This is a genomic window from Paenibacillus sp. OSY-SE (genome assembly GCF_000283315.1).
GTDB classification, from domain to species: Bacteria; Bacillota; Bacilli; order Paenibacillales; family Paenibacillaceae; genus Paenibacillus_B; species Paenibacillus_B profundus.
This window is the reverse complement of the sequence record NZ_ALKF01000201.1, coordinates 57,672-115,342: the sequence shown is the minus strand read 5'-3', so window position 1 is coordinate 115,342 and position 57,671 is coordinate 57,672. Positions and strand designations below refer to the sequence as shown.

Here is a 57,671-nt window from a genome sequence, read left to right as displayed (position 1 = left end):
CCTTTTTAACCACTTATGCATTTCTTAAAAAAATGCCTTTTTTGTTGCTGCTTGTATGGATAACCGTCGGCCAGCTATTGTGGAATCCAGCACAGATAGACGTGTGGCAATGGTTGGTGATGATGGTTGCCGGTTTCTCCTATGCTGAACTGGTTGGATATTCCTATCTCTTAAAACGAATTCGGTATTTGTTAATTTCGACGTTGATGCTAGCAATCAACTTGTGGGCTGTTTTTGCGCAATTCAACCCGACTGGACGTATTACCTGCTTGCTATTGTTAACGGTCATCATTTTAGCCTTAACATTTTGGGTTGCACAACAAGCTTGGCCTAAAGTGTTAAGTTTTCATTTTTTTGTAACGGATCATCATCAGACACGCTGGCTGTCGAAGCATCCATTACTTAAAAAGGAACTTCTATTTATTATCCGCTTTAGAGATGTTTTTCCGTTTGTCGTTTGCGTGTTTGCGCTTGAATTGCTCAATTATTACATCGTAGCAGAGACCCCTGTTTTTTTGCCCATAAGCTCAGCTCTGCTTATTTGGTTTGTCAATGATATTTGGACAGTTAGAAGCTTTGCTTATGAAGGAAGAGGGCTGTCGTTATATACCGTGACGTTCTATGCTTGGCGTAAAATGCTGTCTGCGAAATGGTTCGTATGTTGGGGACTCGGTACAAGCATTGCGGCTATTAATCAGCTTGTGTGGGGGCTTGTGTTAGAAGAACTTGCTTGGGATAAATGGCTTGAGCAATTGATGCAGAGCGCATTTCTTTCTGCAACGATGGTCAGCTTTGGTTTATTGGCAGGATACAGATTTACGGTTCGTGAACGAATCCCTTTTTTTGGCAACCTCATTATTGCACTAGGCATGATATTTCTCGTATATTTGCATCAAACTCAATTTGTTTTCTTTGTTATTGCTACTTTCATCATCCATATGCGTTTTGTTAGGTTTTATCGACGAGTACCGAATGATATTTGACGGTGAATTGTCAAAAAGGGGAACACCACCACCATTTTTTCAAGGAGTGGACTGTATATCATGAACAATAAAGAGACTATATCCTTGCAATTAAATCAAATTTGCTATGCATATGGTTCCAAAGAAATTCTTCACGAGATAGATTGTACCTTTTATTCGGGGCAAATAACCGTTCTGCTTGGACCTAACGGAGCGGGTAAAACCACTTTATTGAACTTAATTGCAGGGCTTAACCAACCACAGCAAGGAACAATTTCTCTAAATCATCATGTTTTACAGTGGCAAGATCAACGATACAAACAACGTATTGGATACTTGATGGAGTTTCCTTTCTATTATCCATCACTTACGGTCGTAGAGATGATGAGATTGAACGGCGGTCTGCGTAACATACAGAGGGGGCAACTTGAAGACCGTATTATGCACTGGCTTGAACGATTCGAATTGCAAGTTTATCACAATCACCAGATGGATGCATTATCTCAAGGAACCAAAAAAAGAGTAGCCCTTGCATCAACGCTTCTTCACGAGCCGGACATTCTCATATTAGACGAACCGACGAACGGTCTTGACCCCGATCAGGTCATGATCGTCCGGAACACGCTGCAGGAGTACAGCGAGAATGGCGCCCTTATTTTATTATCAACACATATTATCGGATTGGCAGAAAAGTTAGCTCAGCAGGTTGCTATTTTACGAAACGGTCAACTCGTGTATTGTGGTGACTCGACAGAAGATTTGGAAGGTTTATATGTCGCACACAGATAATTGGGCTTGCTGAATAATAAATATCTCGGTAATCATCCTTTTTGTTTGGTTTGGTGTATTTAGATCTGACAGAAACGCGGTTCAATATGGTAGACTAGAATAAACTATAGGAAACCTTTAAATTGTCTTAATCAAAAAAATGAACATTCATCATAGTATAGTATCTGTTTTAGTGAGAAAACTGCAGCGGGAGCATAACCCGGAGAAGGAGGAACAACGTCTTGATTCCGATCAAACTTCCAAGAGAACAGAAGAAAGAGCTGGTAGAGCAGATCAAGAGTTATTTTGACGAACGCGGCGAAGCGATGGGCGACATTGCTGCCGAACAGACTGTCGATGATATGCTGGCGATGCTTGGCCCCATCATTTATAATCAAGCGCTGGAAGACGCGAGAAAGCTGTTGACCGAGCGTATGATGAACTTGGAAGATGACCTGTATGCGCTACATAAACCGATAAATGCCAGGAGATAACGACACGATAGCCACACAATTACACTGTGGTCGGAACGGAAGGAGAGGTTGCATGAACATTCGTTCTGCGGAAGTGAAAGATGCGGCTAATATTGCCCGTGTGCATGTGGAAAGCTGGCGTACGACGTATCAGGGTCTTGTGTCTGATGAATATTTAAGTGGACTGTCCATTGAATCGCGACATAATTTGTGGGCGCATGCCATTGAACAGCTGACTCCGGACAAATACTTGTTGGTCGTGGAGGATTCGGATGGCCTGGTTGTCGGGTTTGCCATGGGAGGTCCCAGCCGCAGCGAGGAATATACCGATCGTGCGGAGCTGTATGCTCTATACTTATTGCAGCAGGTACAGGGTCAAGGCTTGGGAAGGCAGTTGGTGCAGGCGATTGCCAGCTGTATGCTCGGAGACGGATTCAACAGCATGCTCGTATGGGTGCTAAAAGGAAACGACGCACTCCATTTCTATCGTCGCACCGGCGCGGAAGTCATCGGTGATACGGAAATTGAAATCGGGGGAGAACGTCACACGGAAATCGCTTTGCAATGGAATGATCTGAAAGCAATATAAAAGTAGGCTTGGTCTGCAGCTTTCTTTAACGATCATACTATATCGTATATGTAAGCGTCATCAACGGAAGGAACGGACATCATGCGGTGAAGAAAGGATACACGGAAGGAACGGAGTTTATTCTGGAGAAGCTTCCTTGCGTGGTGGTGATCATATGACGGATAACCCTACAGAAGAGATGGAGCAAATTATGGCGTACTACAATCAAGGCTTGGAGAAGAGCAGGCTGTCACGCGGTATTGAAAAGCTTGAGCTTGAACGGTCTAAAGAAATTATTTCCCGCTATATCCAAGGCAGCGGGCTCGTAATCTATGATATCGGGGGCGGAGCTGGAGTCTATTCTGGTTGGCTGGCCGAGCAAGGACACGAGGTGCATCTGTTCGATCTGGCTTCCAAATCGGCAGATATGGCAGCCGAGCTTAATCAGCAGCTTACCCGTCCTATCCAAAGCATTGAAGTCGCGGATGCGCGTCAGATTGCGAGAGCGGATAAGTCTGCTGATGCCGTGTTGTTAATGGGGCCGTTGTATCATTTGACAGAACGAGAGGAGCGCATTGCGGCGCTAGCGGAAGCGAAACGCTTGCTCAAGGACGGCGGTATCCTAATTGCTGCAGCCATTACGCGCTATGGGGCGATGCTCTATGGCTTGTCTGTGTACGGCAGAGATAATCAACTCATTAACGAGGATGACTTCATGTTCATGATTGAACGTGAAATAAGCGAAGGCCAGCACGTGCGACCAGATAAGTATCCAGGGTTTATCGCCCGATCTTATTTTCATCTGCCGAACGAATTGCAAGAAGAAATGGAAGCAGTGGGGTTGGAGCATTTGCAAACGTTAGCAGTGGAGGGCCCGGTCTGGATAATTCCAACCTTCGAGGAGAAGTGGTCTGACGAATCCAGCCGCAATCGCCTAATCCAATTAAGCCGGCAGGTCGAAGAAGAGAACAGCATTATGGGAATGAGTCCACATATTATTTCGGTAGCGGTTAAACGGTAAACATCGTATTTCATACGTACTGAAATAGCAGAAGGAGGCAGGAATATGAGGTCAACAGACGCTGATCAGGATGCTATGCATTGGCTGGATGAGCCGTCCTTTGAACACGTCCTTGCAAATGATGAACAAGCATTCTCCGGTTGGGATTTCTCCTATTTGACGCAAAAAGGAAGAATGCAAGAATGTCCTGTACGTTGGAACTATACAAGTATGGTCGAGAGACTGATGCGCAGAAGCCAAGCGATGCTCGATATGGGAACCGGAGGCGGCGAATTCCTCGCTTCCATGCAGCCGCTGCCTGTGCATACGTGCGCAACCGAAGGCTATCCGCCTAATGTTGCCGTCGCGAGAAGCCGCTTGGAACCGCTTGGGGTACAGGTGTTGCCGTTCGACGACGAGGAGCGGCTGCCCTTCGCTGATGCGCAGTTCGATCTGGTGGTGAACCGGCATGAATCCTTTTCAGCGCGTGAGTTATGGCGAATCTTAAAGCCGGGCGGCTTCTTCCTGACGCAGCAAGTCGGTGGAGATAATGATAAGGAAATGAATGAGGCTATGCGCGTTCCGCCGTTCGATTACGCCGATTGGACTTGTGAGGCTGCTAGAGCACAGCTTGAAGAAGCCGGATTCACGGTACTGAAGCAGGATGAAGAACGAACGTTTACTCGCTTTTATGATCTGGGAGCGATCGTATTTTACTTGAAGGCCATTCCTTGGCAAATTCCTGAATTTTCGATTGAAGCCTATAGAGAACCGCTGGAACAATTGCACGAACGGATGTCACGAACAGGATATTTCGATGCGACGTGCCACCGCTTTTATATAGTTGCCAGAAAAGAAGCGCCGCTTCAAGCGACGTAATTCAGCATTGGGATGATATAATGATATTTTGAACAAGTAGGTGATTTACATGGCAACAGCATTATGCTACAGGCTGCAGGAAATGAAAGGTTCAAGCGCGTTGTATGCTTATGGGCAAGCGCTTGACGACATGGCTGGCCTGTTCGAAATTGACTTGGATCAACACCACGCCATGATGGCACGAGGGGAAAGTCCCTCGATTGAAGATACCATTTATTTGATAACAAAATGTCCGCACGATGAGAATTTTTTTGCCGGTATTCGCGTGTTTTTTCATATTTACAAACATTATTTGGAACACGGGATATATGCTGAAGAAGGATGCCGGACAGCTTAAATCACATTATAATTGGCCGAACGCAGGTACATAAGTGAAGGTGTCTCGTTCGAGAGGAGAATGGAATGATGACAGTGCAAATTACAACAATCGAGAACAACCGCGACATTCCGATGGAGCTGCTGCTGCTTGCAGATCCCGAAGAAACAGCGGTATACAGTTATCTGGATCGAAGCCATGGCTTTGTTATAAAAGATCAAGGGGAGACGAAGGGAGCAATACTGCTGCTGCCGACGCGTCCACATACGCTTGAGCTGGTGAACGTGGCGGTGGATGAAGCGTGGCAAGGCCGGGGATACGGCAAGCGTCTTGTTATGCATGCCATACATGCTGCGAAGGAGCTGGGGTATCACGTGCTCGAAGTGGGGACGGGCAATTCCAGCCTGGACCAGCTTGCTTTATATCAAAAGTGCGGATTTCGCATTTGCGGCGTAGATCCTGATTTCTTCACGATTCATTACGAGGAGCCGATTGAAGAAAATGGTATTCCATGCCGGGATATGATCCGTTTGCGCCTTCAACTGTAACTTATATTATAATAAATATTAGATTTGGATTGAGCTCTTTCTATGTAGTTGCGGAAAGACCAATCCTTTTTCGCATGTGGTAGAGAGATTGGAGATGGATGAAGATGACTTTTACGGTAGAAGAGATCGAGACGATACGCAGCCAAGCTCTGGCGATGGAGACGTCAGGCAAGCTGCCGCAGACATTTTTGGATTGGATTTATGAACGGGGCCTATTCAAGCTGTTCGTTCCAGAACAGCTTGAAGGACATATAACCCCCTTGCCGGAGGCATTGAAGCGGTTTGAACACGCTTCTTGGATTAACGGCAGCTTTGGTTGGCTTATTACTATCGGATCGGGTGGAGGATTTTTTGCGCCGTTCGTATCGCCGTCGGTAGCGCGAGCAGTATTCGCCAGCCCGCAAGCGGTCGTTGCAGGATCGGGACATCCATCCGGAACAGCGCAGAAGGTGGACGGCGGATATATAGTCAGCGGGAGATGGAAATTTTGCAGCGGTTCCACACATGCGACGGTCTTTACGGCCAATTGTACCGTAGATACGGGGGACAGCAGCGAGACACCTCAGATCCGTTCCTTTATTTTTTGGCCGAATCAAGTCGAAATAATAAAAGATTGGAAGGCCTTCGGCCTTAAGGCGACGGAGAGCCATTCCATTGTCGTTAACGAGTTATTCGTTCCCGATGTGATGACCTTCGATATTAGTCAACCTGCAGGTTCTTATGGCGATCCAGTGTACACATATCCGTTCCTGCCATTTGCTGAAGCTTCGTTTGCGGCTGTAAGCATCGGGCTTAGCCGTCACTTCTTGGATGAAGCGAAGCTCATCCTGGAACGAAATAAGGAAGTATGGGAAAGTTCATCCGTGAATCGCTATGCAGCGGTACAAGCGAAGATCGATAAGATGGATGCACTGCTTGCCCGCTCAGTGACGCAATTCTATGATGTCATTGAGGAATCATGGACACGGCATGTGAACGGTCTACCGCTCTCAGAGGAAGAGAGCATGCGGGTGTCTCGCCAGTGCAAGGAGAGCGGCAGCGTGGCCTTATCATGCGCGGATTCTATCTTCCCTTACATGGGCATTCATGCGGTGATGGAGGATACGACGATTAATCAAATTTTCAGGGACTTGCATACGGTATGTCATCATTCGCTGCTCGTTGCATTTGAATAACCTCTACAAGGCAGAGTATCCTACAGCCTCCCATTCGGGACGCGGATGACTCTGCCTTTGTATTCATAATTATACGAGATGGCAAGCAACGAAGTGGCCCGGCTTCGCTTCGCGGAACGGAGGTTCTGCTTGTGCGCAGCGGTCCGAGGCAAGCGGACAGCGCGTGCGGAAGTGGCAGCCGCTCGGCGGATGGATCGGACTGGGCAGTTCGCCGCTAAGCACAATTCGTTCTTTCTGCGCTTCAATTTCCGGGTCTGGAACCGGTATGGATGACATTAAAGCACGGGTATACGGATGAAGCGGTTCCGCATAAATGCTCTCGCTGTCAGACAGTTCAACCATTTTCCCTAGATACATGACGGCTACCCGATCACTGATATGCTTCACCATGGACAGGTCGTGGGCGATGAACAAATAAGTAAGACCGAACTGCTTCTGCAAATCTTGCAGCAGGTTGACGATCTGCGCTTGAATGGATACGTCGAGCGCTGAAATCGGTTCATCGCAGATGATGAATTTCGGGTCGACGGCAAGCGCGCGCGCAATTCCGATGCGTTGGCGCTGACCGCCTGAGAACTCGTGCGGGTAGCGAGTGGCATGATCCGGGTTGAGCCCGACTAGATCAAGCAAATCCTCCACCCGTTTCTTGCGGGCTGATCGACTGCCGGCAAGACCATGTATATCCAGCGCCTCGCCGATAATATCGGTTATCGTCATGCGCGGATTCAATGAGGCATACGGATCTTGGAATATCATTTGCATCTCGCGCCGCAACGCCTTCATTTGTCCGCGCTTGACCCGATATATGTCCGTGCCGTTATACCTGACTTGTCCTTGTGTAGGCTCATACAAGCGCAAAATAGTGCGGCCTGCGGTCGACTTGCCGCATCCTGATTCACCCACCATGCCTAACGTCTCGCCACGCTGAATCGTAAAGCTGACATCATTTACCGCTTTTAAGATGTTGCCACGGCCAAGATTGAAAAATTTCTGCAGCTGATTCACTTCCAATAGTGCCTCGCCGCTCATTGTGCAACCTCCTTCGCCATCGGATGAAGAAGCCAGCAGTTTGCCTGGTGCGATGCACTTAAGCTTGTCGCATCCGGATCGTGCGTGATACAAATACGCATCGCTTCATCGCAGCGGGCGCAAAATCCACATCCTGCAGGCGGTTTCAACAGATCGGGCGGTGTCCCATAAATCGGAATGAGTGCTTCGTCCCTCTTCTGATCGAGACGCGGCAGCGAACGGAGCAGCCCCTTCGTATACGGATGCTGCGGGTTTTTGAATATTTCCCATTTTGTCCCAGTCTCGACAATCTTGCCGGCATACATGACGATGACGCGGTCGCATAAATCGGCGACGATGCCCAGATCATGCGTAATCAATATGATCGAGGTGCCGAACTCCCGTTGCAAATCCTTCATGACACGTAATATTTGTGCTTGTATTGTCACATCGAGTGCTGTCGTCGGCTCATCTGCAATTAGGAGTGAAGGCCTGCAGGCAAGCGCGATGGCAATCATGGCCCGCTGCCTCATTCCACCGGAAAATTCGTGCGGATACTGGACGAAGCGCGAAGCGGGATTAGGTATGCCAACCAAAGATAGCATTTCAATCGCACGTTTTTTTGCCTGAGCAGCGCTCAAGTTTTGATGCTTGATTAATACTTCTGAAATTTGACGGCCAATGGTCATCGTCGGATTCAACGACGTCATCGGATCTTGAAAGATCATGCCGATATCTTTGCCGCGAATGGACTGCATTTCCCGCTCTTTTATTTTGAGCAAGTCTTTGCCTTTAAAGCGAATTTCACCATTCTTTACCCGACTGGGCGGACTCGGAAGCAGTCGCAAAATCGACTGGGCGGTTACACTCTTGCCGCAACCCGATTCTCCTACGATAGCTACTGCTTCTCCTTCATTGACATGGAATTGGATTCCTCGAACTGCTTGAACTTCACCTGCACGAACGTGGAATGAGACTTGCAGGTCATTTACTTCCAATATCGGTTGCATTCCTGTCTTCCTCCTCGCCGTCTATTTCTTCATCTTCGGGTCGAGCGCATCGCGCAGACCATCGCCGAACATATTGAATGAGAGCATCGTCAAGCTGATGAACAGCGCCGGGAAGGCGAGACGCCAAGGATAGATGACCATTGCCTTCAAAGAGTCATTAATCATCGTCCCCCACGAAGCGGCTGGCAACTGCACACCTAGGCCGAGGAAGCTTAACACGGCTTCACTGAAGATGGCGCTGGGGACGGCTAGCGTCAATGTCACGATGATCGGTCCGAGCGAGTTCGGGATGAGATGGCGGAACAGAATTCTGGACCCGGCAGCGCCAAGAGAACGGGAAGCAAGCACGAACTCTTGATTTTTCAGCTGCATCATCTGTCCGCGCACGATCCATGCCATGTTAATCCAGCCCGTAACACAGAGTGCCAAAATAATCGTCGTTATGCTCGGTTCGAATACGACGACGAGCAAAATTGCAACGAGCAAGTCAGGAACGGAATAAATGATCTCCGATACTTTATTCATGACATTATCGAGGCGACCGCCTACATACCCCATAATACCGCCATATATGACTCCCATAAGGAGGTTGATGGCTGCGGCCGAAAAACCGACGATAAGGGAAATGCGGGCACCCATCCAAGTGCGGGCGAACATGTCGCGGCCGAGATCGTCCGTGCCGAACCAATGTTCTGCAGACGGAGGCAGGTTCGTCAGCTCCAGGTTATTCGTGTAATAATCGTACGGAGTGATAAAGGGTCCGATAATTGCCATTAAGATAAGCAAAACCAGGCAGACGAGCCCTGTCATTGCAATCCAGTTGCTGCGCAGACGAAGCCAAGCATCACGCCATGCGGATATGCTCTCGCGTTCGATCGCCTCTGCCGCATGTTCGTCAATCGATGTTTTTTTGAAATGGTCAGCTGTTACCGGGATATCTTGCAAGGGATTCCGTTTATTAAAACTAATCATGCCGCTTTCTCCTTTCCATTGCCAAGCTTGATGCGGGGATCAATGAACCCATACGCCAGGTCGGTGAGGAAACGAGCGCTCATCAATATTAATCCGTAAAAAATCGTAATCCCCATAATAAGGGAATAGTCCCGGTTGCTGATGCTGATGACGAATACTTTGCCCAGTCCGCCGATGCCGAAGATCTGTTCAATAATAAAGGAACCCGTCACCACATTGGCAGTCAGTGGCCCAAGATAGGTGACGACTGGCAATATGCCGTTGCGCAGGACGTGTCTGCGGACGATGACTCCAGCGGTAAGCCCTTTTGATTTGGCTGTCTTTATGTAGTCGGAATGCAACACTTCAAGCATGTTGGAGCGTGTCAAGCGGGCGATAAAGGCAATTGGCAGGGCGGATAGCGCTATCGTCGGCAAAACGTAATCCAACGGAGCGTTGAGCCCAACAACCGCGAACCACTTGAGCTTGACCCCGAACAGGTATTGAAAAAAGGAGGCGAGCACAAAACTCGGAACCGATACGCCAATGACGGCAAGCACCATGGAAGACGTATCCAACAGCTTGCGATGGCGCAGCGCGGCCAGCATGCCTAATGACACGCCGACGGCAACGGACACGATGATTGCCACAATGCCGAGACGCAACGAATACGGAAAGGAATCCCGGATCGCTTGCACGACTTCGCGATCTTGCATTTTCATGGAAATGCCCAGATCCCCATGCACCAGCTTGTTCAAGTAAATGAAATATTGTTCATACAACGGCTTGTCCAACCCGTACTGAGCCATTAGGCGGGCTTTGATTTCCGGCGGAACCGCTCTTTCCGACATGAATGGGTCGCCTGGAATGGCCTTCATTAAGAGGAACGTTACTGAAGCAAGAATCCACAGCGACACGACAAGGTAGAATAGCTTAACCAATATATACCGAGTCACATTTCATCAATCCTCCTTCTTTCCATAGGTCCAATGAAAAAATCGGGACACATATGCTGTACGCCATATGTATCCCGATCGGCTACCATCTGGATGATGTTACAGACTAGTTACTCTAAATAGCCACGGGTGAAGTCGAACATGCCTCTATAATCAACGAATACATTTTTGACTCCCGGTTTTATCAAGTGAACGCTTGTATAGTAGAACAGCGGGAGAATCGCCTGGTCGTCTTGGATGAGAATTTTCTCCGCTTTCGCCATCAGATCCATCCGCTCTTTTGGATCCACGGATGTCTTGGCCTTTTTGACGAGATCATCGAACTCTGGGTTGTTGTAGCCAATATCGTTGTTGCCGCTGCCTGTCATATACAGATCAATGAACGACATCGGATCGTTATAGTCGGTAGTCCAGCCGGCGCGGGCGACCTGATAGTTCAAGCTGGTCCGGCTCTTCAAGTAGACGCCCCACTCTTGGTTCTCGATTTTCACTTTTAAGTTAAGGTTTTTGCTCCACATGTCGGCAACGGCCTGGGCGATCTTCTTATGTTTATCGTTCGTATTGTAGCCGAGCGTGAATTCAGGCATTTCCTTCAAGCCAAGCTCGGACAGCCCTTTGGCCAGCAGCGCTTTCGCTTCATTCACATCCTCCTTGAAGTATTCATCCTTCACTTCGTTGCGGTACTGATCGGCGTTGCCGGTAATGCCGGGCGGAACGATGCCAAATGCAGGCTGTTCGCCGCCGAGCGTTACTTTATCGGTAATTAGCTTGCGATCGACTGCCATCGAGAGCGCTTTACGGATATTCGCGTTGTTGAATGGCGCCTGTTTGTTGTTGAACAAGTAATAGTAGCTGGATGCGATTCCTTGAATTTGCAGCTCATCCGGCTTCGTTTCTTTCAGAACCGGAATCTGATCCGTCGGCAGTTCGCCCGTCGGATGCCCGGCAAAATCAATGTCTCCGGCTTCATACATATTCAATTCAGACGCGGAGTCCTGCACCATTGTCGCTTTTATTTTGGTGAATTTAATTGTATCGGCGGCATAATAATGTTCGTTTTTGGCCAGTTCAAGCAAGTTTTGGTGCTTCCACTCACTTATTTTGAAAGGACCGTTGGAGATCATCGTGTTGGCTTCCGCGGCCCATTTCGAATTGTCTTTCGTTGATTTGTGCACTGGATAGTAGGTAGTGAAGGAAAGTAGGCTCAAGAAGTAGGAGGTAGGAGCTTCAAGTTCGATTTCCAGGGTATGCTCATCAAGCGCTTTGACGCCAACTTGAGAAAAGTCGTTGATTTTCTCTTTATTATAGGCTTCCGCATTTTTGAAGTAGTAGAGCTGGTAGGCGTAAGGTGGAGCCGGTTCAGTCTTCGGATTCAGCACCCTCTCCCAAGCAAATATAAAATCGTGAGCAGTGACTGGGTCGCCGTTGGACCATTTGGCATCTTTGCGCAGGTGGAAAGTGAATTTCTTATGATCGGGCGATTCCTCCCATTTCTCAGCAACTCCAGGTACAGGCTTCGCATTCTCGTCGACACGAACCAAACCTTCGTACATGGCGTTCAATATGGAGGAGGATACGGTGTCTTGTGACAGTCCCGGATCGAGCGAAGGCGGATCGGAGTGAAGATTGAAGCGGAATACTTGTTCTTTGTCCGATCCCTTGGACGGTTCGTTCTTCTTATCGCCACTGTCCGTATTGGACGGTGAATCCTTCGCCGTATCTGGATTCGGAGACGAAGAATTGCCTGTGCTGTTGGAGCAAGCGCTTACAAACGTGGTGACTACGAGAAGCAATGTCAAGACGAGCATCATGGATTTACGTTTCATGCTTGTACTGTTCCCCTCTCTTGGAATAATCTGTTTACCAATCGCCAACTACTGAACTAAGCTGTTGGGGCCCGAGGAGAAAATTGACATTTGGTTTGTACCATATACTACCATAACAATTAAGATTCGTCTTTACCTTTTTTCAAATTTTATAAAAAATTTACATACAGTCAAACGTGTTGCGTCTGTTCCATGTTCATAGTAAGGTAGAAATAACCACTTCTATCCATTATAACTTTCCATTATAAAGGAGCACCGCAGCAATGAAACCGATACGCAATTCAGCAAAAGCTGTTATTATTCAAGATAACAAAGTATTACTGACGAAGAATCAAGACCGTGATGGATATTTTTATCTGTTCCCGGGCGGAGGACAAGAGCACGGGGAAGAGTTGAGCGAGGCGCTTCGACGGGAATGCATTGAGGAAATAGGCTGTGCAGTCATTGTTGATCATCTCCTTCATGTGCGTGAATATATTGGAAAAAACCATCAATTTTCCGAATGGGACACGCCTATTCATCAGGTTGAATTTTATTTTCAATGTGAACTTGAACGAATCCCATCCTCATTTACAGGAAGTAATCCTGATGAGCATCAGGTCGGCGTCGAATGGATTCCGCTCCAAGAACTGGAGCAGATTCGCGTCTACCCTCATAAGCTGGTTCCCATATTGCAGCAGCGAGCGCAAGCGCCTTGTTATTTAGGAGATACCAATTAATGCTTATGAATGTTAATTGTGAAAAATTTCATAAGTAGGAGGGGTGGTCATGCATTTGACTGAAGCGGTCGCCGACGCATTGGAGCAGTCCGAAATCGATTATATGACGGATCGGATGAAGGCGATCCAAGACATCGAGGGCAATCCGGAAGGAATTCATCTGGCGCGATTCGGACACGCGAGGCTATACTATAGCGATACAATGCCGTGGCCGCAATTCAATACGGTGAAAGGGATGCGGGGGGAAGATATTCATCACATAGATGAAATTATCTCGTTCTTTCGCACGCGTAATCGGACATGCCAATTCGAGATCGTTCCCAAGCAAGCGCACCCGCTTCTGTTCAAGAAGCTGAGTGAAAGCGGCTGCTATCAATCCGGATTCCATGCCACGCTGTATGGCGCTGCAGAACGGCAAGCCCTATTCGATCTGGATTCGGGCTCAGCAGAAGAGATCCGCGTTCTCCCGTATGCAGAAGAAGACATGATGACTTATGCGGCGATACATTGCCGGGGAACGGGGCTTGGAGATGACGGCATTTCTGCTGTGGCGCGCAATAATGAGGTGCTGTTGAAACGCCCGGGCTGGTCGTTTTTTATCGGATTCCAGGAGGAGAAGGCTGCTGCGACAGGCGTGATGTACCGCCAGAACGGCATTGCTTCGCTTACGTTTGCAGCGACACTGCCATCTTACCGCAACATCGGAATGCATGCGGCTTTGCTGCGGAGGCGAATTCATGAAGCGGCCTTGAGCGGCTGTCGGCTGGTTGTCAGTCAAGCAAGCTACCTGTCACAAAGTCATCGCAATATGGAACGCGCCGGAATGAAATTGGGTTACGTCCGTGCAACATGGACGATGCCTGTATAATAGGTGATTGGCTGGAATTCGACATATCTGACGAGGACGCTGCTTGCTAGCATCCTCGTTTTTTCTGTGTGGACTTCCCCATTTTCTCTCAGCAAAGTTTTGCTTGTAAATGAATATCGCGTGCATGTATAATGGGCATGTGAACATTGATGATAATGATTATCAATATCATCAATGATGAAGTGACACAGCATATATCCGAAAGGCGGAGGTACATAGATGAGTACGATATTGATCTATGCAAGCATGACTGGCAATACCGAGGAGATGGCGGAGACGATAGCAGCTAATGTTCGGGCAGCGGGAGAAGAGCTTCAGATGAAGGAGGTCATGGATGCGTATGGAGCCGATCTGGCCGGGCACGAGGGAATTCTGCTTGGAGCATATACATGGGGTGACGGAGAGCTCCCAGATGAGTTTCTCGATTTCTATGAAGAAATGGACAACATCGACCTGACGGGGAAAAAAGCGGCCGTATTCGGTTCCTGTGATTCCTGTTATCCTGAGTACGGTGCGGCGGTGGATATTTTAATCAAAAAACTTAAGGAGCGCGGATGTGAAGTCGTGTTGGAGGGATTGAAGGTAGAATTATCTCCTAAATCAGATGATATTAAGCTGTGCAGCGAATTCGGAGCCCAGTTCGTGGAGAAGCTTCGTTCCTAGCGGATGCTTTATTACCAGCATGCTTGCGATATTCGAATTGACCACACGCCTACACGTTCGCCAGCTTATCCTGACACAATGTGAGGGAGAAGCTAAGAATGGACACAGCTGCCCTGTTTGTGGCAAAATATTTTATGGACATGGGATGGTTGTAACCGATAAAGAGGGTGTGGATACCGATGATGAATTCGGGACCGTTCTTTCAATTGCCTGTATTGAAGACAGCAAGGACGCTGCTTCGTAAAATGACACTTCATGATGCAGAGGATATGTTCATGTATTGTGCGGACGAAGAGGTGTCGCGATTTACGACTTGGCCGACGCATCAGCGGATGGCGGACACGTATCATTTCTTGGAATTCGTCATTCAACGGTATGACAGAGGAGAGATTGCCCCTTGGGGGATCGTTGATGTGGAAAATGACAGACTGATTGGCACATGTGGCTTCGTAAGCTGGAGGCCGACTCATGGGCGGGCAGAGATTGGCTACGTATTATCCAGGGATTACTGGAATCAAGGCTATATGACTGAAGTCGTCAACGAAGTGATACGCTACGGGTTCCATACCATGAAGCTGGTGCGCATTGAAGCCCGCTGTCATCTGGATAATGCGGGGTCGGCGAAAGTGATGGAGAAATGCGACATGCAATTTGAAGGTGTTTTGCGCAAACATATATTCAATAACGGACGATATGAGGACGTAAAGCAGTATTCTATCATTAATGAACCGCTATTACATGGGATGTAACGAAAGCAGCGAGGCCGGTACCGTTACCGGCCTCGCTGCTTTCGTTGTGTAACGCACTCCACAGTCTTATCCGTATCTTTCTATCGGACACTAGAGTTTCATATCAATGAAGATATGATTTCCCTGCTGCTTATTGTCAGGTTGAATCAGGTCGCTTGCTGAAGGACCAATCTCATTTGTGCTGCTATTTGCTTTTGATGGATCATTTTTATTTTCTTTCAGCTCCATCTTCTTTTTGATAAGTTGATTAATTTGCAGATCAATCGCATTGATTTCCATAGTGAGGGCTCTAATTTTTTCATCTTTTAATTTTTTATCGTCATCGCCTCTCGCTACGACAACCATTTTTTGAGCAATAATTGTTTTTCGTTTATTCAACAACTCGATTTGCTTATCGATGTTACTGATTTGACCGCTAGACACGCCGATAGCACTCATGGAAGATGCCGCTGATACGTTCAAATCCAATCCTTCCTTTCATTGAGGACAACTATGATTATGGGAATTGCGTCTATAAAAATATTATCGGACATATAAAATATTATCGGACATATATAGTTATTTTTGAATATTTGTTAATATGTTCATGCTGTTCGGCTACCCAGGCAAAGTTCCCTGGTATCTCGGATTGGGTGAGAAGCGCGCCTCCCACATAAAAAAGAGCAGTACTTGGTTGAAGGAACCAGCATTGCTCAGTTATTGTGCTACAGATTCGCATTTTGGGGGTCATAGAGTAGTGTTACCGTCTTCGTAGTTCCGTCCCAATCATAGTTGATTTGAAACACTTCATGCAACAATTGAAGGGGAATATATGTTTTGTTATTTATAATTTCTGGCTTGATTGTAAGTATCGTGTCTTTGCTGTTCACCTGCATCCTGTTCGTCAGCGAGTTCCATGTGATCTCAGCCAGGGTTCCTTCGATATACACCGTATGGCTGCTTGCTTCCCAGCGCACTTTCAGATCCAGATTAGGGCCAATATCTTTAATTGGCAAATAAGTTAGATCGTGAAGGATCAGACAGTCCTTCGTAATCGGTTCGCCCTCTTTGTTCAGCACTTGCACCATAGGTTGAGTGAGTTGAGTAGGTTGCTCCGTAATGTCGGCCGCAGCTGCAGTAAGCGGAATGCTTAATGACAGTAATAGACATCCAAGCAACACATGTATACTATATTTACGGAATGAAACATGCATGGGAACCGGAAACCTCCTTTACCAGTTAAAACGTTTGGCGAGTGAAAAAGTTGCAGTGACGAAAATCTTTTTTCACTGGACAAGCCATAAAAAGACATGAGACAATTATCTCACTTTCGCAGATGTAATTTCATGGAAATCTTTCGAGATACGGGGAGGATTATGCTTGATAGACAAAATAATAGTCATCGCTCTGTTTACGCTATGTATACACATGTTTGAAACCTTATCCTATGCCGTCCGCTATGCCGGCGTGCGGGCCGGTCGGTTAGCGGTCTCACTGTCTCTGACCGGTATCATCGTGCTTGTCTCCCGTACCTCCAATCTCATACAAGCACCTATGACAGGCAAAGTTATCGACTACGCAAGAGAGCACCCGGAATTCGATCTGGTATCCAACATCCGTATCATTATCGGCTCCTCGACGATTGGAACACTGCTTGCTCTACTATTGTTTCCTAGCGCCGTTCTGTTGGCTGCCCGGGTGATACGTCACTTAGAAGTGTCGGGATCGATTCCCAAAATGATCAGTTCCGTATCGCTTGATCAGCTGAAGCATGTCAGGCATCATATCCGCAAGCCAACATGGAAGATGCTCACATCCTTGCGGATTATGGGCATTCCAAAACGCTTGCTGCTTCTGAATAGCTGCGTGACAGGGATCTATACGATCGGGGTGATGTCTGCCCTTTACGCCTCAGTTCTTACTACAGAATTCAGCACAGCGGCGTCTCAATCATCCGGCTTTATCAACGGAGTGGCGACCATCCTATTGACCATATTCGTCGACCCGCAAATGGCTATGCTCACGGATCGAGCGATGGCAGATACTGCCGCAAGGCAGCGATTGGGAAAAATATTTGCGCTGCTTATCCTGTCGCGCGCGTTGGGAACCGTGTTGGCCCAACTATTCTTCTATCCGGCAGCGCTATGGATTTCATGGATTGTGCAATACCTTTAATAGAAAACGATGATATTTACACATTAACCCAAATCAACCTAAATGAACATGGTATTAATTTCAATATTATCATAAATGTGAATGATTGGGCGTCTATTTCCTGCAAAGACCGCGCACTCCTCCTTAGCAAAGGGGGCAGCGGTTTTTTTGTTGGTTATTGTTGACAAAAGAAATGAGATGCATTTTAATTATGAATATAAAATAAAATTATTCATAAAATCATATAGGGGTGTAAATGATGCCGCGATTTAGTAAACAGGAGAAAGAGAACATTCGGCGGGAGCTGCAGCAGAAAGGCAAGCAGCTGTTTGCTCTGTACGGACTGAAGAAGACGAGCGTCGCCGATCTAACCAAAGCGGTGGGCATTGCGCAAGGGACGTTCTATTTGTTCTATCCGTCCAAGGAAGAGCTGTATTTCGAGCTGCTTGAGCAAGAGGAGGAGTACATTCGGGAGCGCCTCACCAGCGTATATTTTCAAAGCGATTCTCCCGTGAGCCGGGACAGCTTCAAGCGCTTCTTGCACGAATCGCTTGCCACGATGGAGAACAATCCGTTTCTGCAGCAGCTATACGATGAAGAAATGATGGAAGCGTTATTCCGCAAGCTTCCGCCTGACAAATTGGAGCGTCACTTCGCCAAGGATGCGGATGATCTGCTGCCGATTATCGTGCTCGGTCAGCAGCAAGGGTGGATGAAGCCGCAGCAGCCGGAAATCATTGTAAGCCTGATCCGATCGCTCATTCTGCTTGCCTTGCAGAAGCACCTAATCGGCGAGGAGCGCTACGGCGACACGATGAGATTGTTCGTTGATTTGATCGCCGATGGGTTAATCATCGACCAGAATGAGGAGGATTAAGCATGATTGAAGTGAACCAGCTCCGCTTCAAATATCCCGGACATAAGGATTTTACGCTGAAAGGGCTAGATTTTCATATTCCGCAAGGTGAAATTTTCGGATTTCTCGGGCCGTCCGGAGCGGGGAAGAGCACGACACAGAAAATACTTATCGGCATGCTGAAGCGATATGAAGGCAGCGTGCGCATCATGGGGAAGCAGCTGAAGGATCATGGCCGCGATTATTATAATGCGATTGGCGTTGCGTTCGAATTCCCGAACTTTTACAGCCGATTCACGGCGTTGGAGAATTTGGACCTTTTCCGTTCACTGTATGATGTGAAGACCGAGGAGCCGAAGAAGCTTCTTGCCCGGGTGTCGCTTGAGGAGTACGGCCATATGAAAGTGTCCGACTTCTCAAAAGGAATGAAGATGCGCCTCAATCTATGTCGGGCGCTGATGCATCGGCCGGATATTCTGTTTCTGGATGAACCGACATCAGGTCTCGATCCCGTAAATGCGAAGACCGTGAAGGATATCATTTTACAGCTAAAATCGTTGGGGAACACGATTATTATTACGACTCATAACATGAATGTCGCTGAGGAGATATGCGATAGAGTCGCTTTTATCGTAGATGGGGAAATCCGCTTGATTGATGCGCCGCGCGCGCTCAAAGTCCGGGAAGGGAAAAAAGCGGTGCGCCTCGAGTATAGAGAAGGTACAGCGCTGAGACAGGCCGACTATCAATTAGAGGGAATTGGCGACAACGAATCGTTCCTCCGGCTGCTGCGGAACGGTTCGATTGAGACGATACACACCCAAGAGGCTTCGCTGGATCAGCTTTTTATCCAAGTGACAGGGAGAACATTGACATGAATAATAAAGCTATCACTCTTCGGCCCCGGCTGCCTTATTCGGGTGTGCGTCGCTTCTTCAGCTCATGGAGACAGGATATGAAGCTCCAGTTCCGTCATCATTTTTACAGCGCCTATTTGCTAATCAGTATCGCTTACATCGTTCTTCTGCGGATGCTGCCTGATACCTATCAAGCGAAGTTGAATGTGCTGCTGACGTTTTCTGATCCGAGCATGCTCGGGTTCTTCTTTATCGGCGGCCTCATCTTGCTTGAGAAAGGACAGCATATTCATGACAACCTGTTCGTTACACCGCATTCGCCGGCATCCTATATCTGGTCGAAGACGATCTCGCTGACATGTCTGTCGCTGATAAGCAGCTTGTTCATCCATATAAGCACCTTCGGCATCCATCAGCGTATCGGCGCGTTCATCGCGGGTGTCACACTGACGGCCGTCTTTTTTACTTTGGTCGGGTTGGGAGTTGCCGTTCGCTGCCATACGATTAACGGATTCTTCTTCTCATCCGTTGTGTATTCTATCATACTCGTGTTGCCCGTACTAGAAATACTGCAGGTCTATACAAGCAAGCTCTTTCTGCTCTTTCCGGCCACCGGATCACTGCTGCTGCTGACATCGGTTTTCGAGCCTATTTCAGGCGCAGATAGCGTTTACGCGGTATCCAGCTTACTCATCTGGATAGGGATTGCATTCTATTGGGCGTATAGCTCCTTGCAATCTAATATACTCGGTGATGCGAAAGGGGGAAGAGACGCGTGAATCGAGCTGCACAGCTGTTGCTTAGTGATATGAAGCAGGTCAGACGCGATCCGATGCTTATTTTCATTACGGTTGCCCCCTTATTGTTGGTGCTGGCGCTGAAATACGGAGTGCCGCTCGTCTCGGCACAGCTCGTTGCGCAGACGGGATTTGATCTAACGGCCCATTACGGAGTGCTGTTCGGCACGTCATTATTGCTCATTCCTCTCGTCATCGGTGTGATGGCTGGCCTGCTGATGCTCGACGAAAGAGATGAGCAGCTCATCGCCTATTATGCGATCACCCCTCTCTCGCAGGAAGGGTATTTCATTCATCGTTTGACTCTACCGACGCTATTGTCCGGAATCTATATTTTGCTGGCATTTGTTGTGGTTGATTTCTCAGCTTGGAGTGCTGGTCAGTATGGCTTCGCCTTTGTAATGCTGCTGCTGGAAGGGCCGATGCTGGCCCTCTTGTTGACCTCGTTCGCCTCCAATAAAGTGGAAGGGCTGGCATGGTCTAAGCTAGGCGGATTGTTGATCTTTATCCCGGTGTTGGCCTATATACTGCCAGAGCCATGGCGTTGGGGTGCAGCGGTGACACCGACCTATTGGGTTATTGAGCTATTTGTTCACAACCGGACCATGCAATGGAATGAGCTGGAACTTCTGCTCGCTGGCGGCATAGGACTGGGGGTCCACCTTATCTTCATTACGGTTCTGTACCGTAAATATGCAAGAATGATAGCTTGATGATGCACCATTACCTAGCCGATAAGCGAGTCGGAGTGGGGGCGCTAACCATAAAAAAGGAAACTGTCGAATCTAACGGTTCGGCAGTTTTTTTGCTATAAAGGAATATTTAAGTTTCGTGAATCGACAAAGTTAATTTCGTTACTACGAAAACATTAACGGGATTCTATTACAATGGTCCTTATGTCCATTCTCCCATACGGTCAGGAAGGAAACAACGAGGGCTAGGCACATGTCGTTCAAGTACCCCATGATACGAAGCGGCCGATTATGATGGCAGCGCGCCAGAATCGTCATTGGGCATACCGCCGACTGATGGAAGGGGAGAGTGAAGCAAAGGGGTGGACCGAGCGCATCTCTTCCAATCTGAACGCGCCGCTGCACGAACCTGACTCTAAGCGGGGTCTATCGCCAAAAGCAGAGTTTTCCTGCAAAAATATGTTGAAATCTGTTGTAATTTGATGGTTGTATAGTAATATGAAAATAGTTGATTTTTTCCAAGTATCTCGTGGAATAGGAGTGCAGCAACCTTTATGATAGGAACAGTTCAGCCAAAAGTGGTAGTGCTTGGCGGCGGAATCGCCGGAATGAGCGCTGCCCATGAATTAATGGAACGGGGGTTTCAGGTTTCTGTATATGAGTGGAGACAGATCCCAGGAGGTAAAGCTCGCAGCATGCCTGTTCCGAATTCGGGAGAGAATGGGCGCCACGATTTGCCGGGAGAGCATGGCTTCCGCTTCTTTCCGAAATTTTATAAACATATAACCGATACGATGAAGCGAATACCGTATAAGAGTAATAGACATAGCGTGTATCATAACCTCATTGAAGGGACTAATCTGGGACTGGCATTTTTCGATCGCCCGATGCAGCCCTTTCTGACTGAATTTCCACAATCGATCAGCGGTTGGAGAACGTTGCTCAAATCCCTTTTCGACAACAATCTAGAGCTTAGCGAGCAAGATATTGAACATTACGTATCTTGTCTATGGCAAGTGCTCACAAGTTGCGATGAAAGGCGACTGTTGGATTATCAACGAATCGCCTGGTGGGATTTCCTGCAAGCGGAGAAGCAGTCGGCGCAATTTCGTAAAATATTTACGGGCTTGACACGGATTCTCGTAGCCGCCAGAGCGCAGGAAGCGAATGTGTGCACGGTCGGAACTGTCGGGGCGACCATCATGCTCGATATGGTGCTTCCGGGGGGAAGCGCAGACCGTTTATTGAACGGTCCGACCAATGATGTATGGCTCAATCCGTGGCTTGATCATCTGCGTGCAGGCGGAGTCGACTACCACCTCGGCGCGAAGGTTGAATACATACATTGCCGGCAGGGGCGCATCCAAGGAGTGACCATTACAGAGAATGGACGTACTGAGATGGTAACGGGAGATTATTATATTGCTGCGCTTCCGGTTGAAGTCATGGCTGGCTTATTGAATGAAGATTTAATTGAGGCGGATCCACTGCTGGGCGGGTTGACGGAGCTGGCAGAGAACGTCGAATGGATGAACGGCGTCCAGTTTTATTTGAAGGAAGACGTGCCGATTATCCATGGTCATGTCATCTATATGGACAGCCCGTGGGCGTTGACGTCGGTGTCACAGGCGCAATTTTGGCCGAACTTCGATTTAAGCAAATACGGGAATGGCGAAGTAAAGGGAATCATCTCCATCGATGTGTCAGACTGGAGAACTCCCGGCATCTTATATGGCAAGCCGGCCATGGAGTGTTCAAGAGAAGAAATTCGAGCCGAAGTGTGGGAACAGTTGAAGCGCAGTCTAAACCAAGGGAAGACGGTGTTGTCCGATCATATGGTGGTGACGTGGTATTTGGACGAAGATATTCAATTTCCGAATCCGCATGAAGCGATTAATATGGAGCCTTTGCTTGTGAATCACGTAAATACATGGAACTTGCGGCCCAATGCATATACGGCGATTCCCAACTTGTTTCTCGCGTCGGATTATGTGCGAACTAACACGGACTTGGCAACGATGGAAGGGGCGAATGAAGCGGCGAGACGGGCGGTGAATTGCATTATCGAGTTATCCGATATGGATGTGCCTCCTTGCAAAATATGGGACATGTATGATTATCCATTGTTATCGGCTTGGCGTTCAAATGATCGTTCCCGCTTTCAGAAGGGACTGCCATGGAACGGGAAAATAATCGGTTGACGCCTTCATTTCTGCGTACCGTATCTTACCAGGAAAGGAACGGTCAACGTTGATTCAGTCCATCATAGCGTATGAATTCAAGGGACTGCTCTATATTATGAGCGCATGTCTCATGTTCCTTATTATTACCCCTCAATTCATGTTCGCCAATTATCGCCGCAAAATTTTGTTTATTCTCATTCTTTTTGTGCTTACGTTTTTTTATACGCAATATGAAGATATTGATCCGCTTATATACGGCATTCATCTTACACCAGTGTCGCTTGCGTTAGCGGCGCTGTTCGAAGGCTTTTTGCCGGGAATATTCACTTGGGCTGCATTTAATATTTGCACCATCGTTATGATGGATGATTTTGTGCCGACAGTCATCGGATCCACGCTGCTGCTCGTCTTGGGCCTCACATTCCATTACAAGCAGGTGCTGCGAAGCACGTACTGGCAAATTTGCCTCATTTCGATGACGCTCATTACGATTTATTTGCTCGGCTTTTTATCTGTGTTCGACGATTGGGATACAGTGAGTGGTACCGAAGTCGGGATTGCCGTTGTGGGGACCTACTTGTCTTCCATGTATGTGAGTTATATTTATAATCATGTCAAAAATCAAGAGAAAATGCGTGAAGAGCTCTTTAGAGCGGAAAAATATCAAGTCATCGGACAGCTGGCGGCATCCATTTCTCATGAGATTCGCAATCCATTAACGACGGCGCAAGGCTTTCTACAGCTGATGAACAGGGATAATCTGACTCCAACGCAACTCGAAACATATCGGAATTATGCCATATCGGGCATCGAGCAGGCGAACTCCATCATTACCGATTATTTAAACTATGCGAAGCCGGCAGTGGAGCTGGCACGCCCGATTCACATCCAAGAAGAGATTGACGGCATTATTCCGATGATGTCGCCGCTCTGCGTCATATCCAAGATTGAAGTAGTCATCAAGCATTTATCGAAGCAGCCGATTTATGTGATGGGCGAAGCGAAAAAATTCCAACAATGCCTGCTCAATATTATGAAAAATGCGGTGGAGTCGATGCCGGATGGCGGTGTGATGACAGTGACAACGTGGTCGGACAATGAAGGCGTTCATATCCATGTTAAGGATACTGGAGTCGGCATGAGCGATTATCAAATCAAGCGCATCGGCATGCCTTTCTACACGACGAAGGAGAAAGGAACCGGGCTCGGCTTGATGGTCGTCATCAGCCTCGTGAAGGCGATGAACGGCACTATATCCTATTACAGCCGACCAGACGAAGGAACGACTTGCGTGCTGAAGTTCAAACAACTCTTATTGTAATACGATAACGAGCCCAGCCATGAATAATTTCAACTTATGGCTGGGCTTTGACGTTATAGGGGTGTGGTTTATCTCTTATACCGCAACACCTCCGCAGCGCTCTTCCGGGAACGGCAATCCGATTCTCCTGCTAGTGATGCCGCTGGCATTGACCGTGGCTGCGTATGTCCTGTCTATCGGCATTTATGTATACCGATGGCTGCGGGATCACGATCTTCGATGGCGCTGGGGGACGATAGCGGCAGGCGGACTGCTCGTGGTCAGCATGGGCGTGCCTGCTGCAGCTTTATCTCGACATGTCCGATCAGAAGTGATGAAGCACCAGAGCTACGATCCGGGTCTGTCCCCGTTAACCATGCACAATAACGGGGTGCTGTGCAACGGGTATACGTTCATGCTGCTCATCGGGATCGCGGTGCTGCTTGCCGGAGTCATCAGTCTGTTTACGGTCCGAAAGTCGGCATTTGAATGAAGCATATGATACAAAAATAGGATTGGAGTCATCACAATGGATTCTATCGATACAGAACAGCCGATTTCACAATATATCGTGCGGACGCGCAAGCGATTCATCTTTGGATTTTCCGCCGTTATGGCAATCGCATGGCTGTTGCTGTTCTTTTTCAGCATGGATATTGAATTTTTGGGTACAGTTATTTTTTTCGCGTTGTTCGCACTCGTTTTTATCGTGTCTGTTATATGGGCGATCATCGATATCATCGTCGCTTTGGTGAAAAGAAGACCGCTTCGTTATTGGGCGCTCATACTCATTCCGATCGTGGCGCAGCTGGGCGCCGTCTATATCGCCTTAGAGCTTCCATTGCATCAGACTCGTGCGGCATTGGACAAGTGGATGTATCGCGAGCAGCGCCAGCAGGTTATCGAGCGCTTGACGCAAGGCGATTGGAGCACGGCTGGCTCAGATCGCGGCACGCTGCTGCAGCTTCCGGACGATCTTCGCCATCTCTCCCGCGGGGGCGGAGAAATCTTGGTCGTTCGGAATGGAGAATCGCTCCAAGTGTTATTCTTCACGATGCGCGGGCTTTTGGATAACTTTTCTGGCCTCGTATATGTGTCCGAAGGGGAGCCAGATGTGGAAAACCTCGGGACCAAAATTGTAAAGCAAAGGGAATTAGGCAAGCACTGGTTCTGGATTTCCGGGACATGACCAGACTTGGTTGAATCGGAATATGCATGCTGCTGCTGCGTAGTCTTCAGATGCAGAGGCGGCGGAAAGGCGGTATGAACGGATGAATTGGATAGTGTTAGCCGGGCTGTGCTGCCTTTTTATCATCGCGTTGTGGCAGAGGCCGAGGGAGAAGGAGATGCTCCTGCCCGCTCGATTATTTCTTTTTTTCATGATCGGTTCGTTTTCCTTTCGATTTATACCCGGGACGGATTCGTATTGGTTTCTTCCGCTTGGCTTCCTGCTCGGCTGGTGGTTTGTCGCCAAGCGCTCGAAGCACAATCAGATGAATAAGAAGATCGCGCTCCTCTTCGGGCTCGTCTATCTTATACTGATAGAGTCGATTCCGTTCACCACGTTCAGTGACATACGGGAACTGCGTACGGAGCAGCAGTACAAGCAGCAATTCCAAGACGTGACCGCCATGCATCGATTCGCGGAAAATGCTCCGTTTTTGGACGCCCTCGGAGATGATATTCAACGGTTGCGCCTCGCGGATTCGAATCAGGACTATGCGGCCGAGCAGGATCCGATGTTTCTGTTCCGCGCATGGGTGTTGAATCAGCGGGGGATTGACATTCCAAGCTATGAATGGCTGAACTTCGGGATAAGGGAGTCTTATCCGGAGTATTGGTTCCAATCTAAAAGGCCAGACCGATTGACGAATCAAGAATATATTACGTTCGGTGACGAGGGCTATTTTGGCTTGTTCAAGCGAAAAGATGAGCACAGTCCGTTCCATATGGTGCTGGCGATCGAATTTCGCGGATTCGCGAACGGACGGCCCGGTTTATTTTCATGGTAAACTTTACAGCACAGCAGGAAACACACTCGCGTTGCCGCAAGGAATATGGCTGCCCGCCTGCGCGTTCGAGTACATGAGGATGGCATGAACAATGATGCTCAGGGACGCGTTTTGTGCCGCAGATGAATAAGCAAAAGGACATTCCTTGGCTGCTATGAGCATCGGAATGTCCATGATGGAGCTTTTTGAACAACCTCTATAAACCGTGTACAACCGTTTCTTCGTCGTCTGTGCATATAAGCGGCGACAGCGGTTGAGCAGAATCATGCAGCACCCACAGCTCATGCAGGGCACGCGTACAACCGACATACAGCAGCTTGGCGTCAAGCGGATCGGATGGGTAATGGGCGGCGTCCGCATCCATCAACAGGACGGCGTCGAACTCCAGCCCTTTTGAAAGATAGATCGGGAGCACCGATATGCCGCCCTCGTACTGCTGCTCATTACCGTCAATAAGGTGGATATCCCTATCCGAGCAATGCAAGCTCAATCTCGCATGCAATGTTCGGGCTTCTTCCGCTGTACGAGTGAGCAGCGCTATTGTGTTGTAGCCACTGCTTCCGAATTGCGCAAGCGCTTGGGCAAGCAGGTCTGGCTGCTGCTCCGGGGGTTCCGAGACGATCCGGACCTTCTGCCCGCTGCGGAATACCGGAATCGCCAGCATGTCGGTGCGGACGCCCCGCTCAAGCACGACATTCGCGAAATGGATAATCTCCATCGTGGAGCGGTAGCTTCGCGTTAAAGCAAAATAATCGGTCGCTTCAAGCTCGAACAGGTCACGCATTTCCGACCAATCGTGTATGCCGGCATACGCATGGATGCCCTGAGACAAATCGCCCAAGATCGTGAACGAATGATTTCTGGCGAACCCGTCGAGAACGGCTATCTGGAGCGGCGAGAAATCCTGCGCTTCATCGATGACGATATGATCGTAACGGTAATCGCCCGGTATGCCGTGCAGGCGGATGTGCAAATAGAGCAGTGCTGCCAAATCTTCGTTCCTGACGGTGTTCTTTTTCAAGTAAGCGGACGTTTCCTTGCAGAGCTTGGCCGGAATCACCGTTTGAGCCTCTTGAGTGACGTTGCGCTTCGGATCGAATAGCGTCTTGTATAATGCCAGCGCATCGAAGGCAGCCCATTTCTTCATATACGCCTTCATCCGCGGGGTTGACAGTTTCTTCTTTGCCTTATGCTGCTCCTTGGAGCGCTCTTGCTTCAGCTCCATCTCAATCCAGCGTTGAATCCGTGCCACGACGCGTTCTTTGCGCTTCGCCAGCTCATAGGAACGATACTCCTCATGGTACCACACGGAGATCGTATCGTAGCTTAATACCGCTCCGTCCCATGGACTAAAATCCATCACAGGTACGGCTTCTCGCTCCATACGGGTCAACTGGTCATCCATGTAAGTCTTGAAGGCAAGTGAGCCTTTGAAGCGGCCGGATGCCTGATTATCGAGCATGGGGCGGTTGTTCAACGATCCGTACCACAACTCGATCTGTTCCATCGGCGAAGCAAGCTGTACCGTATGCTCTAATCCCGTCACTTCAAGCGCCCATTCCGGGAACGTGCGCTGTTGGATATTTCCGACGCCGAGCTCGGGAAGAACGTCGGATATATAATCGAGAAACATGCGGTTCGGTGCGAAAATCATCATTTTTTCCGCCCGAATTTGCTCTTGGTATTGATACAACAGGAAGGCGAGCCGATGCAGCGCAACGGTCGTCTTGCCGCTCCCCGCCACCCCTTGAATGAATAGCGCCATATTTTTCGGCGCGCGGATGATCCGATCCTGCTCTGCCTGAATGGTTGAGACGATATCGCGCAGGCGGTTATCTTTGTTCTCACCTAGGCGGTAGACGAGGAATTCGTCTGTCACATGGCCCTCACCTTCGGACCGATTGTACGTATCCACGACCCGCTGCAGCACTTGACCGCGAATGACAAGGTTGCGCTTCAGATGGACGTGGCCCTCGACAGCGCCTTCAGGCGCTTCGAACGTTACGGAGTCGACTCCGCCAGAGAAGGAGTAGAACAGGCTCGCAATCGGTGCCCGCCAATCGACGACGAGCGGGTAGGCATCGGCCTGGCCCAGTTCGACCTCGCAGTCGACGCCGTGCTTCCCGACATAGAGAGCGGAAGGCGCTGGTTGGCCCATCTCTTCAAAATCAAGGCGGCCGAAGTAAGGCTCCTTCAAAGCCCGCTTCAGCCGCTGTCGACGCAGTTCGCGTGTATCTTCCATCACTTGCTCAGTAAAATCATGCCCCGTATAGACCGGAATCTGCACTAGCCGTCGGTATTGACGATCGATTTCTTCCATCGTATCCCGCAGCCGGAGCTCCTCTTCTTGATAGGCACTTTGAAACGTATCGCTCACTTTCAGTTACCTCCTAAGAATCATATTTAACAATTATTCAACTCATCTTTTACACTAGCTCAACTAAACAATCAAACGGCTGAATGACATTCCAAATAAACAGTCTAAATAAACGACGCAACAAAGATGACACTTGACATTCCATACTTCTGTGCAAAAATGGAAAAAGGAATGATAACTATATCATAACCTGTCAGAAATAGCAATGAATAAAGAGGTGCCCGTATGCTACCAGTGCGCAAGTCCTTGCAGCCAATACCGCGTTCCAAGCTTCGCCTTGTCTGCGGTCGATTGGCCTACACGATGCTGCGAATCTGATGATTTTTCATCCGACTGGGGAGCCGTTTCAGTTAGAGTTAACGCTGACCGGGGATACGCTTGCGGGTGCATGGTCCTCGGCGAATCCTGCGTGGTATACGTACGAAGTATATGAGCGCGAGCACTCCATTCGGCAGGATCATTGGGGAGGGTATGTGCGGCATAATATACTGTACCGCAAAGCATTCAATGCCGATGGAGAATGCTGTGCTGACAAATATGTGACAGAGAATCACGCGCTCATGATGTACGCTCCCTTGCTCGAGGCAGATGCATCGGCGCATCGTCATGGCGGGGCAGGGTCAAGCAAGCAGCCATTCGTTGTGATGACAGTGAGGTGATGGCGGTTTTGTCGAGGGTGAGGCGGTAATGTATTTAGACACAGCACGACAGGGTACGTTGTTGCGGCCGCTGTCCGTATTCATTGCTTTTTCTATTGGATTTTGTCCAACGTAACCGGGTGCATGGGCTGATTGTGAGACGTTTCATTGGAAATTGTCCAACAGATTCTTTCCTTTTTCAGTTGTGAAGTCGGAATCTGTCTGATTTGAATGGATGTTTTCCAGTAGAATGAAGAGTTAACGTATGAAGTGGGCTATTCTGTTGGATGCTTTCCAATGGATGTTGCGTGTTCGCCGCCTTACGTGTAATTGGAAAGCGCCCTTGCGCTGTTCATAGCAGCTCAGAGGCTCATTTTGCAAATGTTCATAGGCAAAGGACTAGCCGTTCATAATGTGCAATTGAAGCACTACAAAAGCTAAAAAATTCGCTCAAGTCTATAAATGTGACTATAAAAGACTGATTTTTCTTGCCAGAAGTTGAGTAATATGTAGTAACAGCTGTCAGCTAGCAGGGAGGAATGAAAGATGATAGAACATAGGCAAGAAGCGGACTTTAACAAGAAAAAAACGAAGAAAAGCCGTAATGCTCGCTACGTCGGGCTGTGTGCTGCATTGGCACTTATGGTGGGTCTGCTGAGCGGCTGTGTGCCTGGAGACGGCTCTTACACGCAGGCGGATCCGGCGGGATTTTTCTGGGGCATCTGGCATGGCTGGATCGCGCCGGTTTCGCTCATCATTGGTGCTTTCAACGGAGACATTCGCGTGTATGAGGTGAACAATACGGGCTGGTGGTACGACCTTGGATTCTACTTGGCCATATTGGGCGGCTTCGGCGGGTTGTCGCTTAGCCGCAAGAAGCGGCGCGACGATTAGGAATGCATGATTAAGTGTCATAGTGACAGGAGAGGGGCTTCGCATCGATGGATGCGGGGGCCCCTCTTTTAATTGTTGGCCCTATGTGCGCAACATCTTAATGAGATCGCCAGAACGGCGATTTCGCAATGTGGTTCCGATGATTCTGACTGCATGCTCATTCAATATTACAAAAACGAAAGGTTAACGTAAGGTATACCAATGGCTCCGATTTCCATTAAGGATTACAGTGTTGATATAAAGATTACACCGAAGGAGCGTGCGTATTACCGATGTTAGAAGTCCGGAACGTATCGAAAGTATATGAAGGCAAAGTAGCTTATCAAGCGCTATCGAATTTGAATTTGACCGTGCAGAAGGGTGAATTCGTCGGCGTCATGGGACCGTCTGGCAGCGGGAAGACGACCTTGCTCAATGTCGTCTCTACCATTGACAAGCCCTCATCGGGCGAGGTGTTCATTGGCGGACAGCAGACTCATAAATTGAGCAAGCGTCAGTTGGCGTTGTTCCGCCGCAGGGAGCTAGGATTCGTCTTTCAGGATTTTAATCTGCTGCAGACGTTGACGGTAAAAGAGAACATTATCTTCCCGCTCACGCTGGAAAATGTCAGCATCAAAGAGCAGGACGAACGAGTAAACCGGATTGCCGATAAGCTCGGCATCACTCATATCCTCAACAAGCGCACTTATGAAATATCAGGAGGACAATGTCAGCGTACAGCCATCGCACGGGCCATCATCCATGATCCGAAACTGATCTTGGCGGATGAGCCGACCGGCAACCTTGATTCGAAATCGGCAAAAGATGTGTTGGAGACCCTTCAGAGGCTGAACAAGGAAGAAGAAGCAACGATGATGATGGTTACGCATGACGCCCAGGCGGCTAGCTACTGCGATCGCGTCATCTTTATTAAGGACGGTTCGTTATACCGAGAGATTCACCGATCGAATGGCCGTGAAGTGTTCTTCCAGGAAATCATGAACGTATTGTCGGTAATAGGAGGAACGGAAGATGAATTTTCGGCAGTTCGCGTTTAAAAACGTATTTCGCAACAAACGGCTGTATGCAGGCTATTTCTTCAGCTGCGCCTTCTCGGTCATGATTTTCTTCGTCTATTCGATGCTGGCTTTTCACCCCGAATTGAGCTTTCAAGGTCAGGGCAATTACGGAAAAGGCGCGCAGACAGGAATGGATGTGGCGCAATATATTATTTATGTGTTCACGTTTTTCTTTATCTTGTATTCCATGAGCGTCTTCCTGAAGTCGCGCAAAAAGGAATTCGGCATCTGCATAATGCAGGGGATGTCTGATATGCAGCTGAGACGGCTCGTCTTCTTGGAAAATATCATCATCGGATTGACAGCGACTGTATCAGGGATTGCGATCGGACTCTTACTGTCAAAAGGGATGCTGATGCTGGGATCCTCGGTGTTGTCGCTTGAGAAATCGCTGTCCTTCTACATGCCGGTAAAGGCGATCTGGCTATCCTTTGCCGCATTCACGCTGCTATTCTTATTTATCTCGTTGTTCACTGCAACGATTCTGCGCAGCAGTTCGCTGATCGATCTGTTGAAAGGAACGGCCAAGCCGAAGCCCGAGCCGAAAGCTTCGCGCGTGCTGGCCATTTTGGCAGCTGTGCTGCTCATCATCGGTTACGCTATCGCATTTGTCGTCAGAGGGGTTCTCGTCCTGTTCGCGTTGCTCCCCGTGGCGATTATCGTCAGCGTAGGGACGTACTTCCTGTTTACGCAGCTGAGCGTGTACATCATCAATAAGCTGAAAAACAAAAAGAAGCTGTACCGCAGCAGCACGAACATGATTACACTGTCTGATTTGGCGTACCGCATGAAAGACAACGCACGCATGTTCTTTCTGGTGGCCATTATCTCTACCGTCGCCTTTACAGCCATCGGCACGCTGGTGGGGATGAAGTCGATGTTTACGAACATGATATCGTCATCAACACCTCCGCTAAAGTATGAGTCGCATGCAGATAATAAGCAGGCGGCGGAACATGCCGCGCTGATCGAACAAGCGCTAGCGAAGAGAAATATCAGCTTCGAGCTACTTGTCATCAAAGAGAAGAACGTGACCGATACCGGGACGAACAAAGACTTCATCTTCATTAAAGCATCTGACTATAACCGCATAATGAAGGAAGACGTTGCTCTAGGCCAGGACGAAGCGCGCTTGTTCTATCGCAAAGACATAGATATGAGCTACGATAGAGGCATTAGCAAGGGGCAGGAGACATCCTTGACGCTTGAGGGCGGCCGTAAACTCGCTGTCACAGAGAACGGCGAGATGCCGGCTCCGCTGCTGCAGAGCGTAGGAGGATCCAGCGTCGCGGTCGTATCCGACGAAGTATTCCAAGAGCTGCCTGGATCCAAGCACGACTCTACCATGTATGTATACGATGTCGGAGATTGGCAGCAGACGCTGGCAGTATCCAAACAATTGATGACGGAATTGAAAGGGAACGGAGAGCATTACCGCTTTTCTTCACGTGCATATGAATTGAACGACATCAATCAGGGCTTCGGTCAAATCTTGTTGACAGGGCTGTTCATCGGCGCAGTGTTCTTCGTTGCCGCAGGAAGCTTTCTATACTTCCGTCTGTACGCAGATCTGGACAACGATCGCATTCAGTACCGCGCTATCAGCAAGCTCGGGTTGACAGAAGGTGAATTGTCCAAGATTGTATCCACCCAGATCGGATTGCTGTTCTTCGTGCCGATTATCGTCGCCGTCATTCACGGTGCAGTCGCCTTGAACACACTCCAGAATACGTTCAGTACGAATTTGGTATTGGAATCGTCGCTCGTCTTGGGGGCTTTCCTAGTCATTCAGATCATCTATTTCGTATTTATTCGCGCCAATTATGTGAAAAAGTTGAAAGACGTAATGTAACGATATGCATCGAAATGCATAGCTTTTCTAAAATAAGGAGCAAGCCGGATACCGGCCTGCTCCTTATTTGCTGTGAGCTCACGGATATTGCATACCTTGTATCCGATGATAGACCATGCGGTTCTGGTTGAAGGATACTGCCATTGCATAGATTAATAGGGCTTGGTGATACACAATAAGCGGAATGCTTCGAACTCATTCCGCTTTAATTGTGCTTGTGTCCATTCTTTCGTCAGTGCGGGGAGTGCGGGGAGCTGGTTGATCATCGATGCTGATGGCGTATTTGCTCAAATGCTCCCGCCATTCGCTATTCAACGGGGCATTCGTAATGAGCTTATGAAAGGCGGCATAGCCTGCAATTTTGGCAAGGCCAATTCTGTCGCATTTGGACTGATCCGCTACAAGGAAGCTATGTTTGGCATTTTGTATCATCATTTTGCGTATTTCCGCTTCATTCTCATTCGTATCCGTCACCCCGTGCCGCATATCCATACCAGAGCAGGAGATGAACGCTTTGTCAGCCAAATACAAAGACATCGCTTTGGCGGCCGCATGTCCCGAATAAGATAAAGAATGATGCCGCAACGTGCCACCGGTACATATTAACTTCAGATGATCGGCATCGGACAGCTCCGTAATTACTTTGAGAGAGTTCGTAATGACGGTCAAATGTTTAAGCGTTTTTACTGACCTGGCAATATGAAGCGAGGTTGTACTGGAATCGAGCATAATCGTGTCTCCGTTTTTGACAAGCCGCGCGCATTTGGAGCCTATCCACATTTTCTCGGCCAAATAAAAGTCTTCCCGCACCCATATCGGAAGATCGGTAATAAGGTCATCTTCCAGAAAAGCGCCGCCGTGCGTCCGTTGCAGCAGCCCTTCTCTTTCCAGACGGTCCAAGTCTCTGCGAATGGTTTCCTCAGATACGCGGAAATTCCTGCTTAGTTCGGCAACCAACACTCTGCCATCACGGTGCAAGTGCTGCATGATGCCTTTCCGGCGTTCAATCGCTAACAACGCAATCACACATCCTTATTGTTTCGTTAATGACATCGCTTGTTCGTGGTGACCTCTATTATATCGGAAAATTTTGGCGAATTCACTAGATCATATCGAGAACATTTTATTCGAACGCATCTTTTCAAATGGGACAGAAAGGAGTAGACTGAGATGGAATTCGTTATGAAATCGCATTCATACTGTAATGATCAAAGGAGTTGAAGCTCTCAATGTCTTCGATGCAATCCCAGCCCCGCCTTGTCTTTCCGGTAATTAGCGACGTGCATATCGCGCCGACAGGAGAAGAGTGCATTCATAAGTTCGAGCGTGCGCTGCAGCAATTGAATGCGCGCGCACCGCAGCAGGATGCCTTCGTCATTGTAGGGGACCTGACGAACAACGGAACGGTGGAAGAGTATGAACGTCATATGAAGACCTTCCAACAGCACAAGCTGCCGGAGGCAGAGGCGCTCATTGCAATCGGGAACCATGATTATTGGAACGGCCTGCCGCCTGCAGAAGCCCAAGCTCGCTTTCTTGAAATGTCAGGCATGGAGTCGATATATTATCATCGTGTCATTCAGGGGCATCATTTCATTGTCTTGGCTACGGAAGATACGATGACGCATGGATACTTCTCGCTCGAACAGATTGAATGGCTGAGCAAGCAACTGGCAGAAGCGGCCGCTGATGCTCCGGCGCAGCCGATCTTCGTGTTCCTTCACCAGCACCTGAAGGATACGGTGTACGGCAGTGAGGAGTGGGGGATTCAAGAGAACATCGAAGCGCTGATGAACGCGCTGAAGCCTTACCCGCAAGTCATCACGTTCTCCGGGCATTCGCATTATCCATTGAACGATCCGCGCAGCATTCACCAGGAGTGTTTCACTTCAATTGGTACCGCTTCCCTAAGCTATATGGAAGTGGAGAGCGGGAAGCTGCAAGGGAATCTTCCACCTGGTCACCGCGAATTCAGTCAAGGCTGTCTAGTTGAGGTGTATGAGGACAAAGTCGTTATTACGCGCATGGATTTCTTGAATGAACGGGAAATCGGAGAGGCCTGGATGGTCAGGGTTCCTGCGGATAAAGCATCATTTATTTATACGAATGAACGAGATGCTGAAAAGCCTACTTTCCCGCAGCACGCGGGTATCGTTGTCGATGAGGAGCATACGGCGCCGAATTCTGTACGCATATCGTTTGATCAAGCGGTTGATGACGAGCTGGTTCATTCCTATCGCATTCAAGTGAAGCGTACAGATGGAAATGAAGAGGTGCAGCATTTGGCTTATTCTGAATATTACAACTATCCGCTCGTGGATAAAGTGAGCGTAACGTTGCCAGATTTGCAGCCGAACCAAGGGTACGAGCTTGAAATACATGCCATCGATGCATTCCAAAATGTTAGCGATCACGGCCTGAAGGCAGCGTTCCGTACGGGGCCTGTTCCGACGTCCGTCTAGGTCAGCGACGCACGCACGGAACTGGTCTGTATAAGTCGTGTGGCAGAAATGAGAGAATAAATAATTGCGGCTAGTGCCCCTTTTGCGAATCGGGGGTTGCGAGCCGCATTTTATTTTGCCTTGTTTCCTGTTTGGTTAATCAATTGGCATTAAACTCCATGGAAAAGTATCATTTTTCGTTGATTGTTCATATATCAGTTTAACCGCTTTAATCTTACAATGAAGGTACACGAAAAGATAAACAGACAAATGGGAGGAGAGGGAAGAGTGGCCATGTATAGAGAGAAAAGAAACAGAAGAGTATGGAATGAAAAAGGTAACCGTTTTTATAATAATTACGGTACAGATTATGATTACGGTACAGATACGGTGTAAGGCGTTACATGGAACTTCTATCAATCAACAACAAGTATAGATAAGGAGGGTCAACTGATGGCGCGATTAACAGTCAGCCCTGATGCAGAGAGTGGGATGAGCCTTGGTAATCCCAAGAAGAAGAACAACTTCACTCGATTTTTCGGACAAATAGATTTGCAGTTGATGGTCATACCCGCTTTAATACTTATATTTGTATTTAGCTATATTCCGATGTACGGTGTTCTGATCGCGTTTCAGGACTATAAAATCGGCAGCGGCAGCTTCCTGAGCAGCCCTTGGGTCGGATTGAAGCACTTCAAGGCCTTCTTCGACTCACCCGATTTCAATGTCGTTATGCGCAATACAATTGTCATCAGCTTTTTGAAACTCATCATCGGTTTTCCCGCGCCGATCATACTGGCGCTCATGTTGAATGAAGTCCGCAAAATCGTGTTCAAGCGAGTCGTGCAAACGATTACCTATTTGCCGCACTTCATGTCATGGGTTATCGTCGGCGGCATGGTCAGCACGATGCTTGCGACGGATAACGGCAGCATTAACATGCTGCTCGAGAAGCTGAGGGTCATCGACGACCCGATTAACTTCTTGTCTATGTCCGAATATTTCTGGAGTATTCTGGTAACAACCAATATCTGGAAAGAAATCGGGTTCGGTTCCATCGTATACTTGGCTGCCATTGCGGGTATCGACCCGCATATGTATGAAGCCGCTTCCATGGACGGAGCGAACCGCTTCAAACAAATATACTTGATAACGCTTCCGAGCATCATGCCGGTTGTTACTATCTTCCTTATTTTGGCTATAGGCAACCTGTTGAGCGCAGGCTTCGAAGACATTCTCATTCTTGCCTCGAATCCGGCGTTGAGGGATGTGTCCGACGTTATTGATACGTACGTCATACGAGTCGGTATTAATAATTACCGGTATTCCTATGCGACCGCCGTTGGTTTGTTCAAGGCTGTCATCAGCGTCGGCTTGCTCACGATAGCCAACTACGTAGCTAGAAGAGCAGGTAACAGCCTGTGGTAGTTAGGACACATTTAGAGGGGGTGCATGTCGGTGGTGCGTGAAAGCTTCAGCGATCGGTTTTTGACCGTTTTCATTTATGCGTTTCTTACAATTCTTGCCTTTTCAACCTTTTATCCGTTCTGGAATGCCATCGTCATCTCATTTAACGAAGGTATGGATACGACCAGAGGCGGAGTTACCTTTTGGCCGCGGGAGTTTACGTTGGAGAACTACTCTATCGTCTTCAAGGATGAACGATTGATGAACGGCTTTGTAATCTCCGTGCTGCGTACGATAATCGGTACCATATCCGCCATATTGGCGACGGCCATTTTCTCATACGGAATGTCGAAAAAGGAGCTAATGGGACGCAAGTATTATATGATTATGTGCGTTTTTACGATGTATTTTACCGGCGGGCTCATTCCGTCTTTCCTGCTTATTCGCAGTCTCGGATTGATGAACTCGTTCTGGGTGTTTATCATCCCTTCGCTCATTGGCGTGTGGAACATGATTATTTTCCGAACGTTCTTCCGGGGGCTTCCAGCAGGCCTGGAGGAATCCGCTAAGATTGACGGCTGCGGCAACTGGGGAACGCTGTTCCGCATCGTGCTGCCGCTGTCGGGGCCCGTGGTCGCGACGCTATCGCTGTTCACGGCGGTTGCGCACTGGAACGAATGGTTTACGGCGAGCATTTACATTTCGAAGGAGGAATTGCTCCCGATTCAGACCATTCTGAAGCAAATTCTTGCTTCCAATATCGTATCCGAGCAGACAGCCGGCATGGATTCCGCGGCTCTGGCACGCATGCAGCAGGCGAAGACCGTCACGAGCAAGTCGCTCTCCATGGCGACGATGATGGTGGCGACAATACCTATCGTCATGGTATATCCTTTCGTTCAGAAGTATTTCGTTAAAGGGGTACTCGTCGGATCCTTGAAGGAGTAGACGAATCTGGATTGGCCCGATAACGCGTTTAGAGCAATTTGCTTTAAACATAAAATTAAGTGTTGAAAGGGGAAAACAGCGAGATGAAGAATAGGAGAAAGCTGTTCGTTAGTGTCATGTCCGTGTTGATGGTTCTATCTTTGCTTGTCGGTTGCAGCGGCAATAGCGGTACGAATGCGGAACCGCCGAAGCAGGAATCGAATGCTGGACAGACCGAGGAGAAGCAGGGAGGGGAACAAGTCTCTCAGCTGTATGAGCTAGGCAAAGAGCCGCTCGAGTTCACGTTGTTCGGCAACTACGACTGGTACACGATGCCGCCGTGGGGAAAAGACGAGACGACCGCCTGGATTAAAGAGAACAAGAAAGTAACCATCAAAGAGATTCCGAACGGCGGCAATAACGTGCAGAAGCTCAACACAATGATAGCTTCCGGCGAACTGCCGGATGTCATCTGGGGCGAGCGTGGCGCCGATGTGGAACGGCTGCGCGAAGCGGGCATGCTTGTAGCGCTGGATGATTACGTCGATAAATATCCGAACCTGAAAAAGTGGCTGGATTCCAAGGCGCTGAACATGCTGCGCTCTCCGGATGGGAAATTGTATCAATTCCCAAACTGGTATACGAACCGTCCAAACGGCAATGCTGGCTGGGTCGTGAACAAAAAAATCTATACGGAGCTCGGTTCGCCTAAATTAGAAACGACCGACGATCTGTACACTTATTTGAAAATGGTAAAAGAGAAATACCCAGATGTCATCCCATTTGAGACGGACTTGGCAAAAGATGGCCACGGTCTCGATCAGCTGTACTCCGCCTTCAAGGAGAACAATCTAAGCTTCACGCGATATTTCGCGGTGCCAGATGGCGATAAGATGAAGTCGATCTACAAGGATGAAGGGTTCCGCGAATCGGTCGTCTTCGCGGCAAAGCTGTTCCGCGAGAAGTTGATTACACAAGATGCGATGACGCAAACTCAAGACCAAGTCAAGGAAAAAATGATGAACGGGCGCGTTGCGGTTTATGCATCTTCCAATCCGACGGTCAATGGAATGCAGGCGCATTCCGAATTGACGAAGAAGGATCCGGATGCCGGATATTTCATGGTGTGGCCAATTCATAAGGAAGGTCTGGACAAAAACAAGATCTATCCAGGCACGTACAACAAGCTTGGCTGGAACGCGGCCGTCATTACGACGAGCGCAAAAAATCCGGAAGCAATCTTCGCTTTCCTCGACTGGTATACGGGGTCTGAAGGGATGACTCTTCAGATGTGGGGACTGGAAGGCGAGTATTGGAAAGGGTTAGAAGCTGATGGAGTTACACCGAAGTTTACGGAAAAATATACGACTGACAAGGAAGGACTTGCAAAATACCAATCTAAAATGGATCCGCTCATGTGGGTAGGCAATACGGTCTATGTTGATGATATTAAAGGTAAATTCGAAGCGATGCTTCCAGAGAATGAACGAAATTGGTCCACTTACTGGCAATATGAGATTACATGGAAGACACAGGGCGATTCGACCGAATTCATTAATTTGAATCCACTGCCGGAGACGGAAGAAGGCATCGTTCATCAGCGCGTTAAAGATACATGGTTGAAGGCGCGGGCGCAAGCATTGTACGCGAAGTCAGACCAAGAGGCTCTAGACATTCTGGATAAGGCGCATGAAGATTCCATGGCGGCAGGCTTCCAGCAGGTGCTCGACTTCTACGCGACGAGATGGCATGAGAACTTAAAGATTATTAACGGTTAATTTTTATGCTATAAGATGTACACTGCGAGGGGGACCCATTGATGGGGATCCCCTCGTTTTGTGTGTAAGAGCATCAGACGTACAAGCATGTAACCGATTTAACTTTTCAAGTGGCTGCGGTAGAGGGTATACTTGCAATATAGTTGTAAATATTCGACATCAGCGGATCGTGATAATATGTCACAGGAGGAGTCTGCATACATGTACAAAGTACTGCTGGCGGATGATGAGATGCTCGATTTGGAAGGGATGAAGCAGTTTATTCCTTGGTCTGAGCTCGGTCTTGAAGTGGTGGGTGCGGTTAACAACGGCTTTTCGGCCTGTGAAGTAATGGAACAGCAGTCTATCGATATTTTAGTGACGGATGTAAATATGCCGAATATGTCCGGTCTGGAGCTTGCTCGGCGAGCCATCGATAAGAGATCAGATGTTCGGATTATTTTTGTAAGCGGTTACCAGGATTTCCATTACGTGAAGCAAGCGCTTTCCCTAAAAGCATGCAGTTATGTGTTGAAGCCTATGGATGATGATGAATTGGTAGCCTCTCTTCATAAAGTCATCCAAGAACTGGACGAAGAGAAACGGCGGCGGGAGACAGAAGAAGATTATCAGCATATGATTCCGCTGGCGAAGAACGACCTGCTCATCCGTATCTTTGAAGGAGATCTGTCGTGGTATCGGTCCGGGGGCTCCATGAGGCTGGCCTCTTCCTATGGATTGGATGCGTTGAAGTGGCCGGTTCGCGTGGCCGTGATGGAGCTGGATGATGCGGTGTGGCTGCAGCCGGGCAGCAGCGAAGCGGCGCACCAGGACATGCGTGCCGCATTTCTATACGAGATTCGCGAGATCAGTCTCCACCATGGCATGCCCCATTGCTGCAAGCTGTCACGGCAGCGTCTGGCCATCGTGATGCATGATGACGGCGTTCGCGATTGCATCGACGAGATGTATAATTCGATGAATTCAAAATTATCCCTTTCCATGACGATTGGCTTGGGCAAGCCGATACAAAGCTTGGACCAAGTTCATATTTCATATAAACAGGCTCTGGAAGCGCTGGACGGCAAAATGTTCCTCGGCAGAGGCAATCTTATCGACTACGAAGATGTTAAACGCGCACCGGAGCTGAAGGATGCAAGAACGCTCGATATCCGCTTGGACGCGTTGTTCAAGGCGATGTCTCAATATGAGCTGGTGAGCATTCACGACGAGATAGAGAATCTGTTCCAGTCGGTGTGCTCGCTCCGTTCGAAATTTACGATCCATAATTTAGCGATGTATATGGTGTGGAAGCTGGATCAGTATCTGGATTCCACCGATGAAAATTTGTTCGACATGTTGGGCATGGAGCTGCATAATCTTGATATTTTGCTGCAATTCGAGACGGTTGGAGATATTCGTTCATGGCTCATCCGCAAAGTGTTCGAAATTTCCGAGATGCTGCATGAAAAAGAAAGATCCAAAAACAGCAAGCTCATCCGGGAAATTTTGAAGACCGTGAAGGAACGCTCGCATGAGAACATCACGTTGAAAGACATATCTCATCAATTTTCATTTTCGCCGAACTATTTGGGACATATGTTCAAGGAAGAGGTGGGCAAGACCTTCAGTGAGATGCTCATCCAAATCAGAATGGAGCGGGCGTGCGACCTGCTCAAGGATCAGACACTCAAAATTTACGAAGTTGCCAATCAAGTGGGATATCGGTACATTCCGTATTTTAGCAGACAGTTCAAGGAAACCTTCGGTATGACGCCTATGGAATTCCGCAAACGAGAGTTGTGACGGAGGACAAATCATGTCAATGCGTATACAAGCAAAAAAACCGAAATATTTGCCGTTCGGCTATAAGCTGATGCTTACCTATATGGTTTTTATTATCATTCCGGTCATTGCCATCGGATATTTTTCGCATTCCATGTATCAGGATTCTATCCGCAAGCAGACAAGGTCGAACATTCAGGGAACTCTGCTGCAAATTCGGGATAATATCCAGTATAAAATGGAGGACGTTCAGCGCGTGTCGTCCATGCTCTATTTCGACTACTCGCTCGTTACACAGCTGCGCAGCTACGAGGAAGGCTGGGAGAGCTATGAGCGGACGACAAAAATTGTGATGCCAAAGTTCAATATTGCGCTTAATGCGACGGGCTTGGACTTAGCGATGTACTTGTTTCTGGCCAACGATACGCTGCCTGAAATCTATCATGGTTCATTTACGAACGAAAATCCAGAAAAACTGGAACGAAATTATAATCTATACCATTTAAAACGTATTACGGACAAACCATGGTACCAAAATTATCCTATAGAGCAATACGGTGAGACGATGCGATGGCAGCAGGTGGAACGGGACGGGGACTTCGGCCGCATTTCTTTGCTGCGCCGGCTGGTGGACAGCAACGTACCCCTCCGATTGAAGGAGATCGGATTTATCCGGCTGAGCGTTCGCATTCAGGAGCTGTTTCAAAGCGTCGATTACCGAAAAATCGATGAGGGCAGCGTTTTGGCCATTAAGGATGAACAGGGGAACATTCTGTACCAGTCGGGTGTCCTGCCGAACGGTCTTAACGCTGAGAATATTCCGGAGAGCCATTATCTAACGATTAAGGAAACGATGAGCCAACCGGCTTGGGAATTGGTTGCTTACGTGCCTACGACCATTATGGAACGCGATTCGATGAAGGTCCGCATGTTCATTATTGGAATTTGTCTGTTGTGCGGGATCGTTTTTACGTTTGCGGGTATTTTTATTTCCAGATATTTCTCCATCCGCATGACGAAGATCGTATCCGTCCTTAACGCCTTCCGTGAAGGGGATCTTCACAAGCGCATGACCTACAAGGGCAAAGATGAATTCTCGCAAATTGCGGTGGCGCTCAATGAGATGGGGCAAAATATAGGCGATCTGATTCAAGAAGTATATATGACGCAAATTCAGAAAAAGGAAGCGGAGCTGGAATCGCTGCAAGCGCAGATCAATCCGCATTTTTTATATAATACGCTCTCGTCCATAAGCCGCTTGGCCAAGTTCGGCGAGACGGATAAACTGCACCGCATGGTGATGGATTTGGCGAAATTTTATCGGTTGGCGTTGAATGACGGGCAGATGATTATTTCAGTACATAAAGAGCTTGAGCAAGCAAAGGCCTATATCGATATTCAAAAAATTAAATATGGGGACCGGATGGAAGTCATGTTCGATATCGATCCGGACATCTTATCATTTCGTACGGTTAAGCTTGTGCTGCAACCATTTATTGAGAACGTGCTGGAGCATGCGTGGTGCGGAGACCGGATTCACATTCGGGTTGTCGGCAAAAAGGAAAGGAATGAAATTGTGTTTCGCATCATTGACGACGGGGTAGGTACGACTGCGGAGCGCATCCGTCAAATATTTGATATGCGTGATCATGTAAATGCGGGCTACGGGATTCGCAATGTCGATCAGCGAATTAAGCTGCATTATGGAGCACAGTATGGGATAAGCATCTTCAGCCGCTTGGGCGTCGGCACTTCGGTAACGATTCGAATTCCGGCAAAGCGTAATTAATTTCCCACCAAGTACCAGACATCCTGTATAATAGACAAATATGCATTTTGTTCTGGAATGGAGGGAAAGGATTGAATACGAGGTCATTGGCCTATGTGGCTGTTCGACTGTTGGCGCTGTACTTCTTCATTACTTCCATCGTTCAATTATCGAATGTGGCGCAAGTTAGCCTGCCACCGCTCTTATACAATAAAGAAGCATTGTCTCATGATATGAATCAGAATGTAATACTCATCGTGATGATGCTGCTTCCGGCTGTCGTCATGCTGCTTGCCGCTTGCGTCTTATGGTGGTCGGCCTACCGTATTTCAGGCGCGTTATCCCCGTCAGGAATGAATGAGACCGCCTTTTTGATACGGGAAGCAGAACGGGACGACGAGCCAGTGCCGCTCCGCACGAAGACTCATGCGCTTGCTCCGCTGACGAAGCCGTTGCTTCAGATAGCACTGGGCATATCCGGAATTATTTTGCTGGTGTTGAGCATTCCTGAGTTCATTCATATGATTGTGACGCTGTCTTATGTGGATACGGGAATGTACCCGGATCAGATGCAGCGAGAGTTCAATGCAAGCTTCCTGCAAATTATCGTGAAGCTGTTGCTCGGCTTCTGTCTCACGATAAGTGCAGGCGGAATTACACGGTTTATTACGCGCTCCCATACGACGTAGCTTCGACGATGGATAGCATAGAAGACGAGCAACGATAATGCGCAGATGGAGCGTGTTTGGGTAAGAGGAGGAATGATGATGGATACGAGATGGAAATTGATTGTGAGAGGCTATATTATTCCGATTATACTAGTGTTCAGCCTCAGCTTTCTTGTGCAGAAGGTTGCATATGCCCAAGTTGTCGTACAACAGCATTCGATGCAAAATACGTACCATCCGGGAGATCGGCTCATCGAAAATAAATGGGTATACCATTGGTCCGATCCGGCATATGGAGATGTAGTCATTATTGATCCGGCCTTCGACGGGAAACGCTTCATTAAACGCGTCGTTGGCGCTGCAGGGGATACATTGGACCTTCGTGACGGTCATCTGATCGTCAATGGGAACGTCATTGACGAACCGTACGCAGAAGGAGAGACATGGCCGAGAGAAGTTGAGTTTCCTTGTGTCGTTCCTGAAGGGCATGTGTTCGTCCTAGGGGATAATCGCGAGATTAGCGAAGACAGCCGCAAGTTCGGGCCGGTGCCTGTGGCGAAGCTCGAAGGCAAAGTCGAATGGAAGGTATGGCCTCTGTGGTAAACCGAAGGGTCCCACATCTGCATGTTGGGGGAGACATTCATGCCGCATTATATTGGCAGGCGCATCATCTTGAGAGAATATCGGCAAGAAGATTCCGGCAATTCGCAAATGGGTGAATGACCCAAGAGGGCTGCAAGCGAAGGCACACACGAAATAGGAAAGCGGTGAATGTCCAGGCAGCTGCCCGGATTCACCGCTTTCTTCGTTTATTGTAACGCGAACACAATCCCGATCGTGTTCGGACCGCAGTGGCTGGAAATAACACAGCCGCAATCCGATAAATAGACATGCTTGGCGCCGGTGCGCTGCTTCAGTTCCGACTGCAGCATGGCGGCATCATCGTGTGATAGTGAATGTGTTACGAATATCGTATCTAAATCCATGCTGCCTTGGAGGGACAGCGCGTTATTTTTCAACTGCTCCAGCGCTTTCTCACGTTTGCCGCGAATCTTGTTGGCAGGGGTCATTTTCCCTTCAATGACTTTGATGACCGGACGAATCTTCAACAGGCTGCCGATAATATTTTGCAGTCCGCTGCAGCGTCCTCCTTTATATAAATAATCCAGCGTGTCAATAATAAATTCCGTCTCGACTTTGCCCTTGACCGATTCTACCAACTGCACGACTTCATCCAATGATTTCCCTGCTTCCAACGCTCGCGCCGCCTTCAGCACCTGAATTCCGATTCCGGTAGATAGATTCAATGAATCCATGACCTTAACCGTACCCTCTCCGAGCATTTCCCCTGCGATGGTTGCATTTTGAATCGTGGAAGACAATTGGGAGGACAGTCCAATGAATAATATCGTGTGCCCTTGATGTACATATGGTTCGAACGCCTTCATAAAATCAGCGGGAGATGGAGCCGATGTCTTCGGCAGCTTGCCAGATTCCTTTACTCGCTCATATAATTCGGGCGTCGTGATGTCTACGCCGTCCCGGTAGGCTGTATCGTTGAAAGTAACGTATAACGGAATGATGCCGATATCGTATTGTTCAATCAGTTCTTTCGGCAGATCGCATGTACTGTCCGAAAATAGTTTTACGTTGTTCATGATGCTTCCTCCCGAATGATATGTAACCTTTCCATGAGACATCTAACCATTATACTGCAAAATGAAAAAACATACATGCGCCAGCCCCATTGACGGCTGTAGAAAAATGTTCCAAATTCCGCTGGTTGTTGCGTGCGATATGCCATGAGGGTATACTGAAACAGAATTTACACTACATACGGGTATGAATATATCGAATGGAAAGGATATAGAGCAGCGAAGATGATTACAGAAGCAAAAGCAATGAGACGTATTCAATGGGGTTTTTTATTCTTTATAGATTATGCCCCGGGCGGCATTGACCTGTTACCTGATATTGTAGGGCTAGCACTGATATGGAGCGGGCTAAATGAGCTGTCTGCTGAGTCCGTTCGGTACCGTCAAGCGAAGAACGTATGTATACCGCTAATTGTGCTGGCGGTAATCGAGGTGCTGCAGCCGCTCCTTATCTCCGGAACGCCTTCACTGTTCCGTGCCTGGTTCGGCGTCATTCGCAGCGTTGTGGAGACCGGATTGAATATTACGTTAGTGACGCTGATGTGCAGCGGATTAAGAGAGATTGCGCTAGAGAGGGGACAAGCCTCCTTTGCTCATACGGCCCGCCGCAGGTCGTTATATTTTGTGATTGCATTAGTATGTTCCATGAGCATGATCGGTTTTGCTTTGGCATCCCCCATGGTATTTTCAGCGATGTCCGCGCCGATGTTCCTGCTGTACATTATTGTCGTCTTCATGCTGATGGGATTATTCGGACAAGCTGCCAAGCTTGCGTCGAAGCAATCATAACCTCTGAAAAAAAGACCTTTTTGGGTCTTTTTTAATTTTATAAAGTTGGCGGATTGTCAGGAGAGAAAGCGGATCTAAAGGCTGGGCCGTATCTCCCTTGTCTCATCCTGCATTGGAATTTGTACAGTGAAACAACAGCGTATATCTCTTTACGGCAGGTTTCATTGGAGTTGCTCCAATGGTTCGACTCTCATTTCTAGCAATCACTGAAAAACAGTAAAATCCATTGGACAAAGTACAGTCTAAACGCCATTTAGCCGCTTGAACCATCGGTTTTACTGTATATTTTCCAATGGAACTTACTTCGATCACGGAGAACAGGAATTGTTTTTTTGAAGAACTGTCGCATTTGGCTTGAAAATCCGTCCTTAAATAAAGAGCATGATGTCAGGCTTCCGTTCAATGGCTCTTAGATCCATTCTCCCATACAATCAGGAAGGATAACGTCGAGAATAAGGTGCATGCATACCATTTCGTGTATACACTATGTCAAGCAGCCTGTCAGAGACATTGATTTCTATGCTCGATGAGGGAGTTCTAAATAGATGCCATGCGCTGAAGCAGCTGAGCAAGGCGGCAGTAATTTGGCAGCGTTCAGAGTCATCATTGGGCGTGCCGCTTCCTGATGAAAGGGGAGAATGAAGCAAAGAGCCAGATAAAGCAAATCCCCTTTAGTCTGAACGCACCACTGTACGAACGGAACATCTCGTTAATTATGAAGAGTCGATGCCTTGCTATTTAGCAGATGGTACGCCTTTAGGCGATTTTTATGATCATTAGCAAGATTGTGGAGACATTCCTTATGGCTATAAAGGTCTCGAGAGTGGTTTTCTTAAATTGGAGGCAGGAAATGCCGAAGTCATGACGAAACCGAACATTAGATGATCATTATGCTAACAAAGGAGAGTGCTTAAAAGTGGCACAATGGAACATTGTCGTTGCCGGCTGCGGACAAATGGCTAACACGTGGATTGAATATGTGAAGACGCGCCATGACGCAGCTATTGTCGGTTTGGTGGATGTGCAGGCGGAAGCGTCGCTCTCGATGGCTGATAGACATGGCTTGAGCTGCGGCTTATATTCCGATCTGAAGGAAGCAATCCGGCGCAGTGGGGCTAACTTGGTATTTGATATTACGACACCCAATGCACACCGCAGCACGTCTGGAACGGCGTTGGAAATGGGCTGCCACGTCATGGCGGAGAAGCCGCTCGCAGCGCACATGTCCGAAGCTGTGCAATTAACGAAGATCACCCGGCAAGCACAGCGGTCATTGGCCATTATGCAGAACCGTCGCTATCTTCGCTCCATTCGAGCCTACCGCGAACTAATCCGGACAGGCGCAATAGGTTCGGTCGGGTTCATCGGAGCCGACTTCTTCCTTGCTCCCCGCTTCGGCGGCTTCCGGGAAGAAATGGCGAGTCCGCTTGTATTGGATATGTCGATTCATACGTTCGACCAAGCCAGATTCATTACAGGCGCGGATCCTATCAACGTTACTTGCCAGGAGTGGAACCCGCCCGGCTCTTGGTACCGCGGCAGCGCTTCAGCAATATGCACGTTCGAGATGAATGACGGCTCGATGTTCAATTACCGCGGATCCTGGTGTGCGCAAGGATTTCCAACCTCTTGGGAGGCTTCATGGCGCGTGGTAGGAAGCCAAGGGACCGCTATATGGGATGGCGAGCGGATAGAGGCTGAATCCTTTGACAAGGATGGTCAAGGGAGCAGAACGCAAGGAACGACCGATTGGAACGGGCAGGAGGGGCATTTCGGGTGCTTGGATGAAATGTTCCTCGCGCTGGAGGAAGGCCGGCCGGCGGAGACGAATGCGGAAGATAATCTGAAAAGCATTGCGATGGTGTTCGGAGCTATCGAGAGCGCCAAGCTGGGCAAGACGATCCATATTCCGACGCTGTTAGCGCAGGGGTTGAGTTCATGAAGCCGGTCAGCTATCAGTTGCTTATCGACGCCGTAACGAGGAAAGGCCAAGGAACACGGAATGAGGATCGGCTTGTCGTGTTTCCGGAGGAACGGTTATTCGGTGTCATTGACGGCGTGTCGGGAATACAAGTGCCTCTGGATGATGAGGGGAGAACGGCGGGGGAGCTGGCAGCGCGGACTGTGGCACAGCCATGGGCTTCTGCCGTCACTGACCCAGACCGATCATCCCGTCCGCTCGACTTGCTGGTGCGCACGAGCCTGCAAGCGAACGAACGGTTGAACGGAATTATGCTGGAGCAAGGAATCGACCTCAGCAGAAAGGAACGGCGCTTCGGTGCTGTTCACGCCTTCGTACTGCTGGATGAGACTCGCGCGCATTGGGTTCAGACGGGGGATTGTATGATTTATGCTGTCTATGAGACAGGACAAATACGAACTATAACGCATGACCGTGTCGAATACTATGACTCGCGCGCGCTTGAGACATGGCAGCAGAATGACGAAGCCTGGTTGAAGCATGAACGGCCGGATGAGGTTCAAGCTATGCTTGCAAACAATCGGACACACGCGAACTCCAATCCAGGCTACAGTGTATTAAACGGCGATCCGGCTGTCGAATGGCATATGGAGTATGGCAGCATCGCGCTGCAAGGCATGACGCATTTGCTCCTCGTAACGGATGGGCTATATCCTTGGCACCTTGACGACCGTCAGCGTACGACGGAGGCATGGATTCAATATGTAGTCCATAGTGGGATTGGACAGAGCTTGGCAGTGCTGGAAGCGAACGAGCGACAGGATGAACACTGCAACCAAATTCCCCGGTTCAAAATGTCCGACGATAAGACAGGCATTTTGCTCACGCTTGCGCAGACGTGATTTATCTCATTTGTTCTATGACTGAGCTTCGAACAGAGACAAAAATTCTCCATATCCTTCTCGTTCCAGATCTTCTTTACGAATAAAGCGGAGGGCGGCGGAATTAATACAGTACCGCAATCCATTCGGACCCGGACCATCGTCAAAGACGTGGCCGAGATGCGACTCCCCGAAACGGCTGCGCACCTCCATACGAACCATGCCGTGCGATAAGTCAAGCTGTTCCTCGACGTGATGCGGACGAAGCGGCTTCGTAAAGCTTGGCCAACCACAGCCGGAATCGAATTTTTCCTTCGAACTGAACAAAGGTTCGCCAGATACGATATCTACATAAATGCCTTCCGCTTTATGGTCCCAGAATTCGTTCTGGAATGGCGGCTCGGTTCCGCTATTTTGCGTCACATGATATTGCATCGAATTCAATGTATCTTTCAGCCCGATCTTATCCTTTGCTTGAATCGCCCAATGGGAAGAGATGAAGGCATCCCGGCCAGACCCTTTGCGATACCGCTTGTAATGCGCAGGGTTTTTCATATGATAATCTTGATGATGTTCTTCAGCGGGATAGAACGTTCCCGCGGGTACGATCTCAGTGGCGATCGGCTTGTCGAAGCGGCCGCTCTGTTCCAATTCAAGCTTGGATTGCTCTGCTGTCTGCCGCTGCTCTTCATTATGATAGAAAATCGCCGTCCGATACGATGAGCCGCGATCGTGGAACTGTCCGCCTTCATCGGTAGGGTCGATTTGCTGCCAAAATATTTCAAGCAGCTTCTCGTAAGGGAACAACTGCGGTTGAAACGTAATTTGCACGGCTTCCGCATGTCCTGTCTTATCGGTGCATACTTCCTCGTATGTAGGACAATCGGTATGGCCGCCTGTATAGCCAGAAATGATGGAGTGAATGCCAGGAAGCTCTTCAAACGGTGTTACCATACACCAGAAGCAGCCACCGGCAAAAGTCGCTTGCTCCAATGGGGCATGTTCATCAAGAATACTCATTTATAGGCTACCTCCTTTTCAATAAAATAATCATAACCAATTGTACCCGATTGAACAATGGCTCAACCGTGCACCTTGAAAAATAGGTGAAAATAAGGGTTGAACAATTCATTATTCGATGTTATTATTAGTTCACCGAAAATGAATACTCCAAAGGGGAGTAGCTAGCACAGTATAAGTCGTCATTACGGGATCCGTTCCCTAGCGGTCCTCGGCTATACTGGCAACGTATAGCGTTGTTTGCGAGACCTTTGCCACGATTGTAACGTTGGTGAAGGTCTCTTTTGATCTGAGCGCCGTTACCTCGTGGTAACGGCGTTCATGTTTTTCGCGTCCGTAATACATACTAAAGATAAGGGGGATGCAACAGATGGAATTATTCTCATTAGAATTCTGGACGGCGTTGCTGTCTATTGTTGTTATCGATTTGGTACTTGCCGGCGATAACGCAATTGTCATCGGTCTGGCGGCTCGGAACTTGCCGAAGCAGGACCAGAAAAAAGTAATTATATGGGGGACAGTCGGAGCCGTTATTATCCGTGCGCTAGCGACCTTGGGAGTCGTGTGGCTCCTGAAAATACCGTTCCTGCTCGTTGTAGGTGGCGCCGTGCTTCTCTGGATCGCCATTAAGCTCATGGTGGAGGAGAAAGAGCATAACGTGCAAGCCGGCACGAACTTCTGGGCAGCGGTACGGACGATTATTGTCGCCGATGCCGCGATGGGGTTGGATAACGTCTTGGCCGTTGCCGGAGCGGCGGGAGGACACGGTGGGCTTGTCGTCTTAGGGCTTGCCATCTCTGTGCCAATCGTCGTATGGGGAAGTACCATCGTATTGAAATTCATCGAGCGCTATCCGGCTATTATCGTTGTCGGGTCTGCGGTTCTTGCTTGGACATCTGCCAAAATGTTCGTCGGCGAATTCGAAAAATTCGAGTCGATTGCACCTTATTTTGAGAACCCGGTTATTAAGTACGGATTCGAAATTATCGTCGTTGTCCTAGTCGTTGCTACCGGTCTTATCATTAAACGCAACCGCAAAAAGAAGCAACAACAGCTGCCAGACAATTCCGACGACATGCGTCAACGTGCGCAATAAACAAGGTAAACAAAACAAAAGCATTGCACAGCCGTGCAGAGCACACTACAATGAGCCCTAGAATCGTTCTAGCGGCTCATTTATATATGTATATGCTGATCATGACACACAAGTGACTCGCGCGATACATTATGACCGCTGAGGACTAGCGGACGAGCTGGAACCAATCGCGGCGACGAAATGAGCGCCCCTCCCGGAGCGCCCTCTTTACTGTAAAAACTGACTTATTTAAACGTTGGCAGCCAAGTGCCATGCGCTTCAATCAGAGTGTCGCACAAGGAGACGATATCGTCCATGCTTAGCTCTGCCGATGTATGCGGATCCAGCATGGCTGCGTGATAGATGTGCTCCTTCTTGCCTGTCATGGCCGCTTCGATCGTAAGCAGTTGTGTATTAATATTCGTGCGATTCAGTGCAGCAAGCTGTGGAGGCAGATTCCCGACATAAGTTGGCGTGATCCCGCTGCGATCGACGAAGCATGGCACTTCCACGCAAGCTTCCTTCGGCAGATTCGTAATCAATCCAGTGTTCATCACGTTGCCGCCGATCTTGAACGGTACGCCTGTCTCCATCGCTTCGAGCATATATGAAGCATATTCGTGCGAACGCGTATGCTCCAATTGTTGATTGTTCACCATTTGCTCGCGCATGTGCTTCCATTGTTCAATTTGATGGACGCAGCGGCGCGGATATTCATCAAGTGGAATGCTGAGCTGCTCAATGAGTTCGGGGTACTGCTTCTTAATGAAATAAGGATGGTATTCCGCATTGTGCTCTGACGACTCTGTTACATAATAGCCGAACTTGAACATCAGTTCGAAGCGCACCATGTCATGATGCTTTTCTTTCTGTTTCTCTATCGCGCGGCGTTTAATTTCCGGATATAAATCTTCACCGTCTTTAGTCACTTCCAGAAGCCAGGCCATATGGTTAATTCCGGCGATCTTCGCTTGCACGCCTTCTGCGTCTAGTTCCAAGCTGCGGAACAGATGAGGCACACACGCTTGCACGCTATGACAGAGACCGACCGTACGAACACCGCCATATGTATTCATGACGTTCGTCAGAACAGCCATCGGATTCGTATAGTTGAGGAACCAAGCGTCAGGACATACTTCTTGGATGTCCTTCGAGAAGTCAAGCATCACCGGGATGGTGCGCAGGTTGCGGAAGATGCCGCCGATGCCCAACGTGTCTCCGATCGTTTGGCGCAGTCCATACTTTTTCGGAATCTCAAAGTCGGTAATCGTACATGGGTCGTAGCCTCCCACTTGAATGGCATTGACGACATATTTGGCTCCGCGCAACGCTTCTTTGCGATCGTGGTAGGCGACGACGCGGCATGTGCTGCCAGACGTAGACAACAGGTTGTTCAGCATCCGTTCCGAATCGTGCAGCCGTTCGTGGTCGATATCGAACAGAGCGAGTTCGAACTCTTGCAGTGCCGGAGTTAACATGCAATCTCCCAGCACGTTTTTGGCGAATACGGTGCTGCCGGCACCTAGAAAAGTAATTTTGCCCATGATTCCTTCATCCTTTCTGCGAGAGGAAAAGTTTAATTTTTTTTAAAGTTCATATGGTCTGATGCAACATGGAATAAAATGCTGTACAATCAATGTAGCTGAATTTGGTGAAACTGTGTATGGGCAAAATGATTATGAGTATGGAGCATTGTAGCCGAAAAAGGGAGGGGACGCTGTGGCTGAGCGAGCGAATATCGCCATCAACGAAGCTCCGTCTCGCGGTGAACTGACCGTCTTATTCAGTGGCCAATCGAATACGGAACCAGGCCATCGAATCGGTCCGACGGTGCATGACTATGGGATCGTCCATTGCGTGCTGTCCGGCAAGGGAAAGTTCGCGATGCGGGGACAGGAATTTGAAGTCAGCGCAGGAGATAGCTTCTTTATCTTCCCAGGCGAATTGGTATATTACGAGGCAAATGAACAGCACCCGTGGGAATACCGTTGGATTGGCTTTCGTGGTAATAATGCAGAGCAAATACTTGCCAATATAGGCATTGGCCCGCATGTTCCTGTACTGAAAGGCTATCGAAAGCACCGGGTGGAGGCTCTATTCCGAAATGCAATGAAAGCGCTGCATCAGGGAGGGGAAGCAAGCGACATTGAAGCCGAAGGCTACTTCCGAGTGGCGCTAGCCGAATATGCTCGCGTGGCAAGCACCGGGAGAGGCGGCTCTAAAGGCGATATGCGCACAGATATCGAACGTCAGGTGGAACAAGCGGCGCGTTGGCTTACTTTACAGCATGACAAAGCGATATCCATCGATGAGCTTGCGCACATGCTTGGTTATCATAGGACATACTTATCGAAAATGTTCCGCAAGCAGATGGGTGAGTCTCCGATGCAATTTCTCCTGCGGATTCGGATGGAGCGGGCCAGAACGCTGCTTATGACGACCCAACTGACGATCGAACAGATTGCCGCGTCAGTAGGCTATGAAGATGCGCTCTACTTTTCCAAGCTGTATAAAAAATGGTATACTCGTGCCCCTACTGCCCATCGCATCGAACTGCAGTCTCAGCAAATGACCGATTGCTCGTATCGTTAACACATCATATAAAGAGCCCCCTTATCGCCGATCGTCACATGAATCCGGCAATGAAGGGGGCTTGGAATTGCAAGAGAGAACGATATAAACAATTACAATTAGCGCTCATACCAATAGCCTTTTATTCCTTTTTCCAGTCGTACTAACGCTTCCAGGTAGTAATAATCGCCCCAAATCGTAAAGTCGTCAGGACTGTGTCCGAGCAGAACCGCGTAAGAGCCATGCTCGATGAGGCCTTCCGCTTCTGGTTGATTCATCGTTGAGTAGTTCGCAACGAGTGAGCGCAGCGAACGGTCAAGGCCGTCCTCGAAGAAGCTTCTGTCCGGATCATCTGCCGGCAAATGATCCAGCAGTTCCAACAGACCCGCTGCCACGATGGCTGACGCGGAGCTGTCGCGTTTTGTGTTCTCGTCTATCGCAGCATTGAAATCCCAATAGGCTACATCGTCCTCGGGCAGCTCGGTTAAGAAATACTGGGCCATGCGACGGGATGTTTCTAAATAGTGCTGTTCCTGTGTATAGCGATACGATAGCGCAAACCCGTAAACACCCCACGCTTGTCCCCGTGTCCAAGTAGATCCGTTATTGTAACCTTGGTGTGTCGAGCCTCCAATCGGAATCCCTGTGTCCGTATCAAAGTGAAAGGTATGATAAGAGGAATCGTCTCCCCGCACTAAATAACGGCGGCTCTGCTCCGCATGAATGCGCGCAACCTCTGCATAACGCGGATTTCCAGTAGCATTCGATGCCCAATACAATAGCGGGAGGTTCATCAGGCAGTCGATAATGATGCGTCCGCCATTCTTTGGATCACCCTTTGGCCCCCAAGCTTGGATGTACTGTCCTTCTTCCCGCCAGCGGCTCAGCAGCTTATCCGCCGCTCGGATCGTCAGCTGCTTCGCCTCTTCATCCCCGTCAATTATCCATTGGGCTTTCGCTGATAAGGAGTAGAGGAAGCCGATATCGTGATGGTCCAGCGCCACATCCTGCTCCAAGCGCTGCTTGAAGCTTTGGACGGTTTTGCGTGCCGCTTCGGCGAACGTCTCGTCTTGCGTATATTCATAGCAGAGCCACAGCATACCGCTCCAAAATCCGTCAGTCCAATCGGTATTATCATTCAGCAAGTATGTTCCGTTTTTGCTTACGTGAGGAAATTGGTCCCCATAACGTGCAATATTCGCCTTCGTCTTCTGCACAGCGTCATGAATTGCGGCTGACCATACATTGTCCATCTCTCGTTCCTCCCAATCGATATCCGTTGATTAACGATTCATCCATCCGCCGTCAACGCACAAAATATGTCCATTCACATAGTCCGATGCAGCAGATGCCAAGAAGACGACCGGACCGGCCAGATCTTCAGGTGTGCCCCAACGGCCTGCAGGAATTCTTCCTAATATATCGGCGCTGCGCTTCGGATCATCGCGCAGCTGCTGGGTATTGTCTGTGGCCATGTAGCCGGGAGCTATAGCATTGACGTACACGCCTTTGCTTGACCATTCATTGGCAAGTGCTTTGGTGACGCCGGCAATCCCATGTTTTGCTGCAGTATAGCCAGGAACATTAATCCCTCCTTGGAAGGAGAGCATGGAAGCAATGTTGATTATCTTGCCAGAGCCTTGCTGAAGCATATGATTGCCAAAGGCTTGACATAAATAGAAGACGGAATTCAGGTTCAACTGCAGCACGTCATGCCAATCCTGCAGCGAATGTTCGGCGGCAGGGGTACGGCGGATAATGCCCGCATTGTTGACCAAAATATCCACTTTGCCATTGGCTGCTTCCACACATGAGTTCACAACATCGTTCATTCCGTCTAAGTCCATTAGATCTGCCTGAATAAAAGTAACCTTGCGGCCAAGGGCTTGCAGCTTCTCCGCTGCATCCCCGCGCGGGCCGTTGCTCGTAATGAGCACCAGATCCGCTCCAGCTTGCGCAAGCCCGTAAGCCATGCCGAAGCCTAAGCCGACGGCTCCTCCCGTGACTACCGCAGTACGACCATGTAAATTGAACAATTGCATGATCTTTCCTCCTTGAGCATGACGACCTACAGCAATATCGATGCGCCGGCTGCCGCATATTTCTCCTGAACGTCCGCCGGCAGCTGATGATCGGAAATGATGGCGGTCATTTCTTGCAACGTTGCGAAGGTGAGCAGAGCCGATTTATCGAATTTCGTATAATCCGCAACACCATAAGTTCGCTTCGCCGTGTCAATCCATGCGCGTTTTAGCTCATACAGCTCGCTGGTATAGATCGTCAAGCCATTTTCGATATGAATGCCTGTGGCGGATATAAAAGCTTTCTGGATATTCAACTTGCGTATCAACTGCACCGCTTCGCTGCTGACGAGCAGATTCCGATTGCGGTATCCGCCGGGCACGACGAGTCGTATCTCCGGCTTGCGCGTCAGCTCAGCGATGATGAATAAATCATTCGTTATGACGGTAATGGGCGCATTATCCAATCGCTTTGCCATTTCCAAGGTCGTGCTGCCGCCATCAAGCGCAATGATGTCATCTGGCTCTATGAGGCGTACGGCTTTCTCAGCAATTTCTGCTTTTTCGGTTAGGTGCTGCTGGTTCGGTGCTTGCACCGGCAGCAGTCCGAGGTCGGACATATGCTTCAACACGGCTCCGCCATGAACCCGGGTAAGCAAGCCTTGCTCTTCCAGCAGCTCAAGATCCGCGCGAATCGTCTTGCCGGTAACCTGAAGCTGCTCGCTAAGCTCGTTTACTTTGACTTCGCCTTGTTGAATGAGAAGTTCCATAATCTGTTGATGGCGTTTTACGTTCGACATTTACTTCAAATCCTTCATGGCAATCATATCCATATCTTCAAACGTTTGATTCTCGCCGGCCATGGCCCAAATGAACGTATAATTGCTCGTGCCTACACCGCTATGGATGGACCAGCTCGGTGAGATAGCGACCTGCTCGTTGCGCATGACCAAATGCCGCGTCTCTTGCGGCTCCCCCATGAAGTGGAAGACAAGACCGTCTTCTGGCATGTCGAAGTAGAAATATACTTCGGAGCGGCGGTCGTGAGTATGGCAAGGCATTGTATTCCACATGTTGTTCGGCTTCAGCAGCGTCATGCCGAGCATGAGTTGACAGCTTTGAATGCCGCCCTTGTGGATATATTTATAAATCGTGCGCTCGTTAGACGAAGCCAAGCTGCCAAGATGCTGCGGCGTAGCTTCGGCAATCGGCAGCAGCACGGTCGGATATGTCTTATGAGCTGGTGTGGAGATGAAGTAGAAGCGTGCCGGATTCGCGGCATCCCGGCTAGCGAACGTCACATCGCGGCTTCCCATGCCGATGTATAGGCAGTCGCGCGCCTCCACGGCATATTCCGTCCCGTCAACGTTGATGATGCCGGCAGCACCCACGTTGATGATACCGATTTCACGACGCTCCAGCACATAATCGGCTCCGATTTCCTTTGAATCCGCTTCCAATTGCAGTGTGCCTGTTGTTGGCAGCGCACCGCCAATAATATAACGATCGACGTGGCTGTACACCATCTGAATCTCGTTCTCCACGAACAGCTTCTCAATCAGGAACTCTTTTCTCAGACGATCCGTATCGTAGCCTTTCGCACTCTCCGGATGACTTGCGTGACGCATTTCCATATTATGATTCCTCCTATGAATGAATGATTGGTTAATCTTGCCTGATGCTGTCTATTATAGCTCAATGTTCATTTAAGTTCAATTGAATGTTTGTATAAGTTTATTTTTGACGAAAAAAGATAGATTTGAACATGAAAACGAACATAGAATTGAACGTAGAAATGAACGTAGAAATGTTACAAACAGCTTAAGCGCCGTGTTGCAACACAATAAAAAACCCTATCTTACTCAGCATGGCGCTGAGCAGGATAGGGGTGATGAAC

57 protein-coding genes (1 of these 57 only partly in view) are annotated in these 57,671 nt (G+C 48.7%); 40 read left to right on the top strand and 17 right to left on the bottom strand.

The genetic code is table 11. From position 1 onward, the window contains the following. The 9 genes from A372_RS0127430 to A372_RS0127390 all read left to right on the top strand — a co-directional run. Positions 1-983: the 3' portion of a hypothetical protein gene (locus A372_RS0127430; protein ID WP_019424134.1), read on the top strand. It extends 268 nt beyond the left edge of the window; only the last 983 of its 1,251 coding nucleotides appear in the window; its start codon lies beyond the left edge, outside the window; the stop codon is at positions 981-983. Positions 984-1,043: 60 nt separating this feature from the next. Further along, positions 1,044-1,751 (top strand): ABC transporter ATP-binding protein, encoded by a 708-nt coding sequence (locus A372_RS0127425; RefSeq protein ID WP_019424133.1) that lies wholly within the window; start codon positions 1,044-1,046, stop codon positions 1,749-1,751. A gap of 221 nt (positions 1,752-1,972) precedes the next feature. Continuing rightward, positions 1,973-2,224 carry a DUF2164 domain-containing protein gene (locus A372_RS0127420; RefSeq protein ID WP_019424132.1) on the top strand — a complete coding sequence of 84 codons (252 nt, stop codon included), beginning with the start codon at positions 1,973-1,975 and terminating at the stop codon, positions 2,222-2,224. Positions 2,225-2,276: 52 nt separating this feature from the next. Next, positions 2,277-2,792 (top strand): GNAT family N-acetyltransferase, encoded by a 516-nt coding sequence (locus tag A372_RS0127415; protein ID WP_019424131.1) that lies wholly within the window; start codon positions 2,277-2,279, stop codon positions 2,790-2,792. 154 nt (positions 2,793-2,946) lie between these two features. Further along, positions 2,947-3,792, top strand: coding sequence for a class I SAM-dependent methyltransferase (locus tag A372_RS0127410; protein WP_019424130.1), 846 nt, complete (start codon positions 2,947-2,949; stop codon positions 3,790-3,792). Between the two features lie 45 nt (positions 3,793-3,837). Next, positions 3,838-4,650 carry a class I SAM-dependent methyltransferase gene (locus tag A372_RS0127405; RefSeq protein ID WP_019424129.1) on the top strand — a complete coding sequence of 271 codons (813 nt, stop codon included), beginning with the start codon at positions 3,838-3,840 and terminating at the stop codon, positions 4,648-4,650. Positions 4,651-4,699: 49 nt separating this feature from the next. Continuing rightward, positions 4,700-4,987: a hypothetical protein gene (locus A372_RS0127400; protein WP_019424128.1), complete on the top strand. Its 288-nt coding sequence runs from the start codon at positions 4,700-4,702 to the stop codon at positions 4,985-4,987. Positions 4,988-5,055: 68 nt separating this feature from the next. After that, positions 5,056-5,514 carry a GNAT family N-acetyltransferase gene (locus tag A372_RS0127395; protein WP_019424127.1) on the top strand — a complete coding sequence of 153 codons (459 nt, stop codon included), beginning with the start codon at positions 5,056-5,058 and terminating at the stop codon, positions 5,512-5,514. A 104-nt stretch (positions 5,515-5,618) separates the two neighbouring features. Further along, the gene (locus A372_RS0127390; RefSeq protein WP_019424126.1) at positions 5,619-6,689 is read left to right on the top strand and encodes a hypothetical protein; all 1,071 of its coding nucleotides are present in this window, start codon (positions 5,619-5,621) and stop codon (positions 6,687-6,689) included. Positions 6,690-6,758: 69 nt separating this feature from the next. Here the strand turns inward: A372_RS0127390 and A372_RS0127385 are convergent, their stop codons facing one another. The 5 genes from A372_RS0127385 to A372_RS0127365 all read right to left on the bottom strand — a co-directional run bounded on the left by A372_RS0127385 (position 6,759) and on the right by A372_RS0127365 (position 12,440). Then, entirely contained in the window at positions 6,759-7,718 is a 960-nt protein-coding gene (locus A372_RS0127385; RefSeq protein ID WP_019424125.1) for an ABC transporter ATP-binding protein, read from the bottom strand. Further along, positions 7,715-8,707, bottom strand: a complete 993-nt coding sequence (locus A372_RS0127380) for an ABC transporter ATP-binding protein (RefSeq protein ID WP_019424124.1) — start codon at positions 8,705-8,707, stop codon at positions 7,715-7,717. Before A372_RS0127380 ends, A372_RS0127385 begins: the two co-directional genes overlap by 4 nt. Before the next feature lie 21 nt (positions 8,708-8,728). Next, positions 8,729-9,679: an ABC transporter permease gene (locus tag A372_RS0127375; RefSeq protein WP_019424123.1), complete on the bottom strand. Its 951-nt coding sequence runs from the start codon at positions 9,677-9,679 to the stop codon at positions 8,729-8,731. After that, a complete protein-coding gene (locus A372_RS0127370; protein ID WP_019424122.1) occupies positions 9,676-10,614 on the bottom strand; it encodes an ABC transporter permease in 939 nt (312 codons plus the stop codon). Before A372_RS0127370 ends, A372_RS0127375 begins: the two co-directional genes overlap by 4 nt. A gap of 110 nt (positions 10,615-10,724) precedes the next feature. Beyond that, a complete protein-coding gene (locus tag A372_RS0127365; protein ID WP_019424121.1) occupies positions 10,725-12,440 on the bottom strand; it encodes a peptide ABC transporter substrate-binding protein in 1,716 nt (571 codons plus the stop codon). A gap of 263 nt (positions 12,441-12,703) precedes the next feature. On the opposite strand from A372_RS0127365, the gene A372_RS0127360 reads away from it, so the two are divergent. From A372_RS0127360 to A372_RS0127345, 4 genes are all read left to right on the top strand, one after another. Then, positions 12,704-13,159: an NUDIX domain-containing protein gene (locus A372_RS0127360; protein ID WP_019424120.1), complete on the top strand. Its 456-nt coding sequence runs from the start codon at positions 12,704-12,706 to the stop codon at positions 13,157-13,159. A gap of 49 nt (positions 13,160-13,208) precedes the next feature. Next, complete coding sequence (locus A372_RS0127355; RefSeq protein WP_019424119.1) at positions 13,209-14,027, top strand: hypothetical protein; 819 nt, start codon at positions 13,209-13,211, stop codon at positions 14,025-14,027. 219 nt (positions 14,028-14,246) lie between these two features. Continuing rightward, complete coding sequence (locus A372_RS0127350; protein WP_019424118.1) at positions 14,247-14,690, top strand: flavodoxin; 444 nt, start codon at positions 14,247-14,249, stop codon at positions 14,688-14,690. Between the two features lie 179 nt (positions 14,691-14,869). Then, complete coding sequence (locus A372_RS0127345; protein ID WP_019424117.1) at positions 14,870-15,439, top strand: GNAT family N-acetyltransferase; 570 nt, start codon at positions 14,870-14,872, stop codon at positions 15,437-15,439. A 90-nt stretch (positions 15,440-15,529) separates the two neighbouring features. Here the strand turns inward: A372_RS0127345 and A372_RS0127340 are convergent, their stop codons facing one another. Both A372_RS0127340 and A372_RS0127335 read right to left on the bottom strand, forming a co-directional pair. Continuing rightward, positions 15,530-15,901 (bottom strand): hypothetical protein, encoded by a 372-nt coding sequence (locus A372_RS0127340; protein WP_019424116.1) that lies wholly within the window; start codon positions 15,899-15,901, stop codon positions 15,530-15,532. Positions 15,902-16,143: 242 nt separating this feature from the next. Then, positions 16,144-16,632: a copper amine oxidase N-terminal domain-containing protein gene (locus A372_RS0127335; protein WP_019424115.1), complete on the bottom strand. Its 489-nt coding sequence runs from the start codon at positions 16,630-16,632 to the stop codon at positions 16,144-16,146. Between the two features lie 166 nt (positions 16,633-16,798). Between A372_RS0127335 and A372_RS0127330 the strand changes: the two genes are divergently transcribed. From A372_RS0127330 to A372_RS0127285, 10 genes are all read left to right on the top strand, one after another. Further along, positions 16,799-17,593: a lipid II flippase Amj family protein gene (locus A372_RS0127330; protein ID WP_019424114.1), complete on the top strand. Its 795-nt coding sequence runs from the start codon at positions 16,799-16,801 to the stop codon at positions 17,591-17,593. A 235-nt stretch (positions 17,594-17,828) separates the two neighbouring features. Further along, positions 17,829-18,449: a TetR/AcrR family transcriptional regulator gene (locus tag A372_RS0127325; protein WP_026011323.1), complete on the top strand. Its 621-nt coding sequence runs from the start codon at positions 17,829-17,831 to the stop codon at positions 18,447-18,449. A 2-nt stretch (positions 18,450-18,451) separates the two neighbouring features. Next, positions 18,452-19,306 (top strand): ABC transporter ATP-binding protein, encoded by an 855-nt coding sequence (locus A372_RS0127320; RefSeq protein ID WP_019424112.1) that lies wholly within the window; start codon positions 18,452-18,454, stop codon positions 19,304-19,306. Then, positions 19,303-20,064, top strand: coding sequence for a fluoroquinolone export ABC transporter permease subunit (locus tag A372_RS0127315; RefSeq protein ID WP_019424111.1), 762 nt, complete (start codon positions 19,303-19,305; stop codon positions 20,062-20,064). The genes A372_RS0127320 and A372_RS0127315 overlap by 4 nt, the downstream gene beginning before the upstream one ends. After that, entirely contained in the window at positions 20,061-20,795 is a 735-nt protein-coding gene (locus tag A372_RS0127310; protein WP_019424110.1) for an ABC transporter permease, read from the top strand. The genes A372_RS0127315 and A372_RS0127310 overlap by 4 nt, the downstream gene beginning before the upstream one ends. Before the next feature lie 533 nt (positions 20,796-21,328). Continuing rightward, the gene (locus A372_RS0127305) at positions 21,329-22,975 is read left to right on the top strand and encodes a hydroxysqualene dehydroxylase (RefSeq protein ID WP_019424109.1); all 1,647 of its coding nucleotides are present in this window, start codon (positions 21,329-21,331) and stop codon (positions 22,973-22,975) included. Between the two features lie 49 nt (positions 22,976-23,024). Next, positions 23,025-24,278, top strand: coding sequence for a sensor histidine kinase (locus A372_RS0127300; RefSeq protein ID WP_019424108.1), 1,254 nt, complete (start codon positions 23,025-23,027; stop codon positions 24,276-24,278). Positions 24,279-24,297: 19 nt separating this feature from the next. Continuing rightward, the gene (locus A372_RS0127295; RefSeq protein ID WP_019424107.1) at positions 24,298-24,750 is read left to right on the top strand and encodes a hypothetical protein; all 453 of its coding nucleotides are present in this window, start codon (positions 24,298-24,300) and stop codon (positions 24,748-24,750) included. Positions 24,751-24,786: 36 nt separating this feature from the next. Continuing rightward, positions 24,787-25,446 carry a hypothetical protein gene (locus A372_RS0127290; protein WP_019424106.1) on the top strand — a complete coding sequence of 220 codons (660 nt, stop codon included), beginning with the start codon at positions 24,787-24,789 and terminating at the stop codon, positions 25,444-25,446. Between the two features lie 82 nt (positions 25,447-25,528). Further along, the gene (locus A372_RS0127285; RefSeq protein WP_157259746.1) at positions 25,529-26,269 is read left to right on the top strand and encodes a hypothetical protein; all 741 of its coding nucleotides are present in this window, start codon (positions 25,529-25,531) and stop codon (positions 26,267-26,269) included. A 3-nt stretch (positions 26,270-26,272) separates the two neighbouring features. On the opposite strand, the gene A372_RS37685 is transcribed toward A372_RS0127285, so the two are convergent. Continuing rightward, a complete protein-coding gene (locus A372_RS37685; RefSeq protein WP_019424104.1) occupies positions 26,273-26,443 on the bottom strand; it encodes a hypothetical protein in 171 nt (56 codons plus the stop codon). 22 nt (positions 26,444-26,465) lie between these two features. Next, positions 26,466-28,646, bottom strand: a complete 2,181-nt coding sequence (locus tag A372_RS0127275; RefSeq protein WP_019424103.1) for a HelD family protein — start codon at positions 28,644-28,646, stop codon at positions 26,466-26,468. 317 nt (positions 28,647-28,963) lie between these two features. Here A372_RS0127275 and A372_RS34830 point away from each other — a divergent pair, with 317 nt between their 5' ends. From A372_RS34830 to A372_RS0127255, 4 genes are all read left to right on the top strand, one after another. Continuing rightward, positions 28,964-29,305, top strand: coding sequence for a hypothetical protein (locus A372_RS34830; RefSeq protein WP_019424102.1), 342 nt, complete (start codon positions 28,964-28,966; stop codon positions 29,303-29,305). A 525-nt stretch (positions 29,306-29,830) separates the two neighbouring features. Beyond that, positions 29,831-30,178: a hypothetical protein gene (locus tag A372_RS0127265; protein ID WP_019424101.1), complete on the top strand. Its 348-nt coding sequence runs from the start codon at positions 29,831-29,833 to the stop codon at positions 30,176-30,178. Between the two features lie 272 nt (positions 30,179-30,450). Next, positions 30,451-31,215 (top strand): ABC transporter ATP-binding protein, encoded by a 765-nt coding sequence (locus tag A372_RS0127260; protein ID WP_019424100.1) that lies wholly within the window; start codon positions 30,451-30,453, stop codon positions 31,213-31,215. Then, on the top strand, positions 31,190-33,088 hold the full coding sequence (locus A372_RS0127255; RefSeq protein WP_019424099.1) for an FtsX-like permease family protein: 1,899 nt from the start codon (positions 31,190-31,192) through the stop codon (positions 33,086-33,088). The genes A372_RS0127260 and A372_RS0127255 overlap by 26 nt, the downstream gene beginning before the upstream one ends. 195 nt (positions 33,089-33,283) lie before the next feature. Here A372_RS0127255 and A372_RS34825 read toward each other — a convergent pair whose 3' ends face one another. Then, a complete protein-coding gene (locus tag A372_RS34825) occupies positions 33,284-34,114 on the bottom strand; it encodes a DeoR/GlpR family DNA-binding transcription regulator (RefSeq protein ID WP_237728627.1) in 831 nt (276 codons plus the stop codon). A gap of 203 nt (positions 34,115-34,317) precedes the next feature. Here A372_RS34825 and A372_RS0127245 point away from each other — a divergent pair, with 203 nt between their 5' ends. The 8 genes from A372_RS0127245 (at position 34,318) to lepB (ending at position 44,444) form a co-directional block, all read left to right on the top strand. Further along, the gene (locus tag A372_RS0127245) at positions 34,318-35,550 is read left to right on the top strand and encodes a metallophosphoesterase (RefSeq protein WP_019424097.1); all 1,233 of its coding nucleotides are present in this window, start codon (positions 34,318-34,320) and stop codon (positions 35,548-35,550) included. Between the two features lie 432 nt (positions 35,551-35,982). Then, positions 35,983-36,957 (top strand): ABC transporter permease, encoded by a 975-nt coding sequence (locus A372_RS0127240; RefSeq protein ID WP_019424096.1) that lies wholly within the window; start codon positions 35,983-35,985, stop codon positions 36,955-36,957. 30 nt (positions 36,958-36,987) lie between these two features. Next, a complete protein-coding gene (locus A372_RS0127235; RefSeq protein WP_019424095.1) occupies positions 36,988-37,884 on the top strand; it encodes a carbohydrate ABC transporter permease in 897 nt (298 codons plus the stop codon). An 83-nt stretch (positions 37,885-37,967) separates the two neighbouring features. After that, positions 37,968-39,641: an extracellular solute-binding protein gene (locus A372_RS0127230; RefSeq protein WP_019424094.1), complete on the top strand. Its 1,674-nt coding sequence runs from the start codon at positions 37,968-37,970 to the stop codon at positions 39,639-39,641. Positions 39,642-39,842: 201 nt separating this feature from the next. Further along, complete coding sequence (locus tag A372_RS0127225) at positions 39,843-41,426, top strand: response regulator (RefSeq protein ID WP_019424093.1); 1,584 nt, start codon at positions 39,843-39,845, stop codon at positions 41,424-41,426. A 13-nt stretch (positions 41,427-41,439) separates the two neighbouring features. Further along, positions 41,440-43,194: a sensor histidine kinase gene (locus A372_RS0127220; RefSeq protein ID WP_019424092.1), complete on the top strand. Its 1,755-nt coding sequence runs from the start codon at positions 41,440-41,442 to the stop codon at positions 43,192-43,194. 71 nt (positions 43,195-43,265) lie between these two features. Continuing rightward, on the top strand, positions 43,266-43,862 hold the full coding sequence (locus A372_RS0127215) for a hypothetical protein (RefSeq protein WP_019424091.1): 597 nt from the start codon (positions 43,266-43,268) through the stop codon (positions 43,860-43,862). 78 nt (positions 43,863-43,940) lie between these two features. After that, positions 43,941-44,444 carry a signal peptidase I gene (gene lepB / locus A372_RS0127210; RefSeq protein WP_019424090.1) on the top strand — a complete coding sequence of 168 codons (504 nt, stop codon included), beginning with the start codon at positions 43,941-43,943 and terminating at the stop codon, positions 44,442-44,444. Between the two features lie 206 nt (positions 44,445-44,650). On the opposite strand, the gene A372_RS0127200 is transcribed toward lepB, so the two are convergent. After that, positions 44,651-45,499, bottom strand: coding sequence for a DegV family protein (locus tag A372_RS0127200; protein WP_019424089.1), 849 nt, complete (start codon positions 45,497-45,499; stop codon positions 44,651-44,653). Between the two features lie 243 nt (positions 45,500-45,742). On the opposite strand from A372_RS0127200, the gene A372_RS0127195 reads away from it, so the two are divergent. The 3 genes from A372_RS0127195 to A372_RS0127180 all read left to right on the top strand — a co-directional run bounded on the left by A372_RS0127195 (position 45,743) and on the right by A372_RS0127180 (position 49,108). After that, complete coding sequence (locus A372_RS0127195; protein ID WP_237728626.1) at positions 45,743-46,285, top strand: hypothetical protein; 543 nt, start codon at positions 45,743-45,745, stop codon at positions 46,283-46,285. Positions 46,286-47,201: 916 nt separating this feature from the next. Then, positions 47,202-48,227: a Gfo/Idh/MocA family protein gene (locus tag A372_RS0127185; RefSeq protein WP_019424087.1), complete on the top strand. Its 1,026-nt coding sequence runs from the start codon at positions 47,202-47,204 to the stop codon at positions 48,225-48,227. Beyond that, positions 48,224-49,108 (top strand): protein phosphatase 2C domain-containing protein, encoded by an 885-nt coding sequence (locus A372_RS0127180; protein ID WP_019424086.1) that lies wholly within the window; start codon positions 48,224-48,226, stop codon positions 49,106-49,108. The genes A372_RS0127185 and A372_RS0127180 overlap by 4 nt, the downstream gene beginning before the upstream one ends. Before the next feature lie 15 nt (positions 49,109-49,123). Here the strand turns inward: A372_RS0127180 and msrA are convergent, their stop codons facing one another. Continuing rightward, on the bottom strand, positions 49,124-50,107 hold the full coding sequence (gene msrA, locus A372_RS0127175) for a peptide-methionine (S)-S-oxide reductase MsrA (protein WP_019424085.1): 984 nt from the start codon (positions 50,105-50,107) through the stop codon (positions 49,124-49,126). A gap of 370 nt (positions 50,108-50,477) precedes the next feature. Here msrA and A372_RS0127170 point away from each other — a divergent pair, with 370 nt between their 5' ends. Beyond that, complete coding sequence (locus A372_RS0127170) at positions 50,478-51,203, top strand: TerC family protein (RefSeq protein ID WP_019424084.1); 726 nt, start codon at positions 50,478-50,480, stop codon at positions 51,201-51,203. Between the two features lie 224 nt (positions 51,204-51,427). On the opposite strand, the gene A372_RS0127165 is transcribed toward A372_RS0127170, so the two are convergent. Then, on the bottom strand, positions 51,428-52,726 hold the full coding sequence (locus A372_RS0127165; RefSeq protein WP_019424083.1) for an alpha-glucosidase/alpha-galactosidase: 1,299 nt from the start codon (positions 52,724-52,726) through the stop codon (positions 51,428-51,430). 175 nt (positions 52,727-52,901) lie between these two features. Here A372_RS0127165 and A372_RS0127160 point away from each other — a divergent pair, with 175 nt between their 5' ends. Beyond that, positions 52,902-53,774: an AraC family transcriptional regulator gene (locus A372_RS0127160; RefSeq protein ID WP_019424082.1), complete on the top strand. Its 873-nt coding sequence runs from the start codon at positions 52,902-52,904 to the stop codon at positions 53,772-53,774. Between the two features lie 98 nt (positions 53,775-53,872). Here A372_RS0127160 and A372_RS0127155 read toward each other — a convergent pair whose 3' ends face one another. Genes A372_RS0127155 through kduI form a run of 4 tightly spaced genes read right to left on the bottom strand, consistent with a single transcriptional unit; the run spans position 53,873 to position 57,408 of the window. After that, complete coding sequence (locus A372_RS0127155) at positions 53,873-55,006, bottom strand: glycoside hydrolase family 88 protein (RefSeq protein WP_019424081.1); 1,134 nt, start codon at positions 55,004-55,006, stop codon at positions 53,873-53,875. A gap of 30 nt (positions 55,007-55,036) precedes the next feature. Then, on the bottom strand, positions 55,037-55,795 hold the full coding sequence (gene kduD / locus A372_RS0127150) for a 2-dehydro-3-deoxy-D-gluconate 5-dehydrogenase KduD (RefSeq protein ID WP_019424080.1): 759 nt from the start codon (positions 55,793-55,795) through the stop codon (positions 55,037-55,039). 26 nt (positions 55,796-55,821) lie between these two features. Next, a complete protein-coding gene (locus A372_RS0127145; RefSeq protein WP_019424079.1) occupies positions 55,822-56,574 on the bottom strand; it encodes a DeoR/GlpR family DNA-binding transcription regulator in 753 nt (250 codons plus the stop codon). Then, positions 56,575-57,408 carry a 5-dehydro-4-deoxy-D-glucuronate isomerase gene (kduI, locus tag A372_RS0127140; protein WP_019424078.1) on the bottom strand — a complete coding sequence of 278 codons (834 nt, stop codon included), beginning with the start codon at positions 57,406-57,408 and terminating at the stop codon, positions 56,575-56,577. Positions 57,409-57,671: the final 263 nt, after the last annotated feature.

Bases quoted from the DNA above. Each gene is read 5' to 3' on its own strand.
- A372_RS0127345 (WP_019424117.1), top strand. From the start codon at position 14,870: ATGATGAATTCGGGACCGTTCTTTCAATTGCCTGTATTGAAGACAGCA.
- A372_RS0127180 (WP_019424086.1), top strand. From the start codon at position 48,224: ATGAAGCCGGTCAGCTATCAGTTGCTTATCGACGCCGTAACGAGGAAA.
- A372_RS0127325 (WP_026011323.1), top strand. From the start codon at position 17,829: ATGATGCCGCGATTTAGTAAACAGGAGAAAGAGAACATTCGGCGGGAG.
- A372_RS0127155 (WP_019424081.1), bottom strand. From the start codon at position 55,006: ATGGACAATGTATGGTCAGCCGCAATTCATGACGCTGTGCAGAAGACG.
- A372_RS0127260 (WP_019424100.1), top strand. From the start codon at position 30,451: ATGTTAGAAGTCCGGAACGTATCGAAAGTATATGAAGGCAAAGTAGCT.
- A372_RS0127335 (WP_019424115.1), bottom strand. From the start codon at position 16,632: ATGCATGTTTCATTCCGTAAATATAGTATACATGTGTTGCTTGGATGT.
- A372_RS0127225 (WP_019424093.1), top strand. From the start codon at position 39,843: ATGTACAAAGTACTGCTGGCGGATGATGAGATGCTCGATTTGGAAGGG.
- kduD (WP_019424080.1), bottom strand. From the start codon at position 55,795: ATGCAATTGTTCAATTTACATGGTCGTACTGCGGTAGTCACGGGAGGA.
- A372_RS0127350 (WP_019424118.1), top strand. From the start codon at position 14,247: ATGAGTACGATATTGATCTATGCAAGCATGACTGGCAATACCGAGGAG.
- A372_RS0127240 (WP_019424096.1), top strand. From the start codon at position 35,983: ATGGCGCGATTAACAGTCAGCCCTGATGCAGAGAGTGGGATGAGCCTT.
- A372_RS0127320 (WP_019424112.1), top strand. From the start codon at position 18,452: ATGATTGAAGTGAACCAGCTCCGCTTCAAATATCCCGGACATAAGGAT.
- A372_RS0127405 (WP_019424129.1), top strand. From the start codon at position 3,838: ATGAGGTCAACAGACGCTGATCAGGATGCTATGCATTGGCTGGATGAG.
- A372_RS0127400 (WP_019424128.1), top strand. From the start codon at position 4,700: ATGGCAACAGCATTATGCTACAGGCTGCAGGAAATGAAAGGTTCAAGC.
- A372_RS0127395 (WP_019424127.1), top strand. From the start codon at position 5,056: ATGACAGTGCAAATTACAACAATCGAGAACAACCGCGACATTCCGATG.
- A372_RS0127380 (WP_019424124.1), bottom strand. From the start codon at position 8,707: ATGCAACCGATATTGGAAGTAAATGACCTGCAAGTCTCATTCCACGTT.
- A372_RS0127410 (WP_019424130.1), top strand. From the start codon at position 2,947: ATGACGGATAACCCTACAGAAGAGATGGAGCAAATTATGGCGTACTAC.
- A372_RS0127315 (WP_019424111.1), top strand. From the start codon at position 19,303: ATGAATAATAAAGCTATCACTCTTCGGCCCCGGCTGCCTTATTCGGGT.
- A372_RS0127355 (WP_019424119.1), top strand. From the start codon at position 13,209: ATGCATTTGACTGAAGCGGTCGCCGACGCATTGGAGCAGTCCGAAATC.
- A372_RS0127165 (WP_019424083.1), bottom strand. From the start codon at position 52,726: ATGGGCAAAATTACTTTTCTAGGTGCCGGCAGCACCGTATTCGCCAAA.
- lepB (WP_019424090.1), top strand. From the start codon at position 43,941: ATGGATACGAGATGGAAATTGATTGTGAGAGGCTATATTATTCCGATT.
- A372_RS37685 (WP_019424104.1), bottom strand. From the start codon at position 26,443: ATGGACATTCCGATGCTCATAGCAGCCAAGGAATGTCCTTTTGCTTAT.
- A372_RS0127285 (WP_157259746.1), top strand. From the start codon at position 25,529: ATGAATTGGATAGTGTTAGCCGGGCTGTGCTGCCTTTTTATCATCGCG.
- A372_RS0127230 (WP_019424094.1), top strand. From the start codon at position 37,968: ATGAAGAATAGGAGAAAGCTGTTCGTTAGTGTCATGTCCGTGTTGATG.
- kduI (WP_019424078.1), bottom strand. From the start codon at position 57,408: ATGGAAATGCGTCACGCAAGTCATCCGGAGAGTGCGAAAGGCTACGAT.
- A372_RS0127245 (WP_019424097.1), top strand. From the start codon at position 34,318: ATGTCTTCGATGCAATCCCAGCCCCGCCTTGTCTTTCCGGTAATTAGC.
- A372_RS0127305 (WP_019424109.1), top strand. From the start codon at position 21,329: ATGATAGGAACAGTTCAGCCAAAAGTGGTAGTGCTTGGCGGCGGAATC.
- A372_RS34830 (WP_019424102.1), top strand. From the start codon at position 28,964: ATGATTTTTCATCCGACTGGGGAGCCGTTTCAGTTAGAGTTAACGCTG.
- A372_RS0127195 (WP_237728626.1), top strand. From the start codon at position 45,743: ATGAGACGTATTCAATGGGGTTTTTTATTCTTTATAGATTATGCCCCG.
- A372_RS0127265 (WP_019424101.1), top strand. From the start codon at position 29,831: ATGATAGAACATAGGCAAGAAGCGGACTTTAACAAGAAAAAAACGAAG.
- A372_RS0127390 (WP_019424126.1), top strand. From the start codon at position 5,619: ATGACTTTTACGGTAGAAGAGATCGAGACGATACGCAGCCAAGCTCTG.
- A372_RS0127375 (WP_019424123.1), bottom strand. From the start codon at position 9,679: ATGATTAGTTTTAATAAACGGAATCCCTTGCAAGATATCCCGGTAACA.
- A372_RS0127365 (WP_019424121.1), bottom strand. From the start codon at position 12,440: ATGAAACGTAAATCCATGATGCTCGTCTTGACATTGCTTCTCGTAGTC.
- A372_RS0127255 (WP_019424099.1), top strand. From the start codon at position 31,190: ATGAATTTTCGGCAGTTCGCGTTTAAAAACGTATTTCGCAACAAACGG.
- A372_RS0127145 (WP_019424079.1), bottom strand. From the start codon at position 56,574: ATGTCGAACGTAAAACGCCATCAACAGATTATGGAACTTCTCATTCAA.
- A372_RS0127425 (WP_019424133.1), top strand. From the start codon at position 1,044: ATGAACAATAAAGAGACTATATCCTTGCAATTAAATCAAATTTGCTAT.
- msrA (WP_019424085.1), bottom strand. From the start codon at position 50,107: ATGAGTATTCTTGATGAACATGCCCCATTGGAGCAAGCGACTTTTGCC.
- A372_RS0127415 (WP_019424131.1), top strand. From the start codon at position 2,277: ATGAACATTCGTTCTGCGGAAGTGAAAGATGCGGCTAATATTGCCCGT.
- A372_RS0127295 (WP_019424107.1), top strand. From the start codon at position 24,298: ATGAATAATTTCAACTTATGGCTGGGCTTTGACGTTATAGGGGTGTGG.
- A372_RS0127170 (WP_019424084.1), top strand. From the start codon at position 50,478: ATGGAATTATTCTCATTAGAATTCTGGACGGCGTTGCTGTCTATTGTT.
- A372_RS0127200 (WP_019424089.1), bottom strand. From the start codon at position 45,499: ATGAACAACGTAAAACTATTTTCGGACAGTACATGCGATCTGCCGAAA.
- A372_RS0127360 (WP_019424120.1), top strand. From the start codon at position 12,704: ATGAAACCGATACGCAATTCAGCAAAAGCTGTTATTATTCAAGATAAC.
- A372_RS0127220 (WP_019424092.1), top strand. From the start codon at position 41,440: ATGTCAATGCGTATACAAGCAAAAAAACCGAAATATTTGCCGTTCGGC.
- A372_RS0127385 (WP_019424125.1), bottom strand. From the start codon at position 7,718: ATGAGCGGCGAGGCACTATTGGAAGTGAATCAGCTGCAGAAATTTTTC.
- A372_RS0127290 (WP_019424106.1), top strand. From the start codon at position 24,787: ATGGATTCTATCGATACAGAACAGCCGATTTCACAATATATCGTGCGG.